At 61.9% G+C, this 57,046-nt stretch carries 52 protein-coding genes and 1 pseudogene (2 of these 53 only partly in view); 29 read left to right on the forward strand and 24 right to left on the reverse strand.

The window, feature by feature from the left end:
* Positions 1-481, reverse strand: partial view of a translation initiation factor IF-3 gene (infC, locus tag FEF26_RS01630; protein WP_341805133.1) — the 5' portion only. 254 nt of this gene lie to the left of the window's left edge; the window shows 481 of its 735 coding nt (coding positions 1-481); it begins with the start codon at positions 479-481; its stop codon lies beyond the left edge, outside the window.
* 105 nt (positions 482-586) lie between these two features.
* Between infC and FEF26_RS01635 the strand changes: the two genes are divergently transcribed.
* The 7 genes from FEF26_RS01635 (at position 587) to FEF26_RS01665 (ending at position 8,916) form a co-directional block, all read left to right on the forward strand.
* Complete coding sequence (locus FEF26_RS01635; RefSeq protein ID WP_138251852.1) at positions 587-946, forward strand: DUF1844 domain-containing protein; 360 nt, start codon at positions 587-589, stop codon at positions 944-946.
* Positions 947-1,058: 112 nt separating this feature from the next.
* Entirely contained in the window at positions 1,059-2,306 is a 1,248-nt protein-coding gene (locus FEF26_RS01640) for a glycosyltransferase family protein (protein WP_138251793.1), read from the forward strand.
* Positions 2,307-2,320: 14 nt separating this feature from the next.
* Positions 2,321-3,571: a glycosyltransferase family 4 protein gene (locus FEF26_RS01645; protein ID WP_138251794.1), complete on the forward strand. Its 1,251-nt coding sequence runs from the start codon at positions 2,321-2,323 to the stop codon at positions 3,569-3,571.
* Positions 3,568-4,827 carry a glycosyltransferase family 4 protein gene (locus tag FEF26_RS01650; protein WP_138251795.1) on the forward strand — a complete coding sequence of 420 codons (1,260 nt, stop codon included), beginning with the start codon at positions 3,568-3,570 and terminating at the stop codon, positions 4,825-4,827. Before FEF26_RS01645 ends, FEF26_RS01650 begins: the two co-directional genes overlap by 4 nt.
* On the forward strand, positions 4,827-6,656 hold the full coding sequence (locus tag FEF26_RS01655; protein WP_138251796.1) for an ABC transporter ATP-binding protein: 1,830 nt from the start codon (positions 4,827-4,829) through the stop codon (positions 6,654-6,656). Before FEF26_RS01650 ends, FEF26_RS01655 begins: the two co-directional genes overlap by 1 nt.
* Complete coding sequence (locus tag FEF26_RS01660) at positions 6,653-7,840, forward strand: phosphotransferase family protein (protein ID WP_138251797.1); 1,188 nt, start codon at positions 6,653-6,655, stop codon at positions 7,838-7,840. Before FEF26_RS01655 ends, FEF26_RS01660 begins: the two co-directional genes overlap by 4 nt.
* The gene (locus FEF26_RS01665; protein WP_138251798.1) at positions 7,837-8,916 is read left to right on the forward strand and encodes a hypothetical protein; all 1,080 of its coding nucleotides are present in this window, start codon (positions 7,837-7,839) and stop codon (positions 8,914-8,916) included. The genes FEF26_RS01660 and FEF26_RS01665 overlap by 4 nt, the downstream gene beginning before the upstream one ends.
* Here FEF26_RS01665 and FEF26_RS01670 read toward each other — a convergent pair.
* Positions 8,913-9,314 (reverse strand): hypothetical protein, encoded by a 402-nt coding sequence (locus FEF26_RS01670; RefSeq protein WP_138251799.1) that lies wholly within the window; start codon positions 9,312-9,314, stop codon positions 8,913-8,915. The two genes, FEF26_RS01665 and FEF26_RS01670, sit on opposite strands and share 4 nt — an antisense overlap.
* A gap of 142 nt (positions 9,315-9,456) precedes the next feature.
* Between FEF26_RS01670 and FEF26_RS01675 the strand changes: the two genes are divergently transcribed.
* The gene (locus tag FEF26_RS01675; protein ID WP_138251800.1) at positions 9,457-9,861 is read left to right on the forward strand and encodes a hypothetical protein; all 405 of its coding nucleotides are present in this window, start codon (positions 9,457-9,459) and stop codon (positions 9,859-9,861) included.
* A 121-nt stretch (positions 9,862-9,982) separates the two neighbouring features.
* Here FEF26_RS01675 and FEF26_RS01680 read toward each other — a convergent pair whose 3' ends face one another.
* Entirely contained in the window at positions 9,983-10,231 is a 249-nt protein-coding gene (locus tag FEF26_RS01680) for a WhiB family transcriptional regulator (protein ID WP_028463811.1), read from the reverse strand.
* Between the two features lie 140 nt (positions 10,232-10,371).
* Positions 10,372-11,595: a phosphotransferase family protein gene (locus FEF26_RS01685; RefSeq protein ID WP_166432870.1), complete on the reverse strand. Its 1,224-nt coding sequence runs from the start codon at positions 11,593-11,595 to the stop codon at positions 10,372-10,374.
* An 88-nt stretch (positions 11,596-11,683) separates the two neighbouring features.
* Here FEF26_RS01685 and FEF26_RS01690 point away from each other — a divergent pair, with 88 nt between their 5' ends.
* Positions 11,684-13,201 (forward strand): sensor histidine kinase, encoded by a 1,518-nt coding sequence (locus FEF26_RS01690; protein WP_243730352.1) that lies wholly within the window; start codon positions 11,684-11,686, stop codon positions 13,199-13,201.
* A complete protein-coding gene (locus FEF26_RS01695; protein WP_138251802.1) occupies positions 13,198-13,857 on the forward strand; it encodes a response regulator transcription factor in 660 nt (219 codons plus the stop codon). Before FEF26_RS01690 ends, FEF26_RS01695 begins: the two co-directional genes overlap by 4 nt.
* Positions 13,858-13,895: 38 nt before the next feature.
* On the opposite strand, the gene FEF26_RS01700 is transcribed toward FEF26_RS01695, so the two are convergent.
* From FEF26_RS01700 to FEF26_RS01715, 4 genes are read right to left on the reverse strand one after another with little or no spacing between them, the layout of a single operon-like run.
* On the reverse strand, positions 13,896-15,422 hold the full coding sequence (locus tag FEF26_RS01700) for a sensor histidine kinase (protein ID WP_138251803.1): 1,527 nt from the start codon (positions 15,420-15,422) through the stop codon (positions 13,896-13,898).
* A gap of 2 nt (positions 15,423-15,424) precedes the next feature.
* A complete protein-coding gene (locus FEF26_RS01705) occupies positions 15,425-20,296 on the reverse strand; it encodes an NAD-glutamate dehydrogenase (protein WP_138251804.1) in 4,872 nt (1,623 codons plus the stop codon).
* A 46-nt stretch (positions 20,297-20,342) separates the two neighbouring features.
* Entirely contained in the window at positions 20,343-21,725 is a 1,383-nt protein-coding gene (locus tag FEF26_RS01710) for a CpaE/TadZ family protein (RefSeq protein ID WP_138251805.1), read from the reverse strand.
* Positions 21,725-22,426: a CpaB family protein gene (locus tag FEF26_RS01715; RefSeq protein ID WP_138251806.1), complete on the reverse strand. Its 702-nt coding sequence runs from the start codon at positions 22,424-22,426 to the stop codon at positions 21,725-21,727. Before FEF26_RS01715 ends, FEF26_RS01710 begins: the two co-directional genes overlap by 1 nt.
* 167 nt (positions 22,427-22,593) lie before the next feature.
* Between FEF26_RS01715 and FEF26_RS01720 the strand changes: the two genes are divergently transcribed.
* Positions 22,594-22,803, forward strand: a complete 210-nt coding sequence (locus FEF26_RS01720) for a helix-turn-helix domain-containing protein (RefSeq protein WP_138251807.1) — start codon at positions 22,594-22,596, stop codon at positions 22,801-22,803.
* Positions 22,804-22,809: 6 nt separating this feature from the next.
* Here the strand turns inward: FEF26_RS01720 and FEF26_RS01725 are convergent, their stop codons facing one another.
* Positions 22,810-23,337, reverse strand: coding sequence for a hypothetical protein (locus FEF26_RS01725; RefSeq protein ID WP_138251808.1), 528 nt, complete (start codon positions 23,335-23,337; stop codon positions 22,810-22,812).
* A 132-nt stretch (positions 23,338-23,469) separates the two neighbouring features.
* Between FEF26_RS01725 and FEF26_RS01730 the strand changes: the two genes are divergently transcribed.
* Positions 23,470-23,742 (forward strand): LysM peptidoglycan-binding domain-containing protein, encoded by a 273-nt coding sequence (locus tag FEF26_RS01730; RefSeq protein WP_138251809.1) that lies wholly within the window; start codon positions 23,470-23,472, stop codon positions 23,740-23,742.
* 53 nt (positions 23,743-23,795) lie between these two features.
* Entirely contained in the window at positions 23,796-24,404 is a 609-nt protein-coding gene (locus tag FEF26_RS01735) for an Rv3235 family protein (RefSeq protein WP_138251810.1), read from the forward strand.
* A 22-nt stretch (positions 24,405-24,426) separates the two neighbouring features.
* Here the strand turns inward: FEF26_RS01735 and secA are convergent.
* The 6 genes and pseudogenes from secA to mtrA form a co-directional block, all read right to left on the reverse strand.
* Positions 24,427-27,033: pseudogene (gene secA, locus FEF26_RS01740) on the reverse strand (preprotein translocase subunit SecA); the annotation flags it as partial.
* A gap of 166 nt (positions 27,034-27,199) precedes the next feature.
* A complete protein-coding gene (hpf, locus tag FEF26_RS01745; RefSeq protein ID WP_138251812.1) occupies positions 27,200-27,928 on the reverse strand; it encodes a ribosome hibernation-promoting factor, HPF/YfiA family in 729 nt (242 codons plus the stop codon).
* A 141-nt stretch (positions 27,929-28,069) separates the two neighbouring features.
* Positions 28,070-28,909 carry a ComF family protein gene (locus FEF26_RS01750; RefSeq protein WP_138251813.1) on the reverse strand — a complete coding sequence of 280 codons (840 nt, stop codon included), beginning with the start codon at positions 28,907-28,909 and terminating at the stop codon, positions 28,070-28,072.
* Between the two features lie 64 nt (positions 28,910-28,973).
* Positions 28,974-30,719 (reverse strand): LpqB family beta-propeller domain-containing protein, encoded by a 1,746-nt coding sequence (locus tag FEF26_RS01755; RefSeq protein WP_138251814.1) that lies wholly within the window; start codon positions 30,717-30,719, stop codon positions 28,974-28,976.
* Positions 30,719-32,398: an MtrAB system histidine kinase MtrB gene (mtrB, locus tag FEF26_RS01760; RefSeq protein WP_341805131.1), complete on the reverse strand. Its 1,680-nt coding sequence runs from the start codon at positions 32,396-32,398 to the stop codon at positions 30,719-30,721. Before mtrB ends, FEF26_RS01755 begins: the two co-directional genes overlap by 1 nt.
* Before the next feature lie 86 nt (positions 32,399-32,484).
* Positions 32,485-33,168, reverse strand: a complete 684-nt coding sequence (gene mtrA / locus FEF26_RS01765) for an MtrAB system response regulator MtrA (RefSeq protein WP_138251815.1) — start codon at positions 33,166-33,168, stop codon at positions 32,485-32,487.
* Positions 33,169-33,310: 142 nt separating this feature from the next.
* Here mtrA and FEF26_RS01770 point away from each other — a divergent pair, with 142 nt between their 5' ends.
* The 9 genes from FEF26_RS01770 to FEF26_RS01810 all read left to right on the forward strand — a co-directional run bounded on the left by FEF26_RS01770 (position 33,311) and on the right by FEF26_RS01810 (position 42,103).
* Complete coding sequence (locus FEF26_RS01770) at positions 33,311-34,399, forward strand: hypothetical protein (protein ID WP_138251816.1); 1,089 nt, start codon at positions 33,311-33,313, stop codon at positions 34,397-34,399.
* Positions 34,396-35,040, forward strand: coding sequence for a DUF4129 domain-containing protein (locus tag FEF26_RS01775; RefSeq protein ID WP_138251817.1), 645 nt, complete (start codon positions 34,396-34,398; stop codon positions 35,038-35,040). Before FEF26_RS01770 ends, FEF26_RS01775 begins: the two co-directional genes overlap by 4 nt.
* A complete protein-coding gene (locus FEF26_RS01780) occupies positions 35,037-36,290 on the forward strand; it encodes a DUF4350 domain-containing protein (protein WP_138251818.1) in 1,254 nt (417 codons plus the stop codon). The genes FEF26_RS01775 and FEF26_RS01780 overlap by 4 nt, the downstream gene beginning before the upstream one ends.
* Entirely contained in the window at positions 36,287-37,294 is a 1,008-nt protein-coding gene (locus tag FEF26_RS01785; RefSeq protein ID WP_138251819.1) for an AAA family ATPase, read from the forward strand. The genes FEF26_RS01780 and FEF26_RS01785 overlap by 4 nt, the downstream gene beginning before the upstream one ends.
* Before the next feature lie 41 nt (positions 37,295-37,335).
* On the forward strand, positions 37,336-38,598 hold the full coding sequence (locus FEF26_RS01790; RefSeq protein WP_138251855.1) for a DUF58 domain-containing protein: 1,263 nt from the start codon (positions 37,336-37,338) through the stop codon (positions 38,596-38,598).
* Between the two features lie 108 nt (positions 38,599-38,706).
* A complete protein-coding gene (gene mnmA / locus FEF26_RS01795) occupies positions 38,707-39,831 on the forward strand; it encodes a tRNA 2-thiouridine(34) synthase MnmA (protein ID WP_138251820.1) in 1,125 nt (374 codons plus the stop codon).
* Positions 39,832-39,862: 31 nt separating this feature from the next.
* Complete coding sequence (locus FEF26_RS01800) at positions 39,863-40,249, forward strand: chorismate mutase (RefSeq protein ID WP_138251821.1); 387 nt, start codon at positions 39,863-39,865, stop codon at positions 40,247-40,249.
* Between the two features lie 25 nt (positions 40,250-40,274).
* Entirely contained in the window at positions 40,275-41,333 is a 1,059-nt protein-coding gene (locus FEF26_RS01805; protein ID WP_138251822.1) for a uroporphyrinogen decarboxylase/cobalamine-independent methonine synthase family protein, read from the forward strand.
* Between the two features lie 14 nt (positions 41,334-41,347).
* Positions 41,348-42,103, forward strand: coding sequence for a hypothetical protein (locus FEF26_RS01810; protein ID WP_138251823.1), 756 nt, complete (start codon positions 41,348-41,350; stop codon positions 42,101-42,103).
* Here the strand turns inward: FEF26_RS01810 and FEF26_RS01815 are convergent.
* Genes FEF26_RS01815 through FEF26_RS01825 form a run of 3 tightly spaced genes read right to left on the reverse strand, consistent with a single transcriptional unit; the run spans position 42,100 to position 44,096 of the window.
* Positions 42,100-42,636: a DUF4269 domain-containing protein gene (locus FEF26_RS01815; RefSeq protein ID WP_166432871.1), complete on the reverse strand. Its 537-nt coding sequence runs from the start codon at positions 42,634-42,636 to the stop codon at positions 42,100-42,102. The two genes, FEF26_RS01810 and FEF26_RS01815, sit on opposite strands and share 4 nt — an antisense overlap.
* A gap of 10 nt (positions 42,637-42,646) precedes the next feature.
* Positions 42,647-43,144: an NUDIX hydrolase gene (locus tag FEF26_RS01820; RefSeq protein ID WP_166432872.1), complete on the reverse strand. Its 498-nt coding sequence runs from the start codon at positions 43,142-43,144 to the stop codon at positions 42,647-42,649.
* Between the two features lie 34 nt (positions 43,145-43,178).
* Complete coding sequence (locus tag FEF26_RS01825) at positions 43,179-44,096, reverse strand: SDR family NAD(P)-dependent oxidoreductase (protein WP_138251826.1); 918 nt, start codon at positions 44,094-44,096, stop codon at positions 43,179-43,181.
* Positions 44,097-44,193: 97 nt separating this feature from the next.
* On the opposite strand from FEF26_RS01825, the gene FEF26_RS01830 reads away from it, so the two are divergent.
* Complete coding sequence (locus FEF26_RS01830; RefSeq protein WP_138251827.1) at positions 44,194-44,862, forward strand: TetR/AcrR family transcriptional regulator; 669 nt, start codon at positions 44,194-44,196, stop codon at positions 44,860-44,862.
* Positions 44,863-44,899: 37 nt separating this feature from the next.
* Positions 44,900-45,469: a cysteine hydrolase family protein gene (locus tag FEF26_RS01835; RefSeq protein ID WP_138251828.1), complete on the forward strand. Its 570-nt coding sequence runs from the start codon at positions 44,900-44,902 to the stop codon at positions 45,467-45,469.
* Here the strand turns inward: FEF26_RS01835 and FEF26_RS01840 are convergent.
* The 4 genes from FEF26_RS01840 to FEF26_RS01855 all read right to left on the reverse strand — a co-directional run bounded on the left by FEF26_RS01840 (position 45,444) and on the right by FEF26_RS01855 (position 49,522).
* Positions 45,444-45,926 carry a VOC family protein gene (locus tag FEF26_RS01840; RefSeq protein ID WP_138251829.1) on the reverse strand — a complete coding sequence of 161 codons (483 nt, stop codon included), beginning with the start codon at positions 45,924-45,926 and terminating at the stop codon, positions 45,444-45,446. The two genes, FEF26_RS01835 and FEF26_RS01840, sit on opposite strands and share 26 nt — an antisense overlap.
* A 68-nt stretch (positions 45,927-45,994) precedes the next feature.
* A complete protein-coding gene (locus tag FEF26_RS01845; protein ID WP_138251830.1) occupies positions 45,995-47,719 on the reverse strand; it encodes an ABC-F family ATP-binding cassette domain-containing protein in 1,725 nt (574 codons plus the stop codon).
* 102 nt (positions 47,720-47,821) lie between these two features.
* Positions 47,822-48,304 (reverse strand): YbaK/EbsC family protein, encoded by a 483-nt coding sequence (locus FEF26_RS01850; protein WP_138251831.1) that lies wholly within the window; start codon positions 48,302-48,304, stop codon positions 47,822-47,824.
* 9 nt (positions 48,305-48,313) lie between these two features.
* Entirely contained in the window at positions 48,314-49,522 is a 1,209-nt protein-coding gene (locus tag FEF26_RS01855; RefSeq protein WP_138251832.1) for a cysteine desulfurase family protein, read from the reverse strand.
* 37 nt (positions 49,523-49,559) lie between these two features.
* Between FEF26_RS01855 and FEF26_RS01860 the strand changes: the two genes are divergently transcribed.
* The 3 genes from FEF26_RS01860 to FEF26_RS01870 all read left to right on the forward strand — a co-directional run bounded on the left by FEF26_RS01860 (position 49,560) and on the right by FEF26_RS01870 (position 52,736).
* A complete protein-coding gene (locus FEF26_RS01860; RefSeq protein ID WP_138251833.1) occupies positions 49,560-50,603 on the forward strand; it encodes a J domain-containing protein in 1,044 nt (347 codons plus the stop codon).
* On the forward strand, positions 50,600-51,121 hold the full coding sequence (locus tag FEF26_RS01865) for a tRNA (cytidine(34)-2'-O)-methyltransferase (RefSeq protein WP_138251834.1): 522 nt from the start codon (positions 50,600-50,602) through the stop codon (positions 51,119-51,121). The genes FEF26_RS01860 and FEF26_RS01865 overlap by 4 nt, the downstream gene beginning before the upstream one ends.
* Positions 51,122-51,200: 79 nt before the next feature.
* Entirely contained in the window at positions 51,201-52,736 is a 1,536-nt protein-coding gene (locus FEF26_RS01870; protein ID WP_166432873.1) for an anti-sigma factor domain-containing protein, read from the forward strand.
* On the opposite strand, the gene FEF26_RS01875 is transcribed toward FEF26_RS01870, so the two are convergent.
* Together FEF26_RS01875 and FEF26_RS01880 are read right to left on the reverse strand one after the other, a co-directional pair.
* The gene (locus tag FEF26_RS01875) at positions 52,733-53,512 is read right to left on the reverse strand and encodes a PIG-L deacetylase family protein (RefSeq protein ID WP_424991714.1); all 780 of its coding nucleotides are present in this window, start codon (positions 53,510-53,512) and stop codon (positions 52,733-52,735) included. The two genes, FEF26_RS01870 and FEF26_RS01875, sit on opposite strands and share 4 nt — an antisense overlap.
* 8 nt (positions 53,513-53,520) lie before the next feature.
* The gene (locus tag FEF26_RS01880; RefSeq protein WP_138251836.1) at positions 53,521-55,080 is read right to left on the reverse strand and encodes a S1C family serine protease; all 1,560 of its coding nucleotides are present in this window, start codon (positions 55,078-55,080) and stop codon (positions 53,521-53,523) included.
* 120 nt (positions 55,081-55,200) lie between these two features.
* Here FEF26_RS01880 and FEF26_RS01885 point away from each other — a divergent pair, with 120 nt between their 5' ends.
* Together FEF26_RS01885 and FEF26_RS01890 are read left to right on the forward strand one after the other, a co-directional pair.
* On the forward strand, positions 55,201-56,688 hold the full coding sequence (locus FEF26_RS01885; protein WP_138251837.1) for a coiled-coil domain-containing protein: 1,488 nt from the start codon (positions 55,201-55,203) through the stop codon (positions 56,686-56,688).
* 121 nt (positions 56,689-56,809) lie between these two features.
* Positions 56,810-57,046, forward strand: partial view of a PspA/IM30 family protein gene (locus tag FEF26_RS01890; protein ID WP_138251838.1) — the 5' end (the start) only. 570 nt of this gene lie beyond the right edge of the window; only the first 237 of its 807 coding nucleotides appear in the window; the start codon lies at positions 56,810-56,812; its stop codon lies off the right edge, out of view.

The raw sequence follows: 57,046 nt of genomic DNA on the forward strand, positions 1-57,046 counted from the left end.
GAGGGGAAGACTCCACCTGACCCAAGTCGGCGACGTCTTCGCTGAACCGCTGAAGGAGCCGCACGCCCATCTCTGGGCGCTGCTGCTCACGTCCACGGAACTGAATCATCGCTTTGACCTTGTCACCGGCGTCGAGGAAACGCCGGGCGTGACCAACCTTGGTGTGGTAGTCGTGGTCGTCAATCTTCAGCCGGAAGCGGACTTCCTTGAGCGTGGTGGTTGACTGGTTCTTGCGGGATTCACGGGCCTTGACGGCGGCCTCGTACTTCCACTTGCCGAAGTCCATCAGCTTGCAGACGGGCGGCTTGGCCTGCGGAGCAACCTCGACCAGATCAAGATCAGCTTCGCCCGCCAAACGCAGTGCGTCTTCAATTCTGACGATGCCCACTTGTTCCCCTTGGGGCCCAACGAGACGGACTTCTGGAACTCGGATACGGCTGTTGATGCGTGGTTCGCTGATCTGTCTTGCTCCTGATTCGATGAGTTACTCTCTGAGGCCGATGTTTAGGCACGCAGTGGCGCGGTCCAAATCGACTGTGAGAATCTTATCAGTATGACTAGTGACCAGAACACCCCGGATACCGCAATGACGCCGGATGATGACATCGCCTCACTCACAGGCACCCATACGCGTGACATTGCAGAGGTACCCGCCGTTGAGCTGATCAACACCGTGGCTGTGCACCTGATGAGTGCCGCAGCAGTGAAAACCGGCTTGGCAGACGGACCAGATGCAGCCGATCTTCAGGATCTCGATGAGGCACGCAAACTCATTACCGCCCTTGCTGGGTTGGTGACCGCAGCAGCACCGGAGGTCGGCTCTACCCATGCAGCTCCCCTGCGCGACGGAGTCCGCTCCCTGCAGCTGGCATTCCGCGAAGCATCGATTATCACCGACGCTCCCGGCAAGGGCCCCGGTGAGAAGTGGACCGGGGCGGTCAGCTAACCCCTTCTGACCATGGGTCGAGGGACTGCGACTCGAAAAATGAGAAAACCCGCCTGAACTTCTCATAGTCGTCTCATGGCTGTCTCACTTTCGCCGACCAGGCTGGGTGACCATGAGCATTACAGTCGCAATGTACTCCCACGACTCCGTGGGACTTGGTCACGCCCGTAGAAACCGCGCCTTGGCCTTCGCCCTGGCGGCAGACCTTCCGCGCATCACCGGCGAACGAGTCCGCGGCCTCCTGGTCGCCGGGCATCCGGGCGCCACAGCCGATGCCCTGCCCGACGGTTGGGACTGGCTTGTGCTGCCCGGGTTCACCGCGACTGCTTCCGGGTACACCTCCCGCAGCCTCGATGTCAGTTCCGAACGCCTGTGGCATCTGCGCAGTTCCACAGCAGCGGCAGCCCTTGAGGCGATGAACCCAGACCTATTCATCGTGGACCGGCACCCTTTCGGCGTAGACAACGAGCTACTCCCCGCCCTAGAAGCACTTCGTGGTGCGGGCACCCGGTGCGTTCTCGGTATGCGCGATGTCCTGGACCGCCCCGAGGTCGCCAGTCAGGAATGGACCGGCCTCGGCGGAGCAGCTGGAGTTGCGCACTATTACTCGGCGCTCTGGATCTACGGCGATCGTGGAGTCCACGACCCGCTGGCCACCGGGGAGATCCCACCTGAGCTGTCCTCTATGACGACGTTCACCGGCTTTCTTTCCCACGGCAGACCCGATGACCCACTGAACGCAGCAGTGCCCACCACCGAGCCCTATGTGCTGACCATGGTCGGGGGCGGCTCCGACGGCAAATCTGTGGCGTTGGCCGCAACGCAGGCGCATATCCCTGCCGGTCACCGCCACCTCATCCTCACCGGTCCTCAGATGCCACCCGCGGACCATCAGCAGATTCTCGACGCTGTACATCACTCCCCTACGGCTCCGGACCGGGTCCACATCACCCGCTACGCGCCTTATGTGCCGCACCTGGTGCGGGACGCATCCGCCGTGATCTCAATGGGCGGGTACAACTCGCTTGCCGAGATCATGGCCACCGCGACTCCTGCGCTCATCGTGCCCCGCAGCTCACGGCGCCAGGAGCAACGGATCCGCGCCCGTGCTTTGGCCGCTGTGCAAGCAGTCGACACGATCACCCCTGAACACCTCAGCTCCGAGGCGCTTTCCGCCTGGTTGACCAGCTCTGTCGGCCAGAGGTGCCAGCGCGACGCCCTGGATCTGGACGGACTGACCAGGCTCGGCGATATCGCCGCACTCGAGCTCGCCGCGGGGAAAAAACTCAAACGCCCCTCAGAATCTCCCGCAGATTCGACTCTTGAACCCACCGCAACCATTGACGCACTCCCACACTAAGAGGTCGATTCCAGATGCCCACTACACCCGTTATCGGTTACGTCCTGAAGATGTACCCCAGGTTCTCAGAAACGTTCATTGTCTCTGAGATCCTGGCACGCGAAGCAGCTGGAGAGCGCATCGTCATCTTCAGCCTGAGACCACCCGCCGACACGCGCTTTCACGCAGAGTTGGCGCAGGTCAAAGCTCCCGTGATCCATCTCCCACGGACCTCGAACGCGGCCAAACTCTGGCAGCGCTTGGCTGAGGTCTGCGATAACCCGCGCCTAGGAGCCGGAATTCAACGCAGGATCTCCGACCTGCTGGAGGCAGACCTCGACGACGCTTTTCAAGCCGTAATGCTCGCCCAGGCGGCACAGCAGCATGGTGTGACACACCTGCACGCTCACTTCGCATCAGTGGCAACAACCGTCGCAAGACTAGCGGGGGCCATAGCGGAACTTCCCTACTCCTTCACCGCTCACGCCAAAGACATCTTCCACGAGGATGTAGACCAGCAGGAGCTGGAACAGAAACTCTCCGACGCCCACCACTGCGTGACGATCTCGGAGTACAACCTGCGTGATCTGCGCCGCCGCTTCCCAGCTGCCACCGATCGGCTCCACTTGGTGCGCAACGGCCTATCGCTGGAGAAGTTCCCCTACCAGCCACACCGGCAGCCCCCGACCGTACCTCGTATCCTCGCCGTGGGGAGGCTAGTGGAGAAAAAGGGTTTCGGCTTCCTCATAGATGCCATTGCCGGGCTTCGAGAACGTGGACTTCACGCTCAGGCCGATATTGTTGGCGACGGCCCGCTGGCTGGGGAGCTGGAGTCGCAGATCGCACAACGGGGCCTCCAGGACAGCGTCCACCTGCTCGGTGCCCGCACCCAGTCCGAGGTCTCGCATCTGATGGGTTGCCATGATGTGTTCGCCGCGCCGTTCGTTGTCGGATCCGACGGCAACGCAGACGGGCTCCCGACAGTACTGCTAGAAGCGATGGCCCGCGGTATCCGCTGTGTGGCCGCTGATGTGACGGCGGTCGGTGAAGTGATCCGCGATTCTGAGACCGGCTGGCTCGTACCCTCCGGTGATGTCGAAGCGCTCATCACCGCGCTTGCCGATGCAGTGCGCCGTGTGGAGCCAACGGTCGTCACAGATGCTGCCCGGGCCCTGGTGGAACTGGAATTCGACTCCGTACGCCAGGCGGCCCAACTCCGCGAGTTGGTCAGCTCTGGGGTTCCGGAACCCGTCCCCGCTCTCGGCCGGTTGGAGGTGCTGTCATGAGAATCGCCTACATGCTCGCCGACCCAGGCATCGGGGTCTTCGGCACTAAAGGCGCCAGTGTTCATGTCCAAGAGATGATCCGCGCTTTCCGCGCTCTAGGACATGAGGTCACAGTTTTCGCGACCAAGCGGGGTCGCCGCAACGACGACGCCACAACCGAGCATGTGCCAGCTGACCTGAAAGACCTCCCCGTCTTCGTGGTGCCTGTCTCTGGCGCATCAAGTGCCGCCGACCGCGAGGAATCCATCTCCCGGACCGCAGCCCGCATGGCCGAATTAGCGGCTGAAGGCAACTTCGACCTCGTCTATGAGCGCTATTCACTCTTCTCCACTGCCGGGGCTCAGCTGAAGTCCCGGTACAGCTCTGATACCCCGGAGTCCGTTCCTGCGCTGGTGGTCGAAGTCAACGCTCATCTGCTCGCCGAGCAGGCGGAGCACCGCACGCTGCACAACGCCCAGGCAGCCATGCGGTCCACACTGCAGACCTTCGCTGCGGCTGATGTGATCAGCTGTGTCTCCGAGCCGTTGGCGGAATGGGTCGGCGGGCTGCTGAACGATTCGACCAACGGGGAGATTGTGGTCAACCCGAATGGTGTGGATCCTGAGCGTTTCAGTCAGTCTGGCCGTGGAGTCAGCGAGGATGAACACCACCGGTTCACTGTAGGTTTCCTGGGCACGCTGAAGCCGTGGCACGGCACTGACACGTTGCTAAAAGCCTGTGCTGCGGAACTCGCAGGAGCTGACATCCCATGGCAGTGCGAAATCCTCGGTGATGGGCCTCAGCGCGGACAGCTCGAAGATCTCGCAGATTCGCTTGGCATCCGCGACCGTGTGATCTTCCATGGCGCTGTGGCACCAGAAGACGTTCCTTCAGCACTGGGTAAATGGGATGTCGGCGTCGCTCCCTATCCTGCTGCCATTCGGCACAAGGACCACTACTTCTCTCCGTTAAAGGTATATGAGTACATGGCGGCGGGGCTTCCCGTTGTGGCCTCGAACATCGGGGAAATTCCTGAGGTCATCAAAGAGGGGGAAACTGGCCTGCTGGTCCCGGGGTCGAATCCTGCGGCATTGGGCGCGGCCCTGGGACGGCTGGAGCGCGAACCGGAAACCCGGGCCAGAATGGGTGCTGCCGCCCGCACATGTGCTTGCGAGCATCACAGCTGGCTCTCCCGTGCCAAGGTTCTGCTCGAAGTCTTGGGGCGGCATGGCTGCGCAACAGGTTCGTTGACTCACAGTGCAGTGGAGACGTGCTGATGGCCAAGAAAACTCCTTCTATCAACCGTAAGGCGCTGACGAGTACACTGCGGATGGTCTGGCCGTTCGTCAAACGCCACAAGCTTCTCGTGGGTTTGGGTTTCCTGGCCCTGATGGGCGATGTGCTGTTCCGCATTTTGGAACCCTGGCCGATCAAGTACGCCATTGATGCAGTGTCCGATGCGCTCGGCGCTGAGCTGGAGACCACCGCAGACGGCTCCGGGAACGTGGTCGGCGTCGTCGTGTTCTGGTCGGTGGCGCTGGCCGTCATCGTCGCGGGACGCGCCATGTGCAACTACGGCTCAACTATCGCTTTCGCCAAGACCGGGGTGAAGGTCGCCGCCAGGCTGCGGTCCAAAGTGTTTGAGCACATTCAGTCCCTGTCTTTGCGTTACCACTCCACGGCCAGCGTCGGCGACACCTCACAACGCCTGGTCGGCGATATGGGGCGCCTTCAGGAAGTAGCGGTCACTGCGGGACTTCCCATGGTGGGCAACCTGCTGACCCTGCTGACACTGTTTATTGTGGTGATAGTCCTCAACCCGGTGTTGGCACTGGTGGTCATCGCCACAGCTGGCGGATATCTCCTCGCATCGAAGGTCCTATCACCCAAGATCACCTCTGCCGCTCGGGCCACCCGCAAAGGTGAAGGCCAGTTGGTCGGCGATGCCGCCGAAGCACTGGCTGCGATCCGCGTGGTTCAGGCCTACGGCTTGGAGGACACGGTCGCTTCCGGTTTCGCCGCCGGGAACAATAAGGCGCTCAAAGCGGGTATTAAGGCTCGCCGACTGGCAGCCCGGCTGGAGCGCTCCACCGACTTCATGGTGGGCATCGCCACCGCCGTAGTCCTTGGGTTCGGCGGCTGGCAGGTTCTGGTCGGAGTGATGACCCCGGGTGACATGGTGCTTTTCCTGATGTATCTGAAGATCGCGATGAAGCCGCTGCGCGATATGGCCAAGTACACCGGCAGGATTGCACGCGCCACCGCCTCCGGGGAGCGTATTGCTGCTCTGTTGGACGAGCCGGTGGAGGTCAAGGACCCTGCCGAGCCGCTCCCTATGAGAGATGTCAACGGAGAACTCTGCTTCTGGCACATAGATGCCCTCGATGGGCGGGGCGCATCGCTGTTCGATGACCTCACCCTGAAGATTCCCGCCGGGCAGCGGGTAGCTCTGCTTGGCCCTTCAGGCGCGGGAAAATCCACTTTGGCCGGCTACCTCATGAGGCTGGCGGACCCGGACTCCGGGACGGTGATGATCGACGGCTACTCCACTCGCAACGTGACGATCACAGAGCTGCGGAGCAACATCGCCACACTGCTGCAGGAGTCGGTGCTGTTTTCCACCACGATCGCTGAGAACATCCGCTACGGACGTCAGGATGCCACGGACGCGGAGGTTCTGGAAGCGGCCTACCGGGCGGGGGCCCATGACTTCATCGTCGCACTCCCGCAGGGATATGACACGGTGCTGGGCAACCGGGGCGACACTCTCTCCGGCGGCCAGCGCCAACGGATCGCCATCGCACGCGCCCTGGTGCGTGAAGCGCCCATCGTGCTGCTCGACGAGCCGACATCAGGTTTGGACCCCGCCTCGCGTGCCACCGTGGAGGACTCGATTCGCGAGCTGACTCGGGGCCGAACCACAGTGGCCATCACGCATGACCTATCCATGATTCAGGGGTTCGACCGCGTCCTCTGGTTGGAGCACGGGCGCATTGCAGAGGACGGCTCACCGCAGGAGCTCCTGATGGATCCCACATCAAAGCTCGCCCAGTGGGCAGGAAGTCAGCGTCGCGCCATGGAGTCAGCCTCGGAGGTCCAGTCATGACACCCTCCACCAAGGGGTCCGCACTCACAGCCGCAGAGGCCGATCGTCTAGTCGCCGAGGCCTTGGATCTGCCCGGAGCGAATGAGGTACTCAACTCCACTCAGCTCTCAGTTCTGCTCGGACGATCCGTGATCATTGAGCACCTCAGGGTCAAGCCGAAACACTCTATTGTGGTGGCCCACACGGACCAGCACGGTGAGTACGGGTGGACGATGCTGACCAGCGATCCCGACAAGTTCGGTAAGGCTCGGCAGCGTGCGGTGGACTCTGGTCAACAGTTCCGCATTCACCGCCATGAATCCAACGGTTTTCTCTGCAGCGGCTCACTCTGGAGTGACCCTGAACTGGCGAAAGGCCTCGCAGATGCGCGCAGTGCCCTGGATGAGCGGGAAGGGCGGACCGTGGAATGGAAAATCTTGAGGTACAACCCCCGCCGCCGCGTGGTCGCGATGGTTGATGCAGGCAGACATCCGAAGATCGCTCGCGTGGTCGCCGGAGAGGTCAGCACACTGCTCAGCACCTTCTCCAGGTGGCGTGAGTGGAATGTGCCGGTCACCCATGCGGTACCACTGGGCAGCCGGGGATCAGCCACGCTCGCGCCACTCTGGGGCGCAGGAGATCTCCTGCACATCCCCTACGAGCCGGCAGCTGAGTCAGCTGGTCGGGCCCTCGGCAGGCTGCACGCCACGCCTCACACCCGGACTCCGCGCCAGGCAGTCTGCGCGGATCCTCTGCGGACGGCGGCAGCACTAGACGTTGTGGCTCCTTGGGCAGCTGAAAGGGCCCGCGATCTTGGGAACCGCTGTGTCCAAGAGTTCTCCCGGAGTCAGGGGTTTGAGGCCACACACATTCATGGCGATTTCTCACCCGATCAGGTCATCCTGGCCGCTGAGGACAGTCACAAGATCCGCGTCATCGATCTGGAGCGCGCTGGATTCGGTCACCCCATGCAAGACATTGGGTCGTGGTTAGCTACATGCCGCCAGGCCGAGCGCACCGAGCTCATTGCCCCGTTCCTCGCAGGATATGAGGCCTGCCTCCGCATACATCCTGGGGCTGCAAATGCGTGGGAGGCATACTGCCACCTGGCAAGAGCCGCAGATTTCTTCCGTCACCGCCACCCCGAGTGGCCCGCACAGACAATTCGTACTCTGGACCTCGCAGAGGAAGCACTCACACAATGAAAACAGCACTCCCGGAATTGACCTCCCAGCCCGCTCCCCTGCTGCCACCGGCTCATCTCGAGAGCACGGACGGCACCCTGACCCTGAGCCGCGCCTGGCCCCTGCCCAAAGACAGCGAACCACTAGGCAGCCTCGCCGTGGAGCTACGCGGACCCGAAGGCATTCGAGCCGGATGGTGGCGCTCTGGAGCTTTCAACCTGTTGGCGGAGGGAGAGGACCCGAAGCTGCGCATGCTCAACCGCGTCGTGGCAAACGGCCAAGACAGTCAGCACACGGCGGTGGTTTCTCACCGACCTGGCAAACGCGCGGTCGTCCGCGTCGATGGCAGCCACGGCAGTACATTCATCAAAGTGGTTAAGCGAGGCAAAGCCTCCGGCATTCTGGCCGGCATACAACGCGCTGGCTCGTTCGATGGTCCCTTCCGCCTGCCTAGAGTAGAAGAGCACACAGAATCCACGGTCACCTTTAGTGCCCTCGGTGGAGTAAGTCTCCACGACCCGTCTGTCCTGGGACCGGATAGCTGGGAAAGAGCGTGGACCGAAACTGTGGAGGCCTGGGCTGAATCTGTCAGATCTCCCCGGGGTACAGAGTCAGCGCTGGTCCACCGTGCCGAAGCCGAGGTGGGTGTGCTCCGCCATTGGCTCCACATGACGTGGCAGTACCTCGAAGATGCTGACCGGACACGCCACCTCATCGATGATGTGAGCACTAAACTATTGGGGCTCACCGAGGACCGCCTCGTACCCGCACATCGTGATCTTCATGACAAGCAGCTGATGTGGTCACCTCAGCTCGGGCCTGGTCTCTTGGACGTGGACACCGCGTGCTTGGCTAATCCTGCCTTAGATGTGGGAAACCTCCGCGCCCACTCGCTACTGCGGGAGCTCCAAGGCCTCTGGACCGCGCAACAGGCAGAAGCGGTCCGATTTAGCCTCGACGAAACAGCAGAGACCTGCCACATCCCCCGGCATGCAGTCGCCCTCTATGAGCAGGCGGCGCACCTGCGATTAGGGCTCGTTTACTCCGTACGACCGCAGTACGCCGAGATCGCCGCTCATTTGCGGCAGCACTGTTAGTTCGATGCCGTCTCAAGCCAATCCACTGTGGGCCTGATGAAGAGAAGCACCAGAGCCACGCCCGCCGGAACCAGGAAGACCAGCCCGGTGATCAGATCTCCTCCTGCAAAGAAGCTGAACGACAGCACCACGATCAGCAGTTGGAGGACCATTGCTGGAGTTCGTGCAGAGGAGGAGCCAGCGAATATCCGGAAGCCCAACAGGACCAGGACGGCGCCGGTGAGAATATAGAGCACTGTCAACGCGATGGTGCCTGCTGTGTCCAGAACCTGCGCATCCGAGCTGATGGCAGTCAGCAGGGTGCCCAGGATGATTGCAGCACCCTGGAAGAACAGGACCACGTAAATGGTCCACACTGATGCCGGGCGTGGAGGCTTGGCTGAGGGCTTCTCTGACATGAAAACTATTGAACCACCTGCCGGGTCTTGGACCGAAAGATGAGAGAGATCTCATGCCATATTCCTCCTACTCTCACCATCACCGCCCAGAGTGGGAACGTAAGATCATTGAGGAACGTCCTAACGAGGAGCAGCAGACGCCATGAGCCGACAGACCACCTGGGTCATCACCGGAGCGCTGAGCATTGTGGCCCTAGGCGGTGGCACAGCAGTCCTCGCCGCCACAGGCCAGAACACTGACCAGGACTTCGGTCCTGCTGTGGAAGTCACCACCACTTCTGAGCCGACACCGTCACAGTCCACTGCTCCGTCGCCTTCGCCGTCTGAGACAACAGGGTTGACGACGGCATCAACTCCGACCACACCACCATCACCGGAGAGCCCCACCTCGAGTCTGCCCCAGCAGCAGCCCAGCCCCGCACAGACCAGTCAAGCTCCGGCACCGCAGACGGTTAATCCCGCGCCGCCGCAGAGCTGGAGTTCTCCCAGCACATGGTCGCCTGTCTCTGTGTCGACGTGGTCGCCACCTTCCAGTCCCAGCAGCTAGCGGAATCTACGTTCGCCTGGGGTGAGGTGAACCCACCAGGCGACGCGCGAAAAAGGGTGGTGCCCCGTTCTCCCGAAGGAGATACGGGGCACCACCCTTAAACGCTCAGTGCTGTGACTTCTCAGCTGGCCCTTCGGGCTCGAGCTGCGCGGCGTTTGAGCGCGCGCCGCTCATCCTCTGACATGCCACCCCAGACGCCGGCGTCCTGGCCGGTGTCCAGTGCCCATTGCAGGCAGGTGTCCATCACAGGGCAGCGCCGACACACGCTCTTAGCTTCTTCAATCTGAAGCAGAGCGGGGCCGGTGTTGCCGACGGGGAAGAAGAGCTCGGGATCCTTGTCCAGACAAGCTGCTCGGCTGCGCCAATCCATGGCGATCACTACTCCTTGCGCTTGACAACGTAGTCCGCGTCAAGCAGGTCTTGGATGCTTTAGTATTAAAGGCTGGCATGTTACGGCCAGGCAAACAAGACCTCTCAGCCGACGAATTTTACTAAACACTGTGTGATTGGTCACTTTTGATCAAAAACGGGGTGCCCAATGCAGCTCATGTGGCCAGTGTCGAGTAGGTGCTCCGCTTGTGAAATGTAGTAGTCCAGCTGCTGCGGTGACCGGGCGCCTGGGGCAATGGAAAGCAGCGATGCCGCCGTCCGGGCCAGCAGGTCTTCCCCATAGGCGCCTGCAGTCGCGCCCCACATCTCTGTCACGAGGGCCGGGACTCCCCCGTAGCCAGCAGCATCGAAACTGGGCAGAGCCAACAGATGCGCGCACATGGTGGCCAGGTCATCTGCACGATTTCCAGGACCCACCGTGTCAGCGTCGATCAGCGCTGAGGGCCACTGAGCGTCCTCGGTGAGGAAAAGGTTGGCTGGATGGAAATCACCATGAGTTGGCGTGCGAGACTGTGTTGATGAGCGCGCCTGTCTTATGATGCGGCTGGTCAGGGTGTCCACTCTGCGGCGGTCGGCACCTCCAATGACGAGAGCATCGATCATGCTGCCGAACCTCTCAATGACGGGAGAACGCGCGCGCAGATGCAGGGCCTGTGGGGTGATGGCCTGCAATGCGGAGATGATCACATCTGGGGTGATGCTCACTTCCGGGTTTGGTGAGCTCGGCTGGTAGAGGAGTTCTGTCAGGGCGACTCCTGGTGCTTGGTCCATCATGAGAATTCCTCCCCCCAAGTCTGTGGTCGGTGGGGTGAGCGTGCAGGCTCGGTGTCGGGCGAGAAGCTCAGCAGCCTTGCTTGGCCTCACCACTTTGAGGAAGAGCACTCGGGGGCCCGAGTCAGAGACCACCGCGACGCGGTAAACCGCTCTGCGCAAGGGCCGCAGCACGAGCATCTGAACATCGGTGACTGTGAGTTCCTCATCCAACCCGGCAGCGAGACAGTCAGTCAGCGATGTGGGAGTTTCGATGACGTGCAGTCCGGGAAGTTCGGGGTCCGATGGGTGGGCCCAGATGAAGAGGGCTCCAACCCCGGCTTCACAGCGAACGGCTCCCAGGCGTTGACGATCAGTCTCGCTCAGCGTCCGGGTACTTGCAACAAGTGTGATGTGAGTACCCGAGACTGTGGCGTTGAACCGTGCCGAGGTCTCGCCGTGTGGCCGTGAGTACACGCGGTCAAGGGACCACGATTCCAAGTCCCAGCCAGAGGAACGCACAGCGGTCTCCAGCAGTGGGCCCACCTCAGAGGTGCGCAGCAACTGCTCAAGGGGCCAGTTCAGGATTCGCATTATGGCCATCCTAGGCAAAGGAAGTGATGAGAAAACTCTCATGGGGTTTCGGGACTATGAGCAGCAGACTAGTGAGAAACTGTAGCGTGTGAGCGAAACGATCGCGGCCACTGAGCCCATGCGCGGAATGCGGCGTGTTCTGCTCAGTGCGTCCTCCGTGCGGACCCGGATTCTGGCCGCTGTGGTCGGGCTCGCCGCACTGGCGCTTGTGGTCTCGGGGTACACCGTGTTCTATCTGCAGCTCATGCAGGTTCAGGATCGGATCGACGCTGAGCTTGAAGCTGACGCTCGTGAATTCGTGGTTCTGCACGAGGTGGGAGTTGACCCCAGCACAGGCGAGGCCTTCGCCTCACCCTCAGATTTGGTGCGGACTGCCATGGAACGCATCATTCCCACTCGTCACGAAGGCGTGCTCGGGATGGTCGACGGTGAGGTGATGTACACGTCCCCGGTAGCGGACGTCGCTCTCGAAGATGATCCTGAACTCGTAGCGTCGTTGGGCGGCTATGCCACGGCTGAGCGAGCCCAGTTCACTACCATCTCGACTGAACTGACGACGTACCGCGCCGTCGTCGTTCCTGTCCAAGCGAGTCTTGACGAGGAGCCTGGGGCGGGGAATAACCAAGCGGGTGCGGCTTTCGTCATGGCCTACGATCAGTCGGCGGAGCGGGCGCAGTTCTCTGGAGTGTTCGTCACATACACCGGGGTCGCCGCGTTCTCTCTATTGGTCGTCGCACTGGTTGGATGGCTTGTCGCAGGCCGTCTTCTGCACCCCATACGCCTCTTGGCAGAAACCTCGCATCGCATCACGCAGGAGGACTTGACGGAGCGCATTCCGGTGACAGGCAATGATGATCTTGCGGCGATGACACGGTCGGTCAATGACATGCTCGACCGCCTTGAGGGCGCCTTCACCGCACAGGCGCATTTGATTCATGATGTAAGCCACGAACTGCGTACACCCTTAACGATCATTCGAGGGCACCTGGAGGTGCTCCATACAGATGATCACGAGGATGTGCTGGCCACCCGGGAGTTGGCGTTGGATGAGCTCCAACGCATGAACCGAGTGATCGACGATCTCACGACGCTGGCGCAGGCCGACCGGCCCGATTTCGTCTCACCGGTGCCGGTGGACCTTGGGACGCTGACTGATGAGGTCTACGACAAGATCTTTGCATTAGGTGACCGACGCTGGCTGGTCACTGAACGGGCAGAAGGTGAAGCAGTCATTGACCGCGAGCGCATCACGCAGGCTCTGGTCCAGCTGGCTGCAAACGCGGTGAAGTTCTCACCGCCGGGCTCGGTGGTTTCTCTTGGCTCGCGAGTGCAGGAAGACTCTGTCATCTTCACGGTCCGAGATCAGGGTGCAGGTATCGCTGCGGAGGATCTGGACCGCATCTTTGACCGGTTCCACCGCAGCGATACCTCGCAACCCGGTTCGGGGCTCGGGCTGCCCATTGTCAAAGCTATTGCTGAGGCCCATTCGGGGTCCATCCACGCCGAGTCAGAGGTGGGGTCCGGAGCGACCTTCAGTCTCATCCTGCCTCAGTCGGCGCATTCCTCCACTCATTCTGAGCACACGCCGAAGGACACTGATTTATGACAAATATTCTGATCATTGAGGATGAGGACCGGATTGCATCCTTCGTGGAGAAGGGCCTCCGGTCGGCTGGTTATGCCGCAGTCCGCGCCGCGACGGCCGGGGAAGGTTTTGAGTTTGCGCTGAACACCTCCGTAGATCTGGCCGTTCTGGACCTGGGACTACCTGACGAGGACGGACTGCGGCTGTTGTCGCGGTTGCGCGCCAAAGGCTTTTCTGCGCCGGTGATCATCCTGACTGCGCGGGACACTCCCGCCGACACTGTCAAGGGCCTGGAATCAGGAGCGGACGACTATATGGCTAAGCCGTTCAGCATAGACGAGCTGCTGGCTCGGAGCCGGCTGCGTTTGCGCGGGGGCTCTGCTGAGGAGCCCACGACGTTGAACGCTGGACGCATCACGTTGGACCTGCACTCACGGAAGGTGAAGGTCGACGGTGCCGAACACGAGCTGTCCTCGCGAGAATTCACCCTGGCGGAGACGTTTCTGCGGCACCCCGGTCAGGTGTTGTCGCGTGAGCAACTCTTGGAGATGGTGTGGGGGTACAGCTTTGATCCGGGATCGAATCTGGTCGATGTGTACGTTCGCTACCTGCGAGCCAAGATCGGCGCCGAGACCATCAAGACGGTGCGAGGTGTCGGCTACCGCTTGGAGGCATGAGCCAGCCCAATCTGCTCCGAAACATGACGTGGGTGCCCCTAGCCAAGAATCGGGGCTCGAAGAAGCACCCGGGTTCCGGGCCGGAGGGGGTTCTGCTGATGCCCAGGTAGCCACTCGATAGCGCCTGAGAGTTCACCACGCACCAGCGTTCGCACGATTTGGAGCCCCAACCCAGGTTCCCACTCACCCTCAGGGATTCCGATCCCATCGTCGGTGAGCTCGATTTCGAGCCGCTGGCGTCCAGCCGCGTCGGTGGGACGGTTCACGCTCAGCGTCACCCGCAAACGCTCATCTGGTGGAAAGTCAGGAAGGCCATGCTCCACGGCATTGGCGACTATTTCTGTGATGACCAGCACCAGCGGTGTCACCATATGGGGCGGAAGCTGCCCGAAGCTGCCTTCGAGACGAGTCTCCGCCATGCGATCGGACTGTGCCATCTCAGCAGCCAAATGCAGCTGCCTACGCATCAGCTCATCGACATCTACGCTCTCCTCCAATCCCTGAGAGAGCGAATCGTGAACCATGGCAATAGTCTCCACCCGGCGCATGGCACGCCTGAGCCCGTCGCGGCCTTCGAATGAGTCCATCCGCCGGGACTGCATGCGCAGCAGCGCTGAGACTGTTTGGAGATTGTTCTTCACCCTGTGGTGAATCTCCTTGATGGTCGCATCTTTGCTCATCAGCTGCTTATCTCTGCGGCGAAGTTCCGTCACGTCCCGGCAAAGCACCAGCGCCGCGAAGCGTTCTCCGCCCTTCAGCAGCGGAATGGAGCGCAGAGTGACTGCTGCTCCATGAGCCTCCAGCTCAGCGCGCATCGCGCGGCGCCCGGTGAGCATCAGCGGTTGGGACTCATCGACGGCTACCCCAGTAGCACGTTGGAGCTCGGCGCCGATCCCGGCAAGTGATCTGCCTTCGAGGGAGTCCTGAACTCCAAGCCGCAGGAGGGCTGAGACGGCGTTGGGACTGGCGAAGGTGATTTTCCCATCGGTGTCGAGACGGAGAAGCCCATCCCCGACCCGAGGGGCACCCGAATAGCCGGTGAACTCTTGGGAGGCGTCCGGCCATGCGCCTTCGGCGACCATTGTGAGCAGATCGGCTGCGCAGCGCCGATAGGTGAGTTCCATCCGGGAAGGGGTCCGCAGAGCAGCAACGGAGAAGTGCAAGGTAATCACCGCGACGGTCTTACCGGCACGTACCAACGGTATGGCAGTGACGCGCATCCGCGCTGGCGAGGGCTGGCCCTGGTCTGAGGAGTTGGTCTCTACCTGGGCAACCCAGGCACGTTCCACCATACGCCGGAGGTCAGCGCGGATTCGGTCACCCACCACGTCTCGGTGGACAAGGGTCTGTGTCGTTGAAGGTCGCGCCTGGGCCAAGGCCACATAGGTGCGCCCTTCCGGTTCCACGACACCGTCATCCGTACTCGGGAACCAGAGCACAAGGTCTGAAAACGCCAGATCGGACAATAGCTGCCAGTCACCGACGAGGGCGTGCAGCCATTCCACATCCTGGCGGGTCAGGTGCCGGTTGCTGTCAAGCCGTTCGCTGAGAACATCTACGCCCACCGTTACGCGCCGACAAGTCCGCGTAAGTGGCGCAGCAATACCGTGATCGACGCCATGGAGAATTCGTGTTCACGCACTTCTGCGGAGAGACGCTCTGCGCGTTCCAGCGCCGAACTATTGGCCTTTTTCCATTCATCCAGACGCTGCTGCGGGTCCTTCTGTTCTGTGGTGGTCAGAATGGACTGAGTAATCTCATGGAGCGCGAAGTACAGTTCGTCGCGCTGCGCGCCCCTGGCGAGTGCCTGCCACTTATCCTCCCGGGGAAGATTGGTGATGTGGTTCAACAGCGAATCGACGTCGAACTCCGCGTAGACCGCGTAGTAGACCTCAGCCACCTCGCGGGAGTCCATGGTGTTGCTGCGGGCCAGAGCTGCGATGTCCAGCAGGGAGAAAGACTCGAACAGTTCCGCGTACCAGGCTGCGAGCTCCTCACCCATACCGAGCTGGAGGACTTCCTCCTTTCGGGCTGACACTCGTTCAGCGTCAGGGCCGTACAGCAAACCGCGCAGCTTCCGGTACAAGGGAGCCATCTGCTCCTGATAGGAACCGATGTCGCTCTCCAGAGAATCACTCTCAACCCCGTGTGTCACCAGCCAGCGCACGGCGCGGTCCAGTAGACGGCGCATATCCACGTACGCCTCAGCCCAGGATGACGTCGGGAAGTCCACAGGCAAGCTGCGGAGGGCGGCGTCGAACTCTTCAAGATTGAACAGCTCACGGGCGATGAGGAAGGCTCGCACCACCTGGTGGGGGGAGGCGAACGTCTCCTCCACCGTGCGGAAGACGAAGGTGGAGCCGGCCATGTTGATCACATCATTGGCGACATCATTGGCGATGATTCGATCAGCCAGGGGGTGCTGGGGAAGCTCATCAGCGAACTGTAAGGTGAGCTCAGTGGGAAAGTAGCTTTCCAACGTCCTGAGCAGCCAAGGATCTTTGGGCAGCCCGGACTCAGACAGCGCACCTTTGAGGTGGATCTTTGCATAGGCGGCGAGCACCGCGATCTCGGGGGCGGTCAGTGGCGGAATCCCATCATCGAGTCTCTGGTGCATGTCTTGATCAGTGGGCAGCACTTCCAGCTCGCGGTCTAGTCCGGCGTTGAGCTCGAGCCAGCCGATCAGCCGCCCGAAGCTCGGAGACCATTCCGTGAGCCGGTGACGTTCGGCCAGAAGCAGCACGTTCTGGTCCTCATTCGTCTGCAGAACCAGTTGGGCCACGTCCTCAGTCATGTCCTCGAGCAGGCCGTTTCGCGCCTCCGGCTCCAAACGCCCCGAGGAGACCAGTGACTCCAGGAGGATCTTGATGTTGACCTCGTGATCAGAGCAGTCAACGCCGGCGGAGTTGTCGATGGCGTCGGTGTTGAGCAGCACTCCGTTCTGGGCCGCTTCGATCCGACCCGCCTGCGTCAGACCGAGGTTACCGCCTTCGGCGATGACCTTCGCGGTGACGTCCGCTCCGTTGATGCGGATACCGTTATTGGCCCGATCGCCGACATCTTCGTGGGATTCGTGTTCGGCCTTGATGTAGGTTCCAATGCCTCCGTTGTACAGCAGATCCACGGGAGATTTCAGCAGAGCCGTAATCAGCTCCGGTGGGGTCAGTTGATCCTCAGAGATCCCGAACCTCTCCTGCATCTGAGGGCTGATGTCGATGCTGCGCGCCTCACGTGAGAACACTCCCCCACCGGCTGAAATCAGGTCTGGGTCATAAGCGTCCCATCCTGACTTCTGCGCCTCAAAGAGCCGTCTACGCTCGGCAAACGAGCGCTGAGGATCAGGATCCGGGTCGATGAAGATATGCAGATGGTTGAACGCTGCCACCAATTGGATGTGTTCGGAGAGGAGCATTCCGTTGCCCATCACATCGCCACCCATATCGCCGATGCCGATAACGGTGAAGTCTTGGGTTTGGGTGTCATGGCCGAGAGTCTTGAAATGGGACTTGACTGACTCCCAGGCGCCCCGGGCGGTGATACCCATTACCTTGTGGTCATAACCGACCGACCCTCCGGACGCGAAAGCATCTCCCAACCAGTGGCCGTATTCTTTGCTGATCGCATTGGCGGTATCGGAGAAGGCGGCAGTGCCTTTGTCCGCGGCAACCACCAAGTAGGGATCGTCGCCGTCGTGCCTCACCACGTTCTCCGGCGGTACCACCTCCATGGTCCCTTCAGTGATGACCTGGTTGTCCGTCACATCCAGCAACGCTCTGATAAATGTCATATAGGCATCGCGTCCGGCCTCCAACCAAGCAGACCGGTCCTCCGCGGGATCGGGCAACTGCTTGGGATAGAACCCGCCTTTGGCACCGGAGGGCACGATGACGGCGTTCTTGACCATCTGGGCTTTGACCAGACCCAACACCTCTGTCCGGAAGTCCTCCGACCGGTCGGACCAGCGCAGACCTCCGCGGGCGATCCGGTCGAAACGCAAGTGCGAGCCCTCCACGGTGGGTGAATACACCCAAATTTCGTGCGCTGGGCGCGGGGCCGGGGCTGCGTCAATGGATTGCGGTCTAAGTTTGAGAGACACCCAGTCCCGACCCTGATACAGGTTGGTGCGGTCCGTGGCCTCCACGAGGTTCAGGAAAGCCGACAGTACTCGGTCGGCGTCCAGAGTTTTGACTGATTCCAGCGCATCCAAGACCTGCTGGCGGCACGCCTGGACGGCCTCGTCACGACCCGAACCGAGATTGGGGTCGAACTTGGCGGTGAACAGGGCAATGAGGGCTCGGGCGACGTCGGGGTTGGCCAGCAGGGCTTCTGCGAGGAAGTCGTAGGAGTTCGGCATTCCCAATTGGCGCATGTATTTGGCGTAGGCACGGAGGACGGTCACCCGGCGAATATCCATCTGCAAATGCAGGACCAAACGGGAGAATTCATCGGACTCGACTCGTCCGATGAGTACCTGATGGTAAGCCTCTTTGAACAGCTCACTTGTCGCATACGGGTCAATGCCTGCCGGATAGCAGATGCCCAAATCGTAGAGGTAGCACGTTGCCCCGTCGGCAGTGACGATCGTATACGCCCGCTCATCCAGCAACGCCAAGCCGAAGTCGTCAATAATCGGCAGAGTGTCAGTCAGAGTCTTCGCGTCGGCCAGGTAGAGCTTGAGGCGCATATCCGCCGGATCGTCCCGGTCCGGTGCGTAGAAGTAGAGACGGGGCCCTGCCTCAGGTTGGGCCTGCAGAGTCTCAAATTCGGCGGCGTCGTGCAGTGCGTCGGGGACTTCGTAAACGGCACGGTACTCAGGAGGAAACGCTTCACCCCACCGGTTGGAGATCCGGTCGGCATGAGCCGGCGTGTACCGGGCTGCGGCCTCCTGGGCGATTCCTTCACCCCAGGACCGGACGGCGCGAGCCAACCGGGCCTCGAGGTCCTCCACACTGATGCTGATTTCTTCCGCCCCGGGCTTCAGCCGCATCCGGAAGAACACGCGTGCCAACACCGAATCTGACAGGCGAACCGTGAAGTCGATGGACTCCGCATCAATATGTGCCATCAGCTCATCTTCGGTACGCCGCCGGGTATGGGTGTTGTACCGGTCACGAGGCATGTACAGCAGCGCCGTCATGAAACGTCCGTAGTGGTCCTGCCGCAGGAAGAGCTTGATGCGCCTGCGCTCCTGCAGTTGGAGGATCTGCCAGGCGACCCCCTCCACCTCGCCAATGTCCATTTGCATCAGCTCATTGCGCGGATATGTCTCCAAGATCTGGAGTAGGTCTGCCCCGGAGTGGGAGTCCGGACTGAAACCGGAGCGGGCCAGAAGCTGTTTGGCACGGGACCGCACCAGAGGAATGGTCGAAATCGACTGGGTGTAGGCCCTTTGACTGAAGAGTCCCAGGAATCGGCGCTCGCCCGTGACCTGACCATCCTCGCTGAAGGTCTTGACAGCCACATAGTCCATATAGGTTCGCCGACGCACAGTCGAGCGCGAATTGGCTTTGGTGATCACCAGCGCTTGGGGTTGCAGCGCACGGGCACGACCGGCCGACGAAAGCTCCGATGAGCTACGCGAACGCGGAACTCCATCAACATCGGCAAGAATTCCGAGTCCGGTCCCCGGAACGGGTTCCAACCGAGCGTGAATTCCTTCCTCATCTTGCCATTCCCCAGTAGGCGATGACCCTCCGGAGCTGTCCTGCTCATCGTCATTGAAGGTCAGGGAATACTCCCGGTAGCCCAGGAAGAGAAAATTCCCCTGGCCCATCCATTCGACGAACTCCGCAGACTCATCGCGGTCCATCACACCGTCGAGCCTGCGGATGGTTGCGGCTGCACGGTGGGCCTGCGCAGTCATTCGCTCCTGGTCGCGGTGGCTGGCTCTGACATCATCGAGCACACTGTTGAGCCCGGCGACCAGAGTCTCGGCGGCCTCATCATCGATGATCCGGTCCAACTCCACAGTGATCCAGGACTCCACCTCGACGCGGTCCTGCTCATCGATGAATGCTGCCAGGCTGGGGAGCGCTTGGGTATCCCCGGAAGACAGCGACCGGCCCTGTGTGGGCAGTGATTGGACCGCTTTTAACCGGGCGTCTTGGGTGCTGCGCTTGGTCAGCAGGATGGGGTGCACCACCAGGGCGATGGCGTGCCCGCATCTGGTGATCTCGCTGGTGACGGAGTCCACCAGGTAGGGCATGTCATCTGTGGTGACCTGCACCACGCTTCGGTGGTCGGCTCGCACCACCGCCACCGCAGGCCGGGAGCTTCTGCGGGAATCTGCCAGCCGCACATGGGTCTCGACTCGCTGAAGCCGGGCCTGCGTATCGATCGCGGCGAGGTCCTCTTGGGCGATATGGGCAAAATAGGCTTCCGCGAGCGCCTCAAACTGATCGTCGTCACGGGTCCAGAGTGTGGTGGGCTGCTCTGCCATTGCCTACTGTCTTCTCCTTTGAAGTTCTCATGAAGCACTAGTCAGCCTATCGCTCGTTGATACCCCCAGGAACCCCTGCCGAGGCATCGGAATGTCTCCGCCGGCGCGACCTCCTTCCGGAAGCGGAGGAACCACTCGACCGACGACGCCGCCTGCGCACCTCGATGCCTGCCAGGGCGGCGATCTGACGGCGTAGGGACGAATCGCTTGCAGACTCAGCGAGTACCTGGCCGGCCCGTAGTGAAGAGTCACAGGCTGCCGGTTCCCACGGAAGGAATGCGGCGATGGGAACCTGCTGACCGAGCTCGAGCCACGCATCTGTCAGCTGCCTGCGCGGTGAGCGACCGACCACGTCTTTGCGGAGCTTATTGACCACCACCTGCGTCGGGGGCGCCTGGGGCAGGTCCTCGCTGAGTTGTTGGACAGCTTTGATGAGGCGGGAGAAGCCAACAGGATCCGGGGAACCCACGGCCAGGACCTGATCGGCGGAACTGAGCACAGTTTGGGTGGCACTGTTGCGCTGAACGGTCGGCTGTTCATATCCCCAATCTTGGTCAGCGCTGAACTCTGAGGCGCAGTCGACCACCACGTGATCGTAGCGAGCGCGGCACATCGAGAGGACCTTTTCCAACGCCCGCGGACGGATCTCAGTCCAGCGGTGTGACCGGGGCAGCCCGGTGAGCACATCGAAGCGTGCATGGGCCACGTCGACTCCTACCGTGGCACGCAGGAGCACCTCGGAGTCCAGATTCCCGAATTCGGCTGCGCGGCACACTTGAGCGATACCGGCCGATTCCTCCAGAAGCCCCAGCTGCGTGGCTGCTGCTGCGGCGTAGGTATCGGCGTCGATCAGCAACACGGCGCGGCCGCTGAGCGCCAGTTCAGCTGTTAGGTTCACGGCCACTGTGCTCCGCCCTGGAGCTCCGGAGGGTCCCCACACTGCGGTGACTCCGCCGGAGAAACCGGTCGGAGAATCCATCATGTCCTGTTCGTGATCCTCTGGAGCGACGAGCCCCTGGGCTTCCATCAGGGCCGTGAACTCAGCATCATCCGATCCGGTGCCGTGGCGAGGCCCTTCCGGCGGTCGGGACTGTCCTGACTGCAGAGCATCAGCCAACTCCGGGGCCGTGACGTCGTCGTCAAAGGTGGCAAGGCCCAGTTGCGCCAGCCGCCGGCGCTCGCTCTGCAGGTCAGATATCGCCACGATTGTTGAGACGTCCCGGTGGAGCTCACTAATGGCCGAGTCGGTGAGTTCATCTGTTGTGCCGATGATGAGCACCGCGTCGGCTCTGCCTGTCCGGGCAGCAGCAACGACTTCTGCCAGGTCGGCGCAACGCCGGTCGATGGTGACGTCACCGTGAAGACGCTCCAGCGCGGTCACGTGGTCTGCGGCGATTCTGCCGCTGGTGATGACGGTGCAACGTGCCATTAGTCGCCCTGTGAGTCAGCGGGTAGAACGGTCAGCGCGTCACCACCGCCGATGGCGGCAAGCAGGCTCGGTACCTCATCGGGATCCACCAGGAGCTCCACGGTGACACCGCTGCTGGTTCCGAATGCGGAACTCGATTCTCGGATGTCTGTCACTTCTGCCGCGGCGGCCAGTATCGTAACCTCGCCCTGGTCCTGCTGGGTCGAGTACCCGTATGCCGCCCAAACGTCCACAGTGCGTCCGGTCTGCACTGACCTCGCCAAATCATGCTGAACCTCGACCGTGACTGCCTGGCGCTGGTGGGAGTCCACTGATCCGAGCGCAGCTGCTGGAAGGAGTTCGCCTTCCATGACTGGACGGATCAGCTCGACGTCCGTGGGAAGGTCGGCTTCGGCGGAGAGGTAGTGTTCGGCGGCGGCGTCGAGCTGAACGTTGACCACGCGGAGGTCTTCAGCCCCCACCGGTGTCCCGGTGCTCAGCTCACGGTCCGCAGCGTAGACAGGGACAGAGCGGTCTTGGGCGCTGACGAGCAGAATCACCCCGACGACTGAGACAACGATGAGCACGATCCCCATAAGCAGCCGCGGGTCTCTCCAGGTCGGGCGACGCATGCGCCGCGCAGGTGAAGGTTGCGGGGCGTTCCCCCCTGTGGTCGGGTCGGTCAGCTCTGAGCCTCCGGATGCATACCCCAACGTGGCCACTATCCACTCCTGATGGAAATCCTGATGCAGTTTGGCACAAGTGTTCAGGTGCTTGTCAATCAACGCACCTGTGGCGAAGCAGGCAACACATCACAGGATGCTTGATTCTGCCATCGAGAATGCCACAATAGAAACAAATGACAGCAAACGTCAAGTAAGGGGCTAAAATGCGGACGTTTCTCACCCTGCCAGATGTCGCCGAGGCTCTGAATATCTCGATGTCGCAGACTCGGGCGCTGATCCAGCGCGGAGACCTGGAAGGAATCCAGATTGGGGGGCGCGGGCAGTGGCGAGTGGAAGAAGCCAAGCTCGATGAGTACATCGATCGGCTCTACGCTGAGCAGCGCCAGTCTCGTGCCGAACAAAAGTCAACCTGATGTCACTCAACTGCGCCCGCTGCACACTGCGGTGATCGCAGCCAGCGGTACGGTCCTGATGGTCGGGTAGTCGCTCTCTGTACGAACATCAAGAAAATCGCGACCTACGCCGAGTAGTGCCCCCTCGGCAAGTACCCCTGTTTCGCAGCGGACCACGATGTGATGACGCGCTTCCGCAAGTGCCCTCAGTGGGGACGTAATACTCAGCCTTCGCCTGGCTTGGCTGGGCTCGACCTGCGTCCGCCGCGTCAGGCCCTTCACCATATCCACTGCACCCACTGGAATGAGCCACTGGTAGCCTGCTGCGCCCCCGGCGATCCAGTCGCTGCCCACCGTCCTGACATCGAGCGTGACGGTCTCTCCGCCCCGCAAGCGGATAGCTATGGGCTGAGAGGTGTGGCCACGGATGCGGTCCACCAGTTCCACTCGCGACCATTCCAGAGCCACGGCCTCAGCAACACTGGATTCAAAAACTTCTTGACGTTGTGCAGACGCCTGTGCCTGCAAATCCGCGAAAAGCGCATCCCACCGCATGCGAGCCTCCCCTAGTTGAGCGCCGACGGGACCAATCAGGCCATTTTATGCTCAGCCTATGGTGTGTCACCTCATATAGTGTGTATCATCATAAAACACCAAACCGCATCAAATGACACACTGATTGCTTATATGAAACCTTTTGTTCCTGAACGCCCATCATTGCCGTCTCCGCGCCATATGGGATCACCATCCCGCCCTGTGGAAGACCGCACCACAACAGTCCGACCGGAGGACACCCTGTGGACGCTCGCAGCTGAGCATCTGGGAAGTGACGCCACGGATTGGGAGATCGCCCGGGAATGGCCTCGCTGGCATCAGTACAACTTTGACCGCATAGGACGTGAGCCCGGTGGGCTTCGTCCCGGCACGATCCTGCGCATTCCTCCCCCACTTGACCGTTGACCGGCGCGTTCTGTCAGCCTGCGCACCACCCGTTATATGACAAGGAGCAACCCATGAATGCCACCAGCGCTAGAAGCTCATCCACGATGGTGCAGAACCTGGCGCCACCCGGCTCGCAGCCGTTGCGCGCCGGAGGCCATCACCGATGCCCTTCCACGGAGACTTTCGAGGATGAGGATCTTTCCCCACACCAGCGCTTCAGAATCCAGCGCGAATCTGAGGTCCCCCGACTACTGGCATCGATGGGCATAGTCCAGGGGACCCCTGACTCACTCTCAGGACAGTCAGATGGACGGCGACCGGACGAGCTGGCGAGCCTTCAGCAGGAGCGCCGCCAGGTAGTGGCGGTGGCACGGGTGGTCTGCCAGGCCACAGCAGAGACACTGCTGGGGCTTAGGCCGGTCAGCCAACTTCGGAGGTGGTTGGACATGGAGGTCTACAGCAAGGTGCAGAAACGGGCGGATATTATGGCCAGACACCGGGTCGATGCCACGGTGCGGCCACGTCCCTTGGTGTTTCGGTCTGAACGCACATCTCAGCCTGCTCCAGACGCATGGGAGGTCTCTCTGGTGTTCAGTGACGACCTACGCACGCGAGCATGCGCCATGCGGCTGCAAGCTCACCGGGGGCGCTGGCGAGTAGTCGCTATGGAACTGGGTTAGCTCTGTGCGACAGCTAGCCGGCCGAAGGGCTCTTGGGCTCATTGAGGCCCGGTACCTGGATTGACTTACCGGCTGCCGCGGCGCGCCCATCCTTCACGCCCGGCAAATTGGGCGCCGCAGATTGTGGCGTGATGGCTTTGACCTCGGCTTGGAACAATTTCCGGACTGATTCTTCTCGGATTTCCTCAGCCATAGCGTGGAAGAGCAGATACCCTTCACGCTGATATTCCACCAGCGGGTCGCGCTGCGCCATAGAACGCAGGCCGATCCCAGACTTCAAGTAGTCCATTTCATAGAGGTGGTCCTGCCATTTCTGGTCGATCACCGAGAGCAGGACACGGCGCTCAAGCTGCCGCAGTGCGTCTGCGCCAACCTCAGCTTCCTTTTTTTCGTAAGCGATTTTCGCATCTGATGTGATCTCCCGCTTCAGCATCTTTGTCGAGAGCTGGTCGATGCCACCAGCTTCCTCAATGAGGTCAGCGATCTCCAGAGAGATCGGGTACAGATCCCGCAGATCTTCCCAGAGGCCTTCAAGATCCCAATCCTCAGAGGAGGATGCCACGGTCTTCTCCTCGATGATCAGCGCCACAGCGTCTTCGAGGAAGTGCTGGACCTTCTCATGGACGTCGTCGCCCTCAAGAATCCGACGTCGGTCGGAGTAGATAGCCTCGCGCTGGCGGTTCATGACGTCGTCATACTTCAGCACGTTCTTGCGCTGCTCGGTGTTCTGCGACTCTCTCTGCTGCTGGGCGGAGGCGATAGCACCAGAGACCATCTTGTGCTCCACGGGCACATCGTCGTCCAACACTGAGGACTGCATGAGCCGCTGTGCCGCCTGCTGATTGAACAGCCGCATGAGATTGTCTGTCAGTGAGATGTAGAAGCGTGACTCACCGGGATCGCCCTGTCGTCCAGAACGGCCGCGCAGCTGGTTGTCGATCCGCCGCGACTGGTGACGCTCAGTACCGAGGACGTAGAGGCCGCCGAGGGCTCGCACCTCTTCAGCCTCGGCTTCGGTCTCAGCCTTGTTCTGAGAGAAGACCTCATCCCATTTGGCTTCGTACTCCTCGACATCCTCTTCAGGGTCGAGACCGAGTTTCTCCATCTCGCGGACGGCTTTGAACTCGGCGTTGCCACCAAGCATGATGTCAGTTCCGCGACCGGCCATATTCGTGGCGACTGTCACCGCGCCCTTGTGCCCGGCCTGGGCGACGATGGCCGCCTCTCGCTCGTGATTCTTCGCGTTGAGGACTTCGTGGCGAATACCCTGCTTGGCCAGAAGCTTGGATAGGTACTCCGACTTCTCGACAGACTCGGTGCCCACCAACATGGGTTGGCCCTTGCGGTGACGCTCAGCAATGTCTTGGACGACGGCGTCGAACTTCACCAGCTCATTGCGGTAGACCACGTCATTGTGATCGCTCCGCTGCCGAGGCTTATTCGGCGGAATGGGAACCACCCCGAGCTTGTATGTGGACATGAACTCTGCCGCCTCAGTTTCGGCGGTGCCGGTCATGCCTGAGATTTTTTTGTACTGACGGAAGTAGTTCTGCAGAGTGACGGTCGCCCGGGTTTGGTTCTCGGGCTTGATGCGGACATCTTCCTTGGCCTCAATGGCCTGGTGGAGGCCTTCGTTATAGCGCCGGCCTTTCAGGATACGTCCGGTGTGCTCATCGACGATGTGCACCTCGTTGTCCACCACCACGTAGTCCGTGTCCCGTTTGTACAGTTCCTTGGCGCGGATAGCGTTGTTGAGGTACTGGATCAGGGTGGTGTTCTGAGTCTCGTAGAGGTTCTCAATGCCCAGATAGTCTTCAACCTTGTCGATACCCGACTCCAAGACCCCGACGGTCCGCTTCTTCTCGTCGACTTCGTAGTCTTCTTCATTGGTCAGTGTCTGGACCAGTTTGGCGAAATCGGTGTACCAGCGGGAGATGTCGCCACTGGCCGCGCCGGAAATGATCAGCGGTGTACGTGCCTCGTCGATGAGGATCGAGTCGATTTCATCGATGATCGCGTAGTGATGCCCACGCTGAACCAAGTCATCCAGTGACTGCGCCATATTGTCGCGCAGGAAGTCGAAGCCGAATTCGTTATTGGTGCCGTAGGTGATGTCTGCGGCGTAGGCTTCCCTACGCTGGGCTGACTTCAGGTTGTTGACGATCACACCGGTGGTCAGACCCAGGAAGCGGTAGACGCGTCCCATCAGCTCAGCCTGGTACTTGGCCAGATAGTCATTGACGGTCACCACATGCACGCCCTGACCAGTCAGAGCGTTGAGGTACGCAGGAGCCGTAGCGACAAGAGTCTTGCCCTCACCGGTCCCCATCTCGGCAATATTTCCCAGGTGGAGGGCCGCACCACCCATAATCTGCACGTCGTAGTGCCGTTGCCCCAGGGTACGGCCAGCAGCTTCACGAACTGCGGCGAAAGTCTCCGGCAGCATAGAGTCCAGGGACTCCCCGTCCGCCAACCGCTCTTTGAAGCGTTCAGTCTCCTGGCGCAGCTCCGCGTCGGAGAGCTCCTTGAACTCATCCTCAAGCAAGTTCACTGCGTCGGCATAGCCGCGCAGCTTCTTGAGAACCTTCTTCTCCCCAGTCTTGAGGACTTTTTCGAGCAGGGTGGGCATAAATGCGTCGATCTCCGTCAGAGTTTCTACAGCGTCAACAAAACAGTCTATGCCCGAGAACCGCTCTCGGCTAACCTGCGGGCAGACATCTCAGAACTGACGGAGCCCCCTTCCCTGTCAGAAGGAGGCTCCGCGTCAGTCCTGTCACAGGCTTCGCTGTGAAAGCTCAGGCTGCGGTGACGTGGGAAAGCGTAGTTCCTTGGGACGCGCGGTAAGCACGCTCTTCAGTGTTCGTCTCCGCGGACTGACCTGTCGGGTCAAGGGAGATCACACCATAAGTCCATCCGCGCCGACGGTACACAGCTGAGGGCTGTTCCGTCTCTGCGTCCAGGTAGAGGTAAAAGTCGTGGCCCAGGAGCTCCATTGCATCCACTGCGGCGTCAACACTCATGGGCTTGGCAGGGAACACCTTCCGCCGAATGCGGATCGGCTCGTCCCAATCTTCAGTCTCGGGAGGCACATCATCAACGGCCTCCGCGTCGAGAACCTGTTCGTACAGAGGCCGGTCCGGATCCACCGGAGTCAGCCCGGCCAATGCCTGGCCCACCGACTGGGCGGGATGACCCAGGGTTCCGTTGCTGCGAGTTTTGGACTTCTTCTTGTCTCGAACGCGGCGTAGGCGCTCGCACAGCTTGTCCCAGGCAATTTCAAAGGCAGCGAACTTCTCTTCCGCCTGCGCCTCAGACCGAATGATCTTTCCCCGTCCTATGAGAGTCAGTTCCACAGTGATTGACGTTTCAGCGCGGCGATGCGCGCTTTCACTGGACACTTTGACCTCAAGTCGCTGTCCCTTATCCGAGAGCTGCTCCACCTTGTCGAGTTTGGACTCGAGGTGTTCCTTGAACGCTGACGGGATGGTGATATTGCGTCCGGTGTAGGTGGTCTGCAGAGTCATGATGGTCCTCCCTGACGTCCGTCCTGCGGTTGGCGCAACGACGGTTACAGGACTCCTATGAGCCCACCGTCGCCACGATGGGTCTCTTCATCTAAACACCCATACTTCACCGTATGCCTTGTGTGCCAGTTTCGGAAGTGCTCACCTCACATTCGATCCTGATGGGGATGTATCGAGGACTTTCCCTGCCCTAGGAGTGACGGCCAAGACTGCAGCTCCACGCACATTCGCCCCAGCCTCTGTCAGTGCGGCATACATCCCGTGAATGGTGGCTCCTGTGGTGAGTACGTCATCTACCAGGAGCACCTCCCGGCCGGCGAGCCACCCCGGGGCGCCAGCAGCCACGGTAAATTGCGCGACCGCAGCTCGCCGTCCCCCTTTGGAACGGCCCTTCTGCCCACGGCGGCCCGAGAAGGACACCAGCTCGCCTGGATCCCGCCGCAGCGCCTGAGCGGCGGGAACCAAGCCTGGTGGCAGCGGACCTGCCCTCACCAGCTCTGGCATGGGGCTCCGTCCCCTTCTCAGCTGAGCACGTGGCGAGGACGGCGGCCACACCAACAGCGGGTCCGGGGTTTGAAGCATTTCCTCGGCAGCTGCGCCTATGGCTCGTGACAACGCTGGCGCAGTGACTCGTTTCAGTCCGACTCGCTCGTGGTCTTTGAAAGCAACGACGACGTCGGCCACCAGTGTCTTGTAGAAGCCGGCACTGATCACCGGCAGGATGTGAACCCCCTCTGCATTCACATCGGTCACCGGCAATGCTTCGGCCGCTCCCTCGGCGCGGAAGGGGGAACGAGTCAGCAGCCGGAAGTCCAGCGCGCACTCCGTACAGAGATCAAAACCTGCCGCGCTGCATCCCACACACCATGAGGGTAGGAGTAAGTCGAGAGTTTGCCGTGAGGCTCGGCGGGCCGCACGGCCCGCCGGTGAGAACCAGAGGCGGTCCAGCCCAGAGCCGAGGCTCGGTGAAGTCCCTGTCATCTTGTCAGCATGACGCGAGAAGTGGCGCCTCGCTACGGACCCGACCTAATTGTGGAAAACGAGGTTAGCCGGAGTAGCTGAGGTCGCGAACATCGTCGTCGATCTCATCCTGGCTCAAACCGCGGTCGCCCACAATCTGGTGCACACCTGAGCCTTCCTGCTCGAAGTACACCGGGCGGTCCTCGCCGACGGAGACGTTGAGCACTGCGGTCAGGCCTTCAGACGGTGTTTCAGCCGCTCCAGAGACGTTGATGCGCTGCATGCGACGAGTCTCGATCTCGTCGTCTTCCGGATCGTAGGGTTTCCAGACCAGCACTTCATCGTTGGCTGACCAGCGCACCTCCTCCAGCTCAACCTCGTCCTGGTCATGGTGGAGGCGCTGATGCTGTTCAAGCCCCCATGGCACACCGGTCGCGCCGTCTCGTTGGACTGAGGCGATGTACAGGCTGCGTACCCCGGCATCGTCCAAGATCAGGGCGGCCCGGGTGCCGTCTTGGGATATCCGCAGAGAGGTGACCTCGCGGCCCTGGATGAAGTCGGCCGTCACCGCCACTGAGCTGGCCTCTTCGTCCTCGTAATTGAACGCGCGCACGGTGGGGTCACCGTCGTCGTTTGTGGTGACAGTCCACGTCCACCCAAAGTTGTCCATGGACGGACGTGGCATATTGTCCGATTCCACCAGCAGTTCCGGCTCATCAGAATCTGCCCGTACATGGTAGAGCGCATCCAGGTCTCCGGACATCACGGCGATGACTTCCCCCTCGGCCTCTGTGGAGACGGCCGGGAATCGCGGCTCGATATCGCTGAGGTCTGGCATTCCTGCCACCCGGGAGGTGTCGGTGTTGCGCTGCCACACCAACTCGTCTCCCTGGATGCCGATCTGACGCTCTAGAGCACGCGGTCGGGTTTCAATCTGAAGGGCCTGCCCATCAGGAAGTTCGGGGATTTCTACTTCGGCCCCACCCACTGTCAGCCTGACCTCCCGCACGGAGGTCAGCTGGTGCAAAGCCATAGACAGCTGGTTGTGCATCAGAGCGATCTCGCGATCCGAAGCTCCAGCGGTCACAGAGGGATCCAGGTCGACTGTTGCGGTGCCGTCGGAGACTGGTACGGCCGGAGTGCCCAGGCTGTCTCCCTCGCTGAAGGCGGAGACCACGCCTGGGGCGAGCCAGGGGGCAGGGCCCCGCAGGAGGAGATCCGCCAGTTCAGTCGACTGTCCGGAAAGGTTGATCAGCCACCGCACATCCGGTACTGCGAAACGTTCCTGAGGGTCGTAGAAGTACAGGGTGAACTCGTCATAGGCACTGTTGAATGCACCGGAGTCGAGAATCTTCCCGTCCGGGGCGCTGCTGATGCGCCACTCCCCCTCAATTTCCTCCACTTCAAAGGTTTGGCTTGTGGGCTCATCGGGTCGGGCCATGATGCCGTCGGTGTTCACACGGGCATCCATTGTCAGCTGGACGTTGTACACCGCGTCTCCGGCGGCGTCGACGCTCATGTTCTCCTCGGTGTAGACCAGGGTCTGCGTCCACGGGTCCCAGGTTTCGGCGAACTCGTCAGTCAGGTACGAGCGAGCGATCTCATGGTCGTCGTCGGGCCGGGCGCCGGCCTGAAGGAACCCCTGAATGATGTCCTCGGGGCTGGCTCCGGCCTCTGGAGGCTCTACGACCACCCCAGAGTCTCCTCGGGAATCTGCAGGGGCCTCCGCGGTACCCACCTCACCATCAGTGGGCAGGGTTGGGGTGCAGGCTGTGGCCATGAATAGGGAGGCGACCAACAGTCCAATCCATCGCATCAGTGACGTGCGCATCAGGTTCCGCCATCCTTGTACAGCGCTTGCTCATTGACCCGGTCATAAGCGTGTTCGACTGCGATCAGATCAGCATCGGCGCTTATCCGGTTCCGTTGGTCCACACCATAGGTGGGAGGCAGAGCAAGCGGGGTGGCCCCGTAGGGGGTGCCCTGGATACGCGGCAGAACCAGGCGGAAGCAAGAACCCTGTCCAGTCTGTCCCCATGCGTCGAGGCTTCCCTGGTGAAGCCGGATGTCCTCAGTGGCGATCGAGAGGCCCAGCCCGGATCCGCCCGTGGTGCGCGCCCGTGCTGGATCGGCTCTCCAGAAACGGTCGAAGACGTGGGCCACCTGGTCTGGGGACATACCTACACCATAATCCCGGACCGCAATAGCTACGGCAGTCTCGTTCGCAGAGATGATCAGGTCAACCGGCTGACCTTCAGAGTGCTCAATCGCATTGTTGACCAGGTTGCGCAGAATGCGGTTGATGCGGCGGCGGTCCACCTCCGCGATGTAGCTTTCCACGTCATCAGGAACGACCATGTTCAGCTCAGACCCGGCCCGGTCTGCCAGGGGCACCGCCTCGGTGAGAACGTCTTCTGCCAGTGCCCACAGGTCGACTTCGGAGAGCGCCAGCTCTGCGGCCCCGGCGTCGAAGCGTGACATCTCCAGCAGGTCCGCCAACAATGCCTGGAAACGCTCCACCTGGTGGTGAAGCAACTCGGTGGAGCGCTGGCTGACCGGATCGAATTCGTCCCGGGACTCGTAGAGCATGCTTGCCGCCATGCTGACCGTCGTGAGCGGAGTGCGCAACTCGTGGGAGACATCAGAGACGAAGCGTTGCTGCATCTTCGAAAGGTGGGCGAGCTGGGTGATCTGCTCCTGCAGTGTGGATGCCATCCGGTTGAAGGACACTCCCAGGCGGGCGATTTCGTCTTCGCCGACCACAGCCAAACGCTGGTCCAACTGACCGTCTGCGATCCGCTCGGAGACCTGGGCGGCCTGCGAGACCGGTTTGACCACCGACCGAGCCACCCAGGCTGCGATGAGCACGTTCATGACAAGAATGGCCGCGACCGCGATGAGGAAAACACGGAAGACGAAGTTCACGTTCTCCTGCACGGAGGAGAAGTCGTAGACGAAGAACAGGCCATAGGGCGGGCCCGTTGGCAGAGAAATGCTGATTCCGAAGGCGACGCCGGGCATCTCAGTCCCATCATCACCCTCAATGCCGACCGGCTGCCAATGCTGACTGTCCGGGCCGCTGACCAACACGGCCTCTCGCAGCTCTTCACTGATGACATCTTGTGAGATATCTGGGGTGGACCGCGGTGTCACCGGAAGATTCTCTGCATCTTCAAGCGGGATCAGCACACTTTCGCGGATCAGCCCTGAAGAACCACCCAGGCTTTCAAAAATTTCCGGTACCCGCTCCTCCAGGTTCGCCGGCTCTGAGGTTTCGATGGCCCCGAAGGAGCTGCGGGCTTCGGCCAACCCTGCCGTTGCCTCAGCTTCGACCTGCTCCAGCCGCTCCTGGTAGAGACCGGTCGTGACCTGCTGCACCAGGAAGTAGGCAATGAGCGCTGAGCCTACGAGTGTGATGATGCCGGTCAGGACCATGGCTCGCGCCATGAGCGACCGCGCCCAAAATTTGGACAGTCTGGTCACACGACGCCCGAAAGTCACCTTGGGCACTGCGGCCGAAGGCGCTGTTGGGGTCGGGTCTACCGTCGCGATCTCTCCAGACGGGTTACTCTGCTCAGTGATAGCCGCGCCGCTCCTCAGCCGCCGGCCTTATAACCAATGCCACGCACAGTCTGGATGATCTCTGGGTTCTCCGGGTCCTTCTCCACTTTGGATCGCAGGCGCTGGACATGAACGTTGACCAGCCGGGTGTCCGCCTGGTGGCGATACCCCCACACCTCCTCGAGCAGCATCTCCCTGTTCCAGACTTGCCAGGGCTTCTTTGCCAACGTGGAGAGCAGGTCGAATTCGAGGGGGGTCAGTGAGATGCGGGTGTTTCCTCGGCGTACTTCATGACCAGCCACATCAATGGTGAGGTCTCCGATGGTCAGCGTCTCCCCATCCGGACGCCCCAAGGGTTCTGGAGTGCGCAGACGTGCACGCACCCTGGCCACGAGTTCGGCGGGTTTGAAGGGTTTCGGCACGTAGTCGTCCGCACCGGCTTCGAGACCTCTGACCACATCAGCGGTGTCGGATTTAGCGGTCAACATCACAATCGGAGTGTCAGCTTCTTCGCGGATCTCCCGGCACACCTCAATCCCGTCCTTACCTGGGAGCATGAGGTCCAGCAGCACCAGGTCGGGGTCTGACGCCCGGAAAGCCTCCAGGGCGAGGTCGCCGGTGGCGCAGAAGGTCGGTTCAAACCCATCGTTGCGCAGCACGATTCCGATCATCTCCGACAGCGCCTCGTCGTCGTCGACCACCAAGATGTTAGCTCTCATGGAGCTCCGTCCTTCCTCACTGCTACTGACGCCGGGGGACGCGAGTCATTCACACTCCGCGCACCCGCTGATTCTCCAGGATATATGAGGCGATAGGGTTGAACATGGACCTCATGGTGGCTTCTGGAACAAGCGGGGTGGAATGGGCACTCAGGTGGCATCGCAGCTGGCTCGCACCCCGGTGCGCCCAGGCGCGGTATTTCCGCTGCGCCCCCTAGCGCAGGATGAAATCTTCCGCGGAGCATTCTCCGTAATCCGCCGCAACCCCCGGGCGGCTCTGGGATTGCCGTTCCTTGCCGCCGTGCTGAACTTCCTCGTGTCCCTGGTGCTGCTGGTGGCGATGCCGGCGGACAACTACCTGAGGATGATGACTGACCCGGTCGCATTCGACGACCAGGAGCTGTTGTTCGCTGCGCTGGGCGAAGGGGGAATGGTCATGATGATCGTTGCCAGTTCCTTCATAGGAAGCCTCGTGATGGCCATGTCCCTTGGACTTCTCGCCATCCCGGTGGTGCGATCAGCCTATGGGCTGCCGACCACGCTGCGACAGACTGTGCTGCTGCGCGTGGGCAGACTGGGATGGCTGCTGCTCCACCTATTAGTTCTGCTGGTGGTGACCGGGGTGCTCTCGGTCATCGTCGTCGTGGCAGGGGTCCTACTGACGGTCGCCACCTTCGGCTTCGGGCTTCTCCTGGTGCTGCCGGGGTTTTTCCTGCTGCTGTGCTGGTTGACCGCGGGGCTGATGTTCGGCCCGCTGGTGGTCGTGGTGGAACGACGCAACGCATTCAGCGCGATCGGCCGGTCCTTTGCCCTCAACCGAGGCATGTGGTGGAGGCATATCGGTGCCGTGGCGCTGCTGTACCTGATGCTGTTGGTGGTTCTGGGAGTCACCTCGCTGCCTGCGGGCATTGTGGCTGGTCTGGGTGGGGAGCTGGCTTGGCAGTCTGAGCAGGGCCAGAACGACCTCCTCGTGCTGCTGGTGCTCGGTTTCGGTCAGCTGTACGATATGGCCCTCAACACTCTTCTGGTCGCCCTGGTCGGTACCGTCATAGGCGTGATGTATCTCAACGCACGATTCCGTCGGGAAGCACTGGATGTCATGTTGAAGCATGTGGCGCCACCGACACCGCAGACCGATTCGGAATCCGAGTACTTGGACACACTCCTCCCCGCATCCCCTGAGCACCTCTCCGCCGGTGCCCCGAAGGCACCTGGAGGCGCACCCCGGTGACCACAGAGCTGTATGAGCGCGACGACGCCCGCCGCGTGTTGGAAGAGGAGCTCGCCGACGGCTCCTATCAGCGCCAGTTCACCGGCCCTTTGCGCGAGGCCATCGACTCCTTCCTCTTCTGGCTTGAGGACCGAGCGTTTTCGATCGGCGGAGTGGACGTCCCCTTCGGCCCTGTGCTGGTCCTGATCGCCGTCGCCGCAGCAGTCGTAGTCATCATCATGGTGGTCCGTCCGCGCCTTCAGAGCGGCACGGTGGCTGATGGTGTCGTTGAGATCGACCCCCAAGTCTCCGCCGAAGAGTTCCGCAGCCGAGCTGAGGCTTCTGCCCGAGCCGGAGATTTCAACGCCGCTGCACTGGATGCCTTCCGTGCCGTTGCCCGAGCAGCAGAGGAACGCGGAGTGGTCTCCGAGCAGCGCGGTGGGACCGCGACTGAGATCGCGGACAGCCTGGGTGTCTCCTACCGCGCGTTCGCCGATGATCTTCACCGTGCCGCCGACCTGTTCAACCGGTCTGCCTACGGCTCGGCATCACTGGTCGCAGCCGACTTCGAGTTCGTCGCCCAGCTGGATGTGCAGCTGCAAACGGCGCCCGCCCAGTCCCTCGGCGGGGTCGATGGACCGCGATTGGCGGTGCCCCAATGACTTCCCAGACAACCTCACCCACTGTTTCCTCCGGCGGGGCTGCGCTGCGTTCGGCGGCCTCGCGCTGGCAATTCTGGATTGTAGTGCTGGTAATCGGCGCTGTGGTGGCTCTGCTGATCCAACTGCTGGAGACATCGGATACAGAAACCTACGGCACGGAGAACACAAACCTTGATGGCTATGCCGCTGTAGCCAACGTTCTCGACGATCATGGCGTGGACATACACCGGGTCTACTCCGCCCAGGCAGCCAGGGAGCTCATGGAGCAGGAGCCCGATGCCGGCGTGGTCGTTCTGCTCCGCAGTTTCCAAACAGAGGAGCGGTTCACGGAGGAGCTGGAGTCCGAATGGGAGTCTGGACGGGACGTGCTGTGGATCACGGACCAGTCCTGGCTGCTGACCGGGCTGAGCGCTGAGGTCCATTCTGGACCACGCATCCCGGTGGGTACGGCCGGTACTGCTGAAGTTCTCGATGCCGGCGGCACTTGTGCGCACCCCGCCGCCGAGGCTGCCTCAAGCATCCAAGCTCCAGGGTCCTCACTGCGGGCTGATGCTGGGTGCTTCGCCGTCGATGACGGCAGCTATGTGTTGTCAGAGACCTCCCACGGTGTGGTGTTCACTGCCCCAGAGGCGTTCACCAACCAGCACATCACAGAGGAGGGCAATGCCGCCCTGGCGTTGGGGCTCTTGGGGGCAGGCCCTGAGAACGACTCCGCCGCGAGCCTCATCTGGTACACCCCTTCTGGTGCCGATACGGTCGACGACCAACAGTGGGGATCACCCCTTGACTATCTGCCCGACTGGGCCTGGCCTCTGCTCTGGTGGCTCGTACTGTGCGCCGTGATCGGGATGGTCGCGGCCGGACGGCGCTACGGGCCAGTCGTGAGCGAACCAATGCCGGTCAGTGTCCCAGCCGAAGAGGCAGCGGTCGGCCGGGGAAGGCTGTATCAGCGGGCGAACGCGGTGGATGAAACCGGCCACGTGCTGCGCAATGCGCATCTGCTGCGACTCACCCGACTGCTCAGATTGGGCCGCAGATCTGATGCGGCCACAGTCGCCGATGCAGCAGCCCGAGCCACCGGTCGGGACCCAGCCGCCGTTCGCCAGCTGCTTGAGAGGGCTCGATCCGCAGGGCCTGGGTCATCGGGCCCAGCAATGTCTCATAGGGATGCGGTGTCCCATGCCCAGGCGTTAGCGGACCTGGAAAAGGACGTCAGACGTGCTGTACGAACACAAAGGAGAACCGAATGACCGACCACTCGCCGGATCAGCTCACCTACCAAGCAGAACGCCCCGAAGCCTCTGCAGATGAGCTGCGGGCCCGGCTGACCCGAGTCCGTGAGGAGGTCGCCAAAGCTGTGGTGGGCCAGGATGCGGCGGTGACAAGCGTGATCATCGCTCTTCTTGTCCGCGGCCATGTGCTGCTCGAAGGCGTCCCTGGAGTGGCTAAGACCCTGCTTGTGCGGGCGATCTCCGCCTCATTGGGCCTGCACACCGCCCGGGTGCAGTTCACGCCGGACTTGATGCCCGGAGATGTGACCGGTTCCCTTGTCTATGACTCGAAGACCGGAGATTTCAGCTTCCGGGAGGGGCCGGTCTTCACCAACCTGCTGCTGGCCGATGAGATCAACCGCACACCTCCCAAGACGCAGGCCTCACTCCTGGAGGCGATGGAGGAGCGGCAGGTGTCGGTTGACGGTGCCGGCCGTCCCCTGCCTGACCCCTTCCTGGTGGCAGCCACCCAGAACCCGGTGGAGTATGAAGGCACCTATCCCCTGCCGGAGGCGCAGTTGGACAGGTTCCTGCTGAAGGTGAATCTGGGCCTTCCTGAGCGGGAGCAGGAGGTTGAGGTGATCAATCGGCACGCGGCAGGTTTCGACCCGTCGAACCTCGCCGCTGCGGGTGTGCGTCCGGTGGCGCAGGTCGAGGATGTGCTGGCTGCACGCAAATCGGTGAGCACTGTGCAGATCGCCCCGGATGTTGTGGGATACATCGTGGACATCGCGCGCGCTACTCGTGCGGCCCCAAGCTTCCAGCTGCGAGTCTCACCCCGTGGTGCGACCGCCTTGATGAACTCCGCCAAGGCCTGGGCCTGGCTCTCCGGTCGCGACTATGTGACCCCTGATGATGTCAAGGCCCTGGCTCTGCCGGCCCTCCGCCACCGGGTGGCGCTCACACCTGAGGCGTCTATGGACGGTGCTGGAGCCGACGATGTACTGCAGGGCATTCTGACCACCACTGCCGTCCCCAGGTAAAGACTGTGATCACCTTCCGATTCCTGTGGGTAGCCCTGGGCATGTCTGTGCTGGTGATTCTGATCCCCGCATGGTGGTGGCTATGGCTTGTGGTGCTGATCGGAATCGCGGTGGTAGACATTTTGGCCTGCGCGTCCCCGCGCAAGCTGCGCCTAGTCCGCGAACAGACCAGCCCCACCCGGGTTGGTGAGCGGACCACCGCCACGACCCGTCTGGAAAACCTGGGCACACGCACGTTGCGCGGTTGGGCTAAGGATGGGTGGCAGCCCACTGCGGGCGCCACCAACGCGTTGCAGAAGGTTCAGGTCAATGGACGCGGCTCAACGGAGCTGCACATAGAGCTTGCGCCCGAAAGGCGCGGTGAGTTGACCAGCGAACATCTGACGATCCGTTCATTGGGTCCATTGGGGCTGGCGGGGCGCCAGGTGGTCCACCGGTTGCCGCACACGGTGCAAGTGCTGCCCGAGTTCGCCTCACGTAAACACCTCCCCTCCCGACTTCGGCGCCTGCGCGAGCTGGACGGTGCTACCGCTGTGCAACTGCGCGGGGCGGGAACGGAGTTCGATTCGCTCCGCGACTATGTGCGCGGCGATGATGTGCGCTCCATCGACTGGCGAGCCACTGCGCGGCGGCAGGACGCTGCTGGCCAACACCTGGTGGTCCGGACTTGGAGACCTGAGCGGGACCGACGGGTGATCCTCTGCCTGGACTCCTCACGAACCTCAGCCGCCCGAATCGGGGATGAGCCACGGCTGGACGCGGGACTGGAATCGTCCCTGCTGCTGGGCGCCCTAGCCTCACACGCAGGTGACCGGGTGGATTTCCTAGCCTTCGCGCGGGAAGTGACTGCCCGGGCGTCGTCGTCAGAGCGGGGAATGTTCCTCAATGTGCTCAGCACGGCAGCCTCCAGAGTTGAACCCGCTCTGGTGGAGGCCGACTTCTCACAGCTTCCCGCTGAGATTGCTGCCATCACGGCCCACAAGTCCTTGGTGGTGATCTTCACCGCTGTTGACTCCCCCTCCCTACACGAGGGGCTACTTCCGGTGCTACCTGCGCTGACCGCCAAGCACCGGGTGGTGGTCGCCTCCGTCAGCAATCCTGAGCTGACCGAACGCGCAGCCGCCAGGGAGACTCCCAGCGAGGTCTACGGCGCTGCAGCGGCTGAACGCGCCATGATTGAAGCCGAGGCGGTCTCCGCAGAGCTGCACGCCATGGGGATCGAGGTGGTCCAGGCTGAACCGGAGGCGCTGCCTGCGGCACTGGCGGACTGCTACATTCGGTTGAAAGCCACCGGCAAGCTCTGAGCACCGCCTTGGACCGGTCCTGCAGCGCGCCAAGGGAATGAGAGCGCCCTCGGTGCGGTTGTAAGGGGCTGTTGTCGCATCAGCCCTCTATCCGTACCGTAGGTAAACATGAAAGTCCTTGCAGCCATGTCAGGCGGGGTCGACTCCGCCGTTGCCGCAGCGCGCGCTGTCGATGCTGGCCATGAAGTGGTCGGAGTGCACCTTGCCCTGTCCCGCATGCCCGGGACACTGCGCACCGGATCCCGGGGTTGCTGCACGATTGAAGATTCCTCAGATGCGTGGCGTGCCTGCGAGAAGCTGGGCATTCCCTTCTATGTGTGGGATTTCTCGGAACGATTCAAAGCTGATGTGGTGGATGACTTCATTGCCGAATATGCAGCTGGCCGGACCCCCAACCCGTGCATGCGGTGCAATGAGAAGATCAAATTTGAGGCGCTGCTGGACAAGGCAATCGCGTTGGGGTTCGACGCCGTGGCCACTGGTCACTACGCCAAGATCATTGAGGGGCATGAGGGCTCCCGGGAGCTTCACCGCGCGGCCACGTGGACTAAGGACCAGTCATATGTGCTGGGCGTACTGAACGACCAGCAGCTTGCCCACTGCATGTTCCCGCTGGGTGAGACGCCTTCCAAGGATCTGGTGCGAGCGGAGGCCGCTGAGCGTGGCCTCTCGGTGGCCCAGAAGCCTGACTCCCACGACATCTGCTTCATCCCTGACGGTGATACTCGTGGTTGGCTGGCTGAACAGATCGATATGACCTCCGGACCGATTCTGGACTCTGAAGGCAACCAAATCGGCGAGCACGACGGCGCCCAGGCCTACACGGTGGGCCAGCGGCGGGGGCTGAAGCTGGGCCGGCCCGCTCCAGACGGCAAGCCCAGGTTCGTCCTGGAGATCCGCCCCAAGGAGAACACTGTGGTGGCCGGATCACAGGAACTGCTCGACATTGATCTGATCACGGGCATTAGGCTCTCCTGGGCAGGCTTACCAGTGGCTGAAGCCGCGACCGGCACGTGGTTCGGGATTGAGCTTCAGATCCGCGCACATGCGGATCCAGTGCCGGCCCGCGCCCGCGTGGAGCAGGACGACGACGCCCCGCGGCTGGTGGTAGAGCTGATGGAACCACTCAAGGGTGTGGCTCCCGGTCAGACCGCAGTGATGTATCAGGGAAGCCGTGTGCTCGGTCAGGCCACCATCGACACGGCACGGTCCAAGAATTATCAGCCGGTCTGAGGCTAGGCGCTTCAATCAGTAAGCTTGCCTCATGAGCACTGACCCGCGGGCGGGCGATGCCGCCAAGTACGTCGACCCAGAGATCATGGCCGAACTGCTGACAATGCGCTCGTCGATTGACAACATCGACGCCGCGCTGGTGCATTTACTAGCTGAGCGGTTCAAAGCCACACAGCGGGTTGGGGTGTTGAAGGCCAAACACAAGCTGCCACCAGCAGACCCAGGCCGCGAGAAGTCTCAGATTGACCGTTTGAAGCGGTTGGCTGCAGAAGCTCATTTGGACCCGGACTTCGCAGAGAAGTTCTTGAACTTCATTATTGAGGAAGTCATTCGCCACCACCAAGCCATTTCCGAGCACTCTCCCCCACCTCAGGACAACGACCCCGAGGCGCCTTTCGACTGGGCGAACCAGACGTGAGCAGATTGTGAAGAGTCCTGCTGTGATGGTCCGATCCGTTGCGCCGGCAACAATGCCCGGCCCTGATTTCCGGCGAGCCGCTGAGCTGGTTGAGCCTGAGCTGGCTCCCCCGCATATGGGGGCACTTCCTGAGCTTCCCGCCCGCGGGCACCACGGCACCCAGCTTGGCCGGGCGGTAGCTCACCTGACGGAGCTCCACGCGGAGCTGACCTCTTATGGTTGGCGGCTGGTTCAGCGTCCAGGAGCCGACCATCAGCGCTGCACTGCGCTGCTGACCTCCGATGTAGACACGCTTGCCGATGTTCGCGGCGCCAAGGAGGAGAGTGGTGGAGTTCTCAGTCCGTTGCACCTTGAGGTGCTGGGGCCTGTGTCACTGTCAGCCAAGTTGCACCTCCCCAACGGGGAGAAAGCGCTCATGGACCATGGTGCGCGGCGGGACCTGACCCACTCCTTGGCCGCTGGTGTGGCCGAGCATATTCAGCATGTGCGGCGATCTGTAGGCCCGGAGTCGTTGAGCGTGGTGCTCCAGGAACCGGACTACCGTGCGGTCCGCACTGGGTCGGTCCCCACCGTGAGTGGGTACCGGACCATACGGGCTTTGGGGCGCGACGAGACCCGGGGCATGTTCCGCGCGGTGGTAGATGCGTTGCGGGGCTCCGGCGTGGAGGAGGTCATCTTCGACTGCGGGCAGATCGTCGAGGCTGAGCATGTGGAGGATTTTTTCAGTCGCCGAGAAACCAAGGCAGATGGTTTTGTGATGCCTGTGCATCAAGCTGGCTCCGCTGACTGGGAGCGGGCGGCCGAACTCGTGGAGGCGGGAGCCTCCCTATGGTCTGGGCTGCTGCGTCCGCGGGGGTCCGGATCTTCACCGCAACTACCGGAGGTCTCCCAACTTGCGGCGCGTCTGACTGGTCCCTGGCAGCGGCTGGGAATGTCGGCGTCGTCGTTATCAGCTTTCACTGTGGCGGGTTACGGGGTCTCCGATCAGCGAGCGATTGGCGAGTTGAGCGAAGGCGAGTTTATGCGTACGTGGAGTCGGCTGCGGGACACTGCCGATGCGCTGACTGACCAGATGGAAGCCTGAGGAGGCGGCAACGGATGACGAGCGCGCGAACGCCAGAAGAACCTGATGCCACCCGGCGTATGCCGCCGATGCCGGAGGAGGAGGCGTTCTCAAGTTCTGCGCACCACCGGCCTCCGCAGCCGTCCTGGGAGGATGCCCCTCTGCTTGAGGAAGACGCTACTCGACCTTATCCGGCGTACCCTTCAGCGGAACCGTATCCGATGCCAGCTGCTGCCGCTCCTTACGAGCCGATTCCGGGTGCGCTCCCGCCGCAGCACCAGGATCATTACCAGCGGGAGCGGGAGCCTCGACGCAGATCTGGAGGGTGCTTGGGCGTGGTCCTGACCCTTTGTTTGGCGATCTGGGCAAGCCTTGGGTCCGTTCTCGTGTTGTCGGTGTGGGCTCAGGCCAGTTTCGGGTCGGGATGGGCTACCGCAGTTCAGAGCACCATCAATGGTGTCATCAGGGATGTCCCTGGGTTCGCGGAATCTCTGGTCTTGGCGCCACTGTTCTTGGTTGCCAGCGGGCTGTGTGTGGTCGCTGCGTTCATGATGCCCAGTCCTGTGGGGGTGGTCCGTGGCGTCGGGGGCTTCCTGCTTGTGGGTGCGGTGGGTGCCTATGCAGGGGCCGTGATTCTTGAGCTGAGCGACTTCACCGGGCAGACGGTGGCCCGCTGGCAGGCGTTCGGGGAGCTGTGGCCAAGTGTCGCAATCGCGGACGTCATCCTGGTGCCATTTTTCTTCCTTGCCGCGCTGGTGTGTGTGCTGGCCACCACGCCCCGCAAACGCTAGAGGTCCACCTCCAGCAAGGCGAGGTAGGGGTCGCCGTCGAGCCCGAGAGCTTCAGCGAATGCTGGCTCCGTCTTGAGTCCTGATGCTTTGAGACTTCTGATGTGTGATTGGAAACTGGAGCCCAAGCGTTCGAGCAGAACGTACTCCACGACCATGTGACGGTATGCCCTTTGCTCGCGGATGGCTGTGGTGTGGATGAAGAGTTCGATGGGATAGGACTCAGACTGAAACGCCACACACCAGGCGCCGGGTTCTTTTCCGTGTGGCCACACCGCGAACGCCGGCATGTGGGCGAAACGTGAGGCAAGGTCGTCTCGGACGGATTCGGGATCGGTCGTAGAGATCAGGATGTCGAGGTCGGATTCCGGCAGGTCGATGTCCAACGGGATGGTGCCTGCCAGAGCCCATTCCTTCACTCCGGTGAGGGTGTCGATGCTTAGTGAATCGAGCGTCTCGGCGGCTTCCTGTTGACGCCGATTCCCTCGCCGCAGATAGTCAGTGCCCCGTAGCTTCTTCTCTGCCTCCCAGATCACGTCCACCTCTCTAGGCCTCAATAAGCTGTTTTTGGGCGAAGGTCCGCACACTGTCCTTGGTCTCAGCCTGTTGAAGGACCTCATTCTTGGTGAACCACCGGACGTCCTGAACCTCTGATTCCAGCACTATGAGCTCTGCATCATCCTCAGCAACTAAGAGGTACATCGCGTCCATATGGATGTGCTCAACATCCTTATGGGACTCCGGAATGAGCTGGGCCGACATGGCGAAGGGCGTTGGTAGCTGGACTTCCGTTGGGTCATCCAGGGTCAGAGCCATGGTGTGCGCTCCGGCGTGCCGGGCGTGGACCCCCGTCTCTTCGAATACCTCACGGACGGCGGCATCTCCTGGGTACTCGTCAGGATCCACGTGCCCGCCTGGCGGAAGCCAGCACCGCAGCGTCTTGTGGAAGATCATGAGCATCCGGGTACGGTCTTCGTTCACCACATACCCGGTGGCCGTGAACTGTTTCTTCATGCCTGCCGAATACTCCATCAGATCGCTCATCTCTCCAAGGTATCTGACCTCTGCGAGACGCATATCAGTGCGGCGACGTCGCCGCTATAGGAAAAGCCACTCCGGTCAAGTCTTCAGAGACCGCCCACAGTCGCTGCTGGGCAACCTGGTCGTGAGAGTCAGGACTGGAGGCGACTACCTTCGGGTAGCCCCTCACCTCACCACGATTGCCGGGACCGTAGTACTGGCCACCGAGCGCCGTCGGGTCGGTGGCGGCACGGAGGGTGGGCAGTGCGCCCATTTCGGCCTTTTGTGTGAGCAGTGGGGCCAGCCAGTTGACTGGTATGCGCAGCGCGGCCGGTGCATGGCGAACAAGTTCGGTGTTTGACACCCCAGGGTGGGCAGCCATGGCAACGGTAGTGCCATGCGGGGTGAGTCGGCGTTGTAGCTCGTATGTGAACATCAAGTTGGCGAGCTTAGCTTGGCCGTAGGCCGCCACCCGGCTGTATGAATGCTCCCACTGCAGATCATCAAAGTGGATAGCCGCTCGGATCCGGTGGCCGGTGCTGCTGACCGTGACGACCCGCGACCCGGGCACGGGCAGAAGTTGCTCCAGCAACAGGCCCGTGAGTGCGAAGTGGCCAAGGTGATTGGTTCCGAATTGCAGCTCGAATCCATCGGCGGTGGTCTTTCTCGGGGTGTACATGATCCCTGCATTGTTGATCAGTAGGTCGATGCGTGGGTGGCTGATGCGTAGGTCAGCCGCCGCTGCGCGAATTGAATCCAGTGAGGTCAGGTCAAGGGCCTGGACGCTCACGTCACCTTTGATACGGTCTGCTGCTTGCTTGCCCTTGTCGAGGTCGCGGACGGCTAGTACCACCGTGGCTCCGCGCATGGCGAGCATCCGGGCGGTTTCGAAGCCCAGACCGGTATTGGCACCGGTGACGACCGCCACTCGACCGTGCTGATCGGGGATGTTCTGCTCGGTCCAGTTTTCACTCATTTTGTCTCCTAAAGTACTGCCGGTCTGTTATCACTAAACTTAAGAGACTGGTGGTCTTTTGTCAAGCGACCGGCGGTCTCTAAATTAGACTGGGGGCGTGACTTTCCAACGAGCACGAAGCGAGGAGCAACGGCGGATCCGGCGCCAGGCGATCTTGGATACGGCATCAGCCATGCTCGAAGAGATGCCCGTGGCGGAAGTGAGCCTCAATGAGCTCAGTCGGCGGGTAGGTTTAGCCAAGTCCAACGTCCTGCGATACTTCGAGTCGCGCGAAGCGGTCTTACTCGAACTGCTGGACGACTTCTTGGGAAGCTGGCTCAAGGAGCTGGAGCAGGACCTGTCTTCCCACGTCGAGGGGCACGCTGCATTGGACGTGCGAGCGGAACAGATAGCAGAGGTCCTCAGTCGTTCGTTGTCGGACCGTGTAGTGCTCTGTGACCTCTTCGGCGCGCAAGGCGGCGTCTTGGAACACAACGTATCGATTGAAGTAGTTAAGCAGCACAAGCGTTCTTCCCTCACAAGGCTTGCCACCATGTCCGGGCTCTTGCGCCAGCATTTGCCTGAGCTCGGTGACGACGCGCAGCTGTTCTGCCTGATGAGCCTTGTCCAGGCAGGCGCCTTGTCGACCTATGTCCCGCCCCCACCCAGCCTGCTGGCAGCTTACGCGGAAGACCCTGCCCTGGGCGTACTGCACCTTGAGCTCGGTGATGCTCTGCGGTTGGCATTCACGTCGACGTTGATGGGTGTACTGCCGCGCGGGCTATGAAGCGATCACAGCGCCCTCTACGTCGCATAATGGCATCATGAGCATCACCGACAGCGCCCGACGCGCGGCCTTGATCGTCATCGACGTCCAGCAAGGTTTCGGCGACAGCGACTACTGGGGCACACGGAACAACCCCGAGTGTGAGTCCAACATCGCCGCACTGCTGCAGCATTGGAGAGTAGCGAGTCGGCCCGTTGTCTTTGTGAGGCATGATTCGAAGGATCCGGGCTCACCGCTTCACCCGGATGGCCAAGGAAACCTCTTCCAGGAGCTGGTGACTGGCGAGCCCGATCTGTTGGTGACCAAGAGCGTTAATTCCAGCTTCCACGGGTCCCCCGATCTGCACGCCTGGCTTCGGCGTCAAGGGATCGCTGACGTGGTCATTTGCGGTATCACTACCAATCACTGCTGCGAGACCACAGCCCGGGTCGGCGGCAATCTCGGCTACACCGTGCTGTTCGCCCTGGACGCCACGCATACCTTCGACCGCGCAGCTCCGGATGGCACAGTGATCAGCGCTGACACGCTGGCGCAGGTCACCGCCACGAATCTCCACGGAGAATTCGCCACCGTCACCACCACTAGCGCCCTACTTCATGAGCAATGACGGACCCCATGTTTTTGTCGTGGGATCGGACCACCACTCCGCTCTCCTCGATCTCCAGAAGCCGGTTGAGATCATTGCCCCGGTGATCGAACGTCAGGTGAGGAAACCTGACCCGAAAGCTCTCAATACTTGTGCGGACCACAAACTGAAGGTGCCTCACCCCTTCAGTTTCAGCTCCGGTCTTGGGCTGCGGCAGCTCCACGAAGCTCACACTCCACCCATGAGATCTCAGCGGACGTTGCAGCTCAAACACAGCGATTAACCGGCCATTAATCTCACTTTCACTGATCAGATTTCCGAGTTTGTGCAGATCAGTCTTCACTTCGTCATACCGGCTGTTGCTGGGCACCTGAAGACAGAGGGTGTCGTTCTGAACGACTTCGCCGCGGAGTCCCCATGAGTTGAGCAGTTCGTCGGCGCGCGCGATGTACGAGGCGTAGAGGTTGGATATATCCATGGTGCGTCACGCTACCGCGAGAAATGACTGCCACTGGCGCCCCTGGCTTGCGTACCGCAGGGCGGTGGTCAAGGTGTGTCCAACTCCAAATGGCGCCACTTCCACATTCGGCGCAGCCAGCGGTCATGAGAGGCGACGACGACGGCGCCAGGGTAGTCCGGTATGGCGGCCTCGACCTGCGTAGCGAGGAGAACGGAGAAGTGGTTGGTGGGTTCATCGAGCAGCAGGAGATCCGGCGGATCCGCCAGAACGATGGCCAACGACAACCTTCGCTGCTGGCCCACGCTGAGATCAGCGACCGGACGGTTTTCGTCCCGACCAGGCAGGAGACCGTATGTTCCCAGTGGAACTACCTCGGCGTGTTGCGCACCGACGGCATCGGCGTAAATCTGGTTCGCTGTGCGCCCAGGTCCTCGACCAGGCGAATCAGGCAACTCGTGTGTTTGCCTCAACATGCTGACACACGGACTCTGGTAATGAGAAGCCGTCCCTGAGGTAGGTTGCAGCTCACCAGCAAGCAGTGACAGCAAAGTCGACTTCCCCGCGCCGTTAGGGCCGGTGATCAGCCACTTCTCTCCGGCGCCAACGCTCAGAGAGGTCTCAGCCAACCGTCCCCGAACTGCGGCATTCGCTACCGTCACAAGAGGACCAGTGGACAAGCCCGATGTGGAGCGGTCTTCGGTCACCAACCCTCCGAAGCTGAGAGGCCTTGGTGGTTTGCGGATCTGTTCCACCTCCAGAGCCTCCAATCTGCGCCGTGCATCGTTGACCCGTCGCGAGACCACTTTGGCGTTGCGGTCGGCGTAGAATTTTGCTGCAGCGCGAGCTTCGGTGCGGGGTGTCCAGTCGGCATGCCCCACGGTGTGACTGTTTCGTTCAGCGGCCCGCAGCCGTTTGAGTTCGTTCTGTTCGTCGCGGTATCGCTTCTGCCAGCGCTGATGAGCATCCATGCGGGCGTGCAAGTATTCGGTGTAGGCGCCAGTGAACCTAGTGATACCGATTCCGCTGCCAGTGCCATCCGCTACCAGTGGCCCAGCGACCGACTGTGGCAGCGGCGACGGATCCAGATCAAGCAAGGTGGTGGCCGCCTCATCCAAGAATGCCCTGTCATGGCTGGCGAAAACCACCGGACCTTGCCACTGATTCAGCACCGAAAGCAGGTAGGCAACGGCGTCGTCGTCCAAATGGTTCGTGGGTTCGTCCAGCAGAAGAAAGTCTGGAGAATTCAACAGCACCCATGCCAGGGAGAGGCGGGCCTGCTGGCCTCCAGAGATTGCTCCCGTGGGGCGAGTCCGGGGAACCTCACTGAGCCCCAGCCCATTGAGAGTGGCCTCAATGCGCGCATCGATCTCCCAAACGCCGAGTCTCTCCGCGGCCGCTAAAGCTAAGGAGTAGCGCCTCTGAGCCTGTCCTCCCTGCGGATGATCAGTCACCGCCTCCGCGGCTTTCTGGACCTCACGCTCGGCGGCGCGTACCGGGGCAACAGCCTCCTCCAACGCTTGGGCGACAGTGCTCTGCTGAGAGAAAGGAGGTTCTTGGTGGAGGAGACCGAGCCTCGGCGTACCCATAGCGGGTATTGAAGCCCTGACAAACCCCGCGTCAGGCGGCAGGTCCCCTGCCAGCACACGGAGCAGGGTCGATTTTCCGGTCCCGTTTTCACCGATAATGGCAGCGCACTCACCGGAAGCGACAGTAAAAGAAACATCCGTCAATACACGGTGCTCACCGAAAGAGACAGAAACACCATCAGCGCGCAGATGCGCCGAAACATGGTGGGAATTGCGCGTGGTCACAGTCTTCCTTAGAAGTCGTCAGGAGTCCCACCGGGCTGCAGACCGCGGAGGCAGGACATTGCTGTGAGTCAACGCTTCATACACGCCACTTTAGCGCATGGTTTATGTCTTGGGTCTGACAGCTTGGGCAGTTCCGCCGGTGACCTGCAGGAGTTGATCGTAGGTGGTGGGGAAGACCGTTTTGGGGTGTCCGGCGGCGGCCCACACCTCCTGGTATTGACCGAGCGCTGGGTCCACATAAGTCGGAACCTGGTGCGTATGCCCGACTGGAGCGACACCGCCGATCACCTGGCCCGTGGCCTGCCGGACAACATCCTTGGAGGCCCGGCCGATGGTCCCTCCCAGCTGCTCCCCCAACCACTCGGTGTCAACTCGGTGCGCACCAGAGGTCAGCACCAGCACGGGTTCATCGTGAAGGGTGAAAACTAAAGAGTTGGCGATCTGCCCCACCTCAACGCCCAAAGCGTCAGCGGCGCTCTGAGCAGTGGTGACGGCGTCGTCGAACCAGGTCACTTCAGGCTCTAGACCGTGTTCGGCAAGATCAGCCAAAACTCGTTCAACAGCGGGATGTTCTTGGTGCGCCATGGCACTAACTTATCGTTTGCCGGCGGAGCGGGGCGTGTCTGCGGCAAGGCCAGCGGTGCGCGAGCGGGCAATAATCCCCGGCAGGGCCTCCGCGAGCGCGGCGACGTCGTTCTCCGTTGTAGTCCACCCCAGGGAGAACCTCTGCGCGCCGCGGGCCTGAGATTCGCTGAGCCCCATAGATAAGAGCACATGAGAAGGCCGCGGGACTCCGGCAGTGCACGCTGAACCGGTGGCGGTGTCGAACCCGGCCATATCAAGCATGAACAGCAGCGAATCGCCCTCAGCGCCATCTACAGCAATGTGCAGATTGTTAGGCATCCTCAGCTCGGGCGCCTTCCTAGGATCCGGGCCGCAGAGCCGCACTCCGTCCAAACCCACCACAGCTTCCAAGAGCTGATTCCGCAATCCTGTGAGTCGGCCCGCCTCGGTGCGGATCTGTGCCACCGTCTCCTCCGCCACGGCACCGAACGCACAGATTCCTGGTGCGTCCAGCGTGCCGGAACGAATATCACGCTCCTGCCCACCGCCATGGAGCACCGGAACCAGCTTCACATCCCTGCGCACCAGCAACGCGCCGATCCCCACAGGGGCACCGATTTTGTGTCCGCTCAACGCCATGGTGGAGGCTCCAGATTCTGCGAAACTGACCGGCAGCGAGCCAAACGCCTGCACCGCGTCAGTGTGAAAGGGAACTTCCGCCTCAGCGCAGAGCCGGCCAATCGCCGCTATCGGCTGAACAGTGCCGACCTCGTTATTGGCCCACATCACCGTCACCAGAGCGATCGATTCCGGATCATCGTGAAGCAACGTGGCCAGCGCGGTCATGTCGACCAGGCCTTCGCTGTCCACCGGGATCATGACAAGTTCGGCACCATGCTGGGCCTCAATCCACTCCGCGGTGTCCAGTACTGCGTGGTGCTCGGTGCCGGGCAACAGGATGCGGCGCCGCCGTGGATCCCCGGCCTGGCGCTGCCAGTAGAGCCCTTTCAGCGCCAAATTGTCAGCCTCCGTGCCACCTGAGGTAAAGATCACCTCGGAAGGATCGGCGCCAGCAGCGGCCGCAAGTTGTGACCGCGCAGAATCCACAGCCAGGCGCGCTCGTCGCCCGGATCCGTGCAGCGAAGAGGGGTTGGCGAGCAGCGGCATCTGCTCGGTGAGCACCTGCACCGCAGTGGGTTTCACGGGGGTAGTGGCGGCGTGATCGAAGTAGCGGGACATCACTGCCGATTCTACGCGCGGTAATCTTGTATCTCTGATGAATGAGCCGGACTTCTACACAGTGCTGGGCGTGGCGCCTGACGACGAGCCCCAAGTCATACGTGCCGCGTACCGGCGCGCTGCCCGGGAACACCACCCTGACCGGGGTGGCACAGCGGAGAAATTCCACCAAATCCAAGCCGCCTGGGACGTTCTCGGATCACCGGAGGACCGCGCAGAATATGACCGACGACGCCGCCGCACCGGCTCCGCACCCTCAGCGTCCACGCCTGCCCCCACCGGAGAGGGCACCGGGTTCACCTATTCGCGCAGCGAGGCCTCCCGCGGGACCGGCTCCCGCCCTTCAGAGACCCGGACTCGTCGCAGGTCGACGTCCCGCTCCCCCAGCGCGGATCAGCCGCCCCTCTACATACCGCCGCTATCGCAGCCTGAGCCGCTGAACCTCACCCTGACCAGCCAAAAGATCCACGGCGGATTCGAGTCCCGGGGCTTGTTCGGTGGCCGGGCCCGGCGCCGTCAGCTCCGTACCTCCAGCCTGTTGGAGAAGCACGTGCTCAGCGCGCTTCCTGCAGCCAGGCTCTTCAACGACGTCGCCCTCGAAGCACCCAAGCTTGACCGCAAGGGTGAGCCGCGGGTGCCGAAGAGCTCCGATTATGTGGACCATGTGCTGATTTGCGGGTCGACTCTGGTACTGGTCAGCGGGCTTGAAGTGCCGGGCTCCACAGCCTCCTGGGATGGACGGGCCTTGCGCGCCGCCGGCAGGAGCGTGGCCCTGCCCGACCTTGCCACGGCGACAAAGCTGCTGCGCAACAATCTGAACCGTCAGCTGCGGTCAGTAGGCGTTGACGACGGTGCCATCACCACCGACTGGCAGCATGTGCTGATCGCCGCCGACGGGGACCTTTTTCACCCAGTAGTCGAGCCCCAAGGGGCGGGACGACGCGGGCACATGCCCCTGGCTGCTGGGCGCGCCATAGGCCATCTGGTCAATGTGCTCTCCGAATCCGACCAGGCGAATGTGGTCAACCGTCACCTCATGGCAGCACTGCGCAGCAGACTCGCTGTTCCGGACGACACATGAGCGGGGCAGGGCTGCGCATTGTGCTGGACCAGCCGGAGATTCCCGGCAACACCGGCAACATCATCCGGCTCGCTGCCGTCACCGGATTTGAGCTGCACATCGCCGGACCCACATTGTTCGACTTCTCCGACGCAAAACTCAAGCGGGCCGGTTTGGACTATCACGACCTCGCTGTGATGACCGAACATGAGAACCTCGAGTCCGCCTATGCACACCTTGGTGTCTCCTCTAAGCGGGACACTCCCTTTGCCGCCGGTGAGACGGCCGCCGCACGGATCTTCGCTTTCACCGGAGAAGGCACCATCGCCCACACTGAGGTCAGCTACCAGCCCGGTGACATCCTGCTCTTCGGCCGGGAGTCCACGGGTCTGGACGAATGCGTCAAAGCGGATCCGCGCCTGACAGGGACAGTACGCATACCCATGCTTCCCGGGCGGCGCAGCCTCAACCTCGCCAACTCGGTGTCCATTGCCGTCTATGAGGCCTGGCGGCAATACAGCTTCCGCGACGCTGTGTGAGCTTAGCGCCCGGAGTTGCACGGCTCTGGGTGGGTGTTGGTCGCCTCAGCATTCAGGTCCGCTGACTAGACTCAGGGCTATGAGCGAGACTCCCCGCCGCGATGAGGCGACCTCCCCCCAAGAGGCCGCACCGGTCGCCGAAACACCGGTGGAACTTGATCACCACCAGCAGACCGAAGAGCCCACACTGACTGATCTGCTGACAAGCACTGCGCAGGGCGATCAGGCGGCATTCTCTGCCTTCTTTGATGCCACCGCCGATGTGGTCTATGGGTTGGCGCTCATCATGCACGCCGAGTACGACCATGCACACTCCTCGACGATCGCCGTCTACCGGCACCTGTGGGACCAGGCTGATGCTCGGGCCCGTGACCTCCGACTGCAGACTCACGCCTCCCAGCTGCTGACTGAGGAGTTCGCAGACGTCAGCCCGGAGAACCCCAGCTACCGACCCAATGAGTATGAGTTGGTACTGGAATGGCTCATCCCGCTGACGCACCGGATCTTTGTGGAGCGCTTCCGTGACCGCACCACCAGCCCGATCCCACTAACCCCCGTGCCGCAAAGTGAGGGGGGCGGCGTCGCCGGTCTCCCCGAAGAGGTGCTGGAGGATCTGCTGGCGCTGTCCGACTCTCAGGCCCAGGCACTGGCGCTGACCTTCTTGGCCGGAATCCCCCACCAGGAGGTGGCCGAAACGGTCGGCGCAGCGGTGCCCTCCATCAAATCCAGGCTGCGCGATGCGATGACGCGTCTGCACAGCCAACGCGAAGCCCGGGACACCGGCACGGACCCGATCCTGCGCGCCGCTGTCACCAAGGAAGATCTGGAACGCTCCGGGGGTGTGAACCGCAACTTCTCAAACCAGATCGCAGCCGACCTGGATAAAGGCCTGCTAGTGGAGCTCGCCGAGCTCTACGCACTGGACGCGGTGGATGATGCAGAACGCGCCCTTCTGGATGAGAAGGCGCTGACGGCCTCACCTGAGGAAGTCCAGCAGTGGGAGACTCGGGTCCTGGCAGCACGGCGGACGCTGGCTGAGATCTTCGCCTCCGATCCAGTAGCGCCTCCGTCCACCCTGCTGGAGGAACTCCTTGAGGGTCTCGGCGGTCAAGAGGTCGGAGTATCGCTGGTGGAAGACATCTCCAATCACACTGGTGAGGACGAACGCCGTAAGCCAGTGGTCAAGAAATGGATGTTCATTGCCGGGTTCGTGGCGATTGTGCTGATCGGGGCCCTGGTCATTTGGCAGTTCACCGTGCCCCGTGATGTTCAGGCCATCGCCGATGCAGACCCGGACGCGTCACTGGTGGAGGACTACCAGATGGAGCAGGGCGGCACTATTGACGCAGTCCTGGCCCCCACCGAGGATGTTGGCTACGTTCAGTTCGAGGACGTGCCCAGCACCGAAGGTGACCAGACCTACCAGCTGTGGCTGCTGCCCCGCGGTGCCGGTGAACCCGCCTCCATAGGCAACTTCACCGCCGACCAGCTAGAAGGTGAAGTCATCGACATCAACAACTTAGCCCAGCACCAGGCGCTACTTGTCACGGTGGAGGAAGTTCGCGGTGAGGAACGCCCCCAGGGCGAAATCGTGGCCCAGCTTCCGCTGGACTAGAAACCGGAAATGGTCGCGGGGTCGTTGACGATCACGTGATGGAACTCTTCGGCGTACCCGCCAGCACCATGAGTGGTCTGCAGCTGGTCGGTGACGAACTCGCGCATCCGCTCAGCGTCACGGTGCTGACTGAAATGCCGGCCCAGGGCAGCGAGCTTCCGGTCCTGGTATCCGGTCACATCCACCCGCAGGTTCACCCGCTCTGCTGGTGAACCCATCAGCAGCAAGTGCTGGATCTTAAAGGCAGGTAGCCCAGCTGCCTCTAGCTCCGGGTACGCAAAGGGGTTCTCCACATACGGATACGCTGCCCGCACCACAGCTTCGCCGGTGGCCAGATGGTCCGGATGAGCTTTCTGCAGTCGGTCCCATGCGCGCTCCGGGTGGAAGCTCAACACTGCCTGGGGCCGGGTCTGACGCATCACGCGCACTAGATCCCCCACCAGCTTGTGCGTGGGCTGGACGAAGCCGTCACGTTCGTCCAGCACCAACACCTCAGAGATCCCGACGACGTCCGCAGCCGCCTCCTGCTCGGCTTGCCTGAGCCGGCTCGTCTCTTCAGCGTTCCGGCCGGGATCAAACCCGCCAGCGTCCCCGGTGGTGAGCATGCACAAGCTCACCTCAACATCAGCATCGGTGAGCGCAGCGATCGTCGCCGCGCTTCCGAAGTCAATGTCATCCGGGTGCGCTGACACGGCGAGCACCTTGTGCAGGTCTAGCTCTGCCATGAGCTCAGCAGGTGAGCAGAGGCGGGAGGAGGGAGCCGGCGGCGTCGTCATCAACGGGATCACATGGAGGTCAGGGTGACCTCTACCTCGGTTGTTTCCCCGTCGCGCATGACGGAAAGGGTGATCGTGTCATTTTCGCGGTACTCACGGATGATCGCGGTGAGGTTGTTGGCGTCCTCGATCCGGCGGCCTTCGACCTCTTGGATGATGTCACCCTCCTGGATTCCGGCGTCCTCCGCAGGAGATCCTGGCGCCACACCTGTGACCAGGCCGCCGACACTGAACCCGGCTACGGGAATCGGCTGACCATCTTCATCTTCGAACACTTCAATATTGCGTTCGTTGACTTCAGGGTCAGATGACGCCTGGTATACATTCACCCCGAGTAGACCATGGGAGGCTTCGCCTTGCTCGATGAGGTCCTCCGCTACCCGCGATGCGTAGTCGATCGGGATGGCGAATCCTACGCCGATGGAACCAGCACCCTCTGAACCGAACATGCCACCGCCGGAGGTGGCGATCGCCACATTGACTCCGATGACGCGGCCCTGGCTGTCCACCAGCGCCCCTCCGGAGTTGCCCTGGTTGATCGCCGCATCGGTCTGGATCACATTCAGTGCGATCGGCTGTGCTGTGGGGTTGGTGCCTGGGAAGAAGAATCCGTATCCGTCTTCCTCCTCTGGGTCCCCGGGCTCTCCAGGCTGGCCTGGCTCTTCAGGGAGCTCATCGGCGTCCTCGTCAAAGAAACCGTCGGGGGCCTCACCGTCTTCAGTGTCGACCGCCGCTGAGGCTACCTGGATGGTGCGGTCCAGGGTGGAGACGATCCCGGTGGTGACTGTTCCGTCGAGGTTCAGCGGAGCGCCGATGGCGATGGTCTGATCCCCCACATTGAGGTCTGAGGAGCTGCCCAGTTCAGCCGGCACCAGGTCCTCAGTGTCAGCCAGCTGAATCACCGCGAGATCGGAGAGCGGATCCGTGCCCACCACTTCGGCGCTGGTGACCCGGCCATCAGAGAGCCGCACCTGGATCTCAGGGGCGCTCTCGGCGCCTCCGAGGGTGACCACGTGGGTGTTGGTCAGGACATGACCCTGATCATCGAGGATGATGCCGGAGCCGGATCCCGCGCCGTCTCCACCGGCAACAGCGAGAGTCACCACAGACGGTGCGGCCGCGTCAGCTGCTGCGGAAATGGCGGTGGCATTCTCAGGGGCGTTGATCTCGATTCCCCCGGAGGTGCCAGTGCCCACAGAGTCTTGGCCTGCGTCGTCGAGCACGTACTGGCCACCGAGGACCGCGCCACCACCCAACAGCCCGGCGAGGATGACGCCCGCAGCGAAACCACCCACACCGATGCCCCGCCTAGGCTCTTTGAGAGGTCGGTCCTGGGATTCCTGAGGCTGGGTCCACGGGTTGGGACCGGAGCCGAAGTCGTTCGAGTACGGCGACTGAGCACCTTCTGCAGGCTGAGTCTGATCTGAGGTAGCCGAAGCCGAGAACGACTGGGGTCCCGTCTCCCCGGGCCTGGTGATCGGCGCCCCCGGTGCGGGGATGTGGGCGCTTGGCCCAGGCGACGATGGACGCTGCGGGTCGTGAGACTCACCGCTGGTGTTCTGTGACATGGGTGTGTGCTGCTCCTGCTTAGGACGGTGACGGACAAGCAACCAGATGACTTTGCCACGGCTACCTGGACAATCCCTTAGCCGATGTTCGCCAACGCCTTCTCCTATAGACTCCTGACCATGGTGCCAGAAACCCTGTTCACGCTTCCTGTGGCGACCGGCGCTGTGATCGTTGGACCTCTGATCATCGGCGCGGCCATTTTGGCGCTCATCGGTGTGGGGGCAGTCTACCTCTCTGGGGGTAAGAAGCGGACGCGCCGGTTCATCCAGGATCCCTCCTCCGGTCCACAGCAGCAGCTTGAACGTGATCCCCTGGACCAGAAGTCCACTGAGGAGCTCAGGCTTCAGGCCGGTGAGCTGCTTGTGGCCGCCGATAATGCGGTCCAGTCCAGCGACCAAGAGCTGCTCTTTGCCTCCGCCTCCTACGGGGACGAGCAGGTCGCCCCTTTTCAGCAGGATCTGGACCAGGCCAGGCGGCACCTGAGTGAGTCATTCCGCTTACAGCAACAAGTCGACTCCTCTGACGGTGCCCAAGACTCCACCTCTCGCGACCTGTACAAAAAGATCATCAAGAATTGCGAACAAGTCAACGAGACCCTGCAGTCCCACAAGGACCAGTTCGATCAGCTGCGCGACTTGGAACGCGACCCCGGTCCCGCGCTGAAGGAACTGGTGGACCAGCAGCACAAGCTTCAGGGGCGCCGGGAACGCGCGGAGTCAGCACTGGCAGGGCTGGCAGAACGGTATAACGACGACGCCCTCCGCCAGTACCGTGACAATCTTCAACAGTCAGCTGCCAGCCTCCAAGCGGTCGAGGAGTCCCGGGCACAGGCCTCGGCCGCCATTGACCAGGCCAACACCGCCGAGGCTGTCGTGGCGCTGCACTCCGGTGAGCAGGCCGCAGCCGACGCCCAACGGCTCATGGAATCCATGGAAGAGGCCGAGGAGCGGCTCAAGAGCGCTGCGAAGAACATCGATGTGGGCGTTGCCCAGACGGAGCAGGACTTGGCTCAGGCTAAGGCCACCTATCAGGCGGGCCAGGCACCGGAACTGGCAGGACCTATCGCCGCTGCTGAGACTGCGGTGAGCCAGGCAAAACGCGCTCTAGACTCAGGTGAGCGGATCGACCCGTTGGAACTGTTACAACGCCTGGAGCTGGCGCACCGTGAGTTGGATGCGCCACTGAACTCGGTGCGTGATCGGCAGGCCCAGGACCGCCGCGCGCGGGAGATGCTGCAGCACGAGCTGCTGACAGCCCGGCACCAAGTCCAGTCCTCCCTCGATTTTCTGCGCTCCCGGCGCTATGGAGTGTCCTCCACCGCGAGGACACGAATGGCAGAGGCTGAACGCTGCGTCACGGAAGCACAGACCATTGGCGACTCTCAGCCATCACGTGCGGTTGAGCTTGCCCAGCAGGCCAAAACTTTGGCGGTCCAGGCCGCCCAGATCGCTGAGCGTGAAGCCGCCACGGCACAGATGCAGTCCATGGGTGGCGGGTACGGCACCGGCGGGGGCTTCGGCGGGTTCGGCTATCCCGGTGGGCACCGGCCTATGGGGTACGGCGGCGGGTTCGGTTATGGGCGGCGTCGTCGTCGGGGGTTCTTCTGATGCCTGCTCGCCAACTGAGAAATATCCACCCAAGGGCTGATGTCATCCCAGTACGTGACGTTAGTATCGTGAAGGTGATCGATCGACATGGGTCGACGCCCCTCAAGGAAAGGTGATCACTGTGACCAAGCAGTCCATTTTAGGCCGGATGTCCCAGCTGGTCCGTGCCAACGTCAACTCGATGCTGGACCGTGCCGAGGATCCGGAAAAGATGCTGGATCAGATGGTGCGTGACTTCACCGACAACATTCGTGAAGCTGAGGAGGCCGTGGCGCAGACCATCGGCAATCTCCGTATGATGGAGGACGACTACAAGGAAGACATCGATACTGCGCGTTCCTGGGGTCAGAAGGCTCTG

The sequence above is a fragment of the Nesterenkonia salmonea genome, from assembly GCF_005771525.1.
In the GTDB taxonomy this organism is placed as follows: domain Bacteria; phylum Actinomycetota; class Actinomycetes; order Actinomycetales; family Micrococcaceae; genus Nesterenkonia; species Nesterenkonia salmonea.

Excerpts from the sequence above, each read along its gene's own strand:
- FEF26_RS01660 (WP_138251797.1), top strand. The coding sequence starts at position 6,653 with ATGACACCCTCCACCAAGGGGTCCGCACTCACAGCCGCAGAGGCCGAT.
- FEF26_RS01800 (WP_138251821.1), top strand. The coding sequence starts at position 39,863 with ATGAGCACTGACCCGCGGGCGGGCGATGCCGCCAAGTACGTCGACCCA.
- FEF26_RS01810 (WP_138251823.1), top strand. The coding sequence starts at position 41,348 with ATGACGAGCGCGCGAACGCCAGAAGAACCTGATGCCACCCGGCGTATG.
- FEF26_RS01725 (WP_138251808.1), bottom strand. The coding sequence starts at position 23,337 with ATGCGGTGGGATGCGCTTTTCGCGGATTTGCAGGCACAGGCGTCTGCA.
- FEF26_RS01670 (WP_138251799.1), bottom strand. The coding sequence starts at position 9,314 with ATGTCAGAGAAGCCCTCAGCCAAGCCTCCACGCCCGGCATCAGTGTGG.
- FEF26_RS01840 (WP_138251829.1), bottom strand. The coding sequence starts at position 45,926 with ATGGATATATCCAACCTCTACGCCTCGTACATCGCGCGCGCCGACGAA.
- FEF26_RS01645 (WP_138251794.1), top strand. The coding sequence starts at position 2,321 with ATGCCCACTACACCCGTTATCGGTTACGTCCTGAAGATGTACCCCAGG.
- FEF26_RS01855 (WP_138251832.1), bottom strand. The coding sequence starts at position 49,522 with ATGTCCCGCTACTTCGATCACGCCGCCACTACCCCCGTGAAACCCACT.
- FEF26_RS01850 (WP_138251831.1), bottom strand. The coding sequence starts at position 48,304 with ATGGCGCACCAAGAACATCCCGCTGTTGAACGAGTTTTGGCTGATCTT.
- FEF26_RS01755 (WP_138251814.1), bottom strand. The coding sequence starts at position 30,719 with ATGCGCACGTCACTGATGCGATGGATTGGACTGTTGGTCGCCTCCCTA.
- FEF26_RS01860 (WP_138251833.1), top strand. The coding sequence starts at position 49,560 with ATGAATGAGCCGGACTTCTACACAGTGCTGGGCGTGGCGCCTGACGAC.
- mnmA (WP_138251820.1), top strand. The coding sequence starts at position 38,707 with ATGAAAGTCCTTGCAGCCATGTCAGGCGGGGTCGACTCCGCCGTTGCC.
- FEF26_RS01865 (WP_138251834.1), top strand. The coding sequence starts at position 50,600 with ATGAGCGGGGCAGGGCTGCGCATTGTGCTGGACCAGCCGGAGATTCCC.
- FEF26_RS01705 (WP_138251804.1), bottom strand. The coding sequence starts at position 20,296 with ATGGCAGAGCAGCCCACCACACTCTGGACCCGTGACGACGATCAGTTT.
- FEF26_RS01735 (WP_138251810.1), top strand. The coding sequence starts at position 23,796 with ATGAATGCCACCAGCGCTAGAAGCTCATCCACGATGGTGCAGAACCTG.
- FEF26_RS01875 (WP_424991714.1), bottom strand. The coding sequence starts at position 53,512 with ATGACGACGCCGCCGGCTCCCTCCTCCCGCCTCTGCTCACCTGCTGAG.
- FEF26_RS01820 (WP_166432872.1), bottom strand. The coding sequence starts at position 43,144 with ATGAGCGATCTGATGGAGTATTCGGCAGGCATGAAGAAACAGTTCACG.
- FEF26_RS01730 (WP_138251809.1), top strand. The coding sequence starts at position 23,470 with ATGAAACCTTTTGTTCCTGAACGCCCATCATTGCCGTCTCCGCGCCAT.
- FEF26_RS01675 (WP_138251800.1), top strand. The coding sequence starts at position 9,457 with ATGAGCCGACAGACCACCTGGGTCATCACCGGAGCGCTGAGCATTGTG.
- FEF26_RS01685 (WP_166432870.1), bottom strand. The coding sequence starts at position 11,595 with ATGCGAATCCTGAACTGGCCCCTTGAGCAGTTGCTGCGCACCTCTGAG.
- FEF26_RS01880 (WP_138251836.1), bottom strand. The coding sequence starts at position 55,080 with ATGTCACAGAACACCAGCGGTGAGTCTCACGACCCGCAGCGTCCATCG.
- FEF26_RS01640 (WP_138251793.1), top strand. The coding sequence starts at position 1,059 with ATGAGCATTACAGTCGCAATGTACTCCCACGACTCCGTGGGACTTGGT.
- FEF26_RS01770 (WP_138251816.1), top strand. The coding sequence starts at position 33,311 with ATGGGCACTCAGGTGGCATCGCAGCTGGCTCGCACCCCGGTGCGCCCA.
- FEF26_RS01680 (WP_028463811.1), bottom strand. The coding sequence starts at position 10,231 with ATGGATTGGCGCAGCCGAGCAGCTTGTCTGGACAAGGATCCCGAGCTC.
- FEF26_RS01835 (WP_138251828.1), top strand. The coding sequence starts at position 44,900 with ATGAGCATCACCGACAGCGCCCGACGCGCGGCCTTGATCGTCATCGAC.
- FEF26_RS01635 (WP_138251852.1), top strand. The coding sequence starts at position 587 with ATGACGCCGGATGATGACATCGCCTCACTCACAGGCACCCATACGCGT.
- FEF26_RS01885 (WP_138251837.1), top strand. The coding sequence starts at position 55,201 with ATGGTGCCAGAAACCCTGTTCACGCTTCCTGTGGCGACCGGCGCTGTG.
- FEF26_RS01665 (WP_138251798.1), top strand. The coding sequence starts at position 7,837 with ATGAAAACAGCACTCCCGGAATTGACCTCCCAGCCCGCTCCCCTGCTG.
- FEF26_RS01780 (WP_138251818.1), top strand. The coding sequence starts at position 35,037 with ATGACTTCCCAGACAACCTCACCCACTGTTTCCTCCGGCGGGGCTGCG.
- FEF26_RS01650 (WP_138251795.1), top strand. The coding sequence starts at position 3,568 with ATGAGAATCGCCTACATGCTCGCCGACCCAGGCATCGGGGTCTTCGGC.
- FEF26_RS01750 (WP_138251813.1), bottom strand. The coding sequence starts at position 28,909 with ATGACAGGGACTTCACCGAGCCTCGGCTCTGGGCTGGACCGCCTCTGG.
- hpf (WP_138251812.1), bottom strand. The coding sequence starts at position 27,928 with ATGACTCTGCAGACCACCTACACCGGACGCAATATCACCATCCCGTCA.
- FEF26_RS01825 (WP_138251826.1), bottom strand. The coding sequence starts at position 44,096 with ATGAGTGAAAACTGGACCGAGCAGAACATCCCCGATCAGCACGGTCGA.
- FEF26_RS01720 (WP_138251807.1), top strand. The coding sequence starts at position 22,594 with ATGCGGACGTTTCTCACCCTGCCAGATGTCGCCGAGGCTCTGAATATC.
- FEF26_RS01710 (WP_138251805.1), bottom strand. The coding sequence starts at position 21,725 with ATGGCACGTTGCACCGTCATCACCAGCGGCAGAATCGCCGCAGACCAC.
- FEF26_RS01695 (WP_138251802.1), top strand. The coding sequence starts at position 13,198 with ATGACAAATATTCTGATCATTGAGGATGAGGACCGGATTGCATCCTTC.
- FEF26_RS01785 (WP_138251819.1), top strand. The coding sequence starts at position 36,287 with ATGACCGACCACTCGCCGGATCAGCTCACCTACCAAGCAGAACGCCCC.
- FEF26_RS01790 (WP_138251855.1), top strand. The coding sequence starts at position 37,336 with ATGTCTGTGCTGGTGATTCTGATCCCCGCATGGTGGTGGCTATGGCTT.
- mtrA (WP_138251815.1), bottom strand. The coding sequence starts at position 33,168 with ATGAGAGCTAACATCTTGGTGGTCGACGACGACGAGGCGCTGTCGGAG.
- FEF26_RS01805 (WP_138251822.1), top strand. The coding sequence starts at position 40,275 with ATGGTCCGATCCGTTGCGCCGGCAACAATGCCCGGCCCTGATTTCCGG.
- FEF26_RS01655 (WP_138251796.1), top strand. The coding sequence starts at position 4,827 with ATGGCCAAGAAAACTCCTTCTATCAACCGTAAGGCGCTGACGAGTACA.
- FEF26_RS01870 (WP_166432873.1), top strand. The coding sequence starts at position 51,201 with ATGAGCGAGACTCCCCGCCGCGATGAGGCGACCTCCCCCCAAGAGGCC.